This is a genomic window from Micromonospora sp. NPDC049275, assembly GCF_043197115.1.
Lineage (GTDB): Bacteria > Actinomycetota > Actinomycetes > Mycobacteriales > Micromonosporaceae > Micromonospora.
Genome location: NZ_JBICSN010000001.1, coordinates 488,155 through 544,674, shown reverse-complemented (window position 1 = coordinate 544,674; position 56,520 = coordinate 488,155). Strand labels below are relative to the sequence as shown.

Sequence of the window (56,520 nt, the reverse complement as noted above, 5' to 3'; positions counted from 1 at the left end):
GCATGAGGCGGACGAACCGGTAGCCGTGCAGCCGCAGCACCGAACGGAAGGCCCAGCGGTAGCCCTCCAACGCGCAGAAGGCGGCCTGCGGGACGCGCATGGCCTCCCGGCAGCGTTCGGCGTACGCCTCGAAGCCCGGGCTGTCCGCCCAGCGTGGCCCGGCCCAGCGGCGCAGGATCTCTCCGACGGCCGCCCCGCCGTCCCTCGTGAGCACGTGCTCGTAGCGGGGGAGCTGGAACTTCAACGCCGGGGTGGAGGCGGCGAACTGCCCGCGCGGGTCGGCGAAGATGGCGGCGCGTAGGCGCAGCGGGTGGGGTGCTCCGAGCACCACCAGCCGGCGGACCAGGGCGGGGTGGAACGACGCGACAGTCCAGGCCACCATGCCGCCGACGCCGCTGCCGACGAGCGTCGCCGACCGTTCACCGAGGGCCCGGATCAGCCCGGCGATGTCGGCCGCGAGGGTGTAGCCGTCGTACCCTCGGGGTGGTTTGTCGCTGGCGCCGTAACCGCGCAGGTCCACGGCGACCGCGCGGAAGCCGGCGTCGGCGACCGCCGGGAGCATCTGGTGCCAGGCCCACCAGTGCTCGGGGAAGCCGTGCAGGAAGAGCACCATCGGCCCGGTGCCGGCCTCGACCACGTGGAACCGGGTGCCGTTGGCGCCGACGAAACGGTGCGTCCACGGCCCCTCGGTGAGGACGCAGGACTCGTCGACGACTCCGCCGCGCTGGTCGGTCATGGCAGACAGCCTAGGACCTCGCCGACGAGCAGCCATTTCGCCGGCCCGTCTTGGGGCGGGAGTGCCGGGCTGCGGTCAACCGACCGCCCTGATCGAGACGATCCTGACCGGAGTGCCCGACCCGCAGTCGATGTCAGGAACGGCGGTGTCGACGGTCAACCGGACCGTCGTGCCGACGGCGAAGGAGCCCATTCCCGGCCCGTACAGGGCGTACTGCCGGCCCTCGTCGCTGACCAGGCCGTAGCAGGGCCCGTCACCGCCCCGACTGATCCGGCCGGCCAGCACGATCGCCTTGCGCGCGTCGGTCGGGTTGCGTGGCGGCCCGGTCGACGGGCGCAGCGTGGGCAGTGGGATCTGGCTACGTGACGGCCTGTCGGAGGGGGACGACCCCGTCGGATCGGTGCGACTGCTCGGCGTCGCGGCCGGGGACGGTGTGCCGATCGAGGGTGTGCCGGACGGGGTCTGCTCGGTGGGCACTGCGTCTCCTCGGTTCTCGGCACCGGTGCAGCCGCTGAGCGCCAGCAGGGCGGCCAGACCGGCGCCGGTCAGGGTGGTGCGGGTTCGCGGGTGCACGGGTGATCGGACGTGCTGGGCTGCGTCGGGGTTCCCGGAACGGGCGATGCCCGGGCAGGTGACCTGCCCGGGCATCGCCGTGGTGCGGGTGTCGCCTGATCCGAGGATCAGAAGAAGCGGACGTTCGTGTAGATGCCGTCCTGCGACAGAACCTTGATCTTCCGGCCGGTGGCCGGGAGCTTGACGCCGTGGTTCGGCAGCTCCGCGTACCAGTACTGCTGGGTGTCGTCGAACAGCGGCTGCGCGGCCTGGCCCCGGACGTACTGGGCCTGGCTGTTGATGTGCAGCGTGAACGAGTCGGCCTTCTTGAGGCCGAACGGCGCGTCGTAGACCTGGACGCGGGCCCGCCAGGGGGCACCGGTCAGGTTGTAGAGCGGCCGCGGGTGCGCGTCGATGTACAGGTTCCGGCCCTCACCCGGGTGACCACCCGGGTTGAGCTCCGGGTCGTACGGCATGGTGTTGTTGTCGGCGAACCGGAGGTTCCAGTACGAGATCAGCAGACCCTCCTGGTACGCGTAGTGGTCCACGTAGTCCGGGCGGGTGTTCGCGTAGCCGAAGTAGTACGGGCCGGTCTTGAGGTACTTGTCGTACGAGGTGTACGACCGGGTGCCGGCGATGTAGTAGTTGGCGAACATGCGGGTGTAGGTGGCCGAGGCGATCTCGAACTTCCCGGCGAAGGTCCAGCCGTTGGCACCGTTCTCGGCGCCGTCGGTGAACACGGTCTGACCGTCGGCGGTCACGGTGATCGCGTCACCGTAGAAGCCGCCCCGGGACAGGCCGCCGTCGGTCTGGTAGCGCAGTCGGAACTGCACGACCTTGCCCGCCGCCACGTTCATCGGGATGTTGACGTCGACCCACTTGCCGGCGCTGGAGCCGTCCAGGGCGAAACGTCCGGGTGAGATCTCCTTCAGCGGCCTGCCGTTGACGGTGCCGGGCAGGGTCGCCCACGTCTTGCCGTCGTCCAACGACGCCTCGAAGAACAGGTAGTCGAACCCGGTCTCGATGTTGTAGCGGCCCTTCATGGTCAGGGCGGCCGACGACTTGCCGGTGAGGTCCAGGGTCCGGGTCATCGTGCTGTTGAGGTTGTCCTCGTTGCCCGTGAAGAACTGCTTGCTGCCCTCGAACGGCGCGCCGTTGGAGAAGGTGTACTCACGCGGCGGGAGGTCGACCACTGCGGCCTGTGCCTCCGGCGAGTTGTACTCCTGCGGGCCGAGCTTCACGGTGCGCTTCTCGTTCGGCCCGATCGTGTCGTGGTCGAGCCAGCCGAGCTGGAGCTTGTTCCACGCGCCGAGGTCGCCACCGCGGTCACCGATGGCCGGGTCGTTCTTGGCACCCAGCCGGCTCTGGGCCATCAGGGTCCAGTGCTCGTTGTTGTTGTCGCCGCTTGCGCCCACGTTGTAGTCGTCCGGGAGACCGAGGTCGTGGCCGTACTCGTGGTAGAAGACGCTCCGGCCACCGTTCTCCGGCTGGATCGTGTAGTCACCGATCCAGACGCCGGTGTTGCCGATCTCAGTGCCACCACCGGGGAAGGTGTCCGGGCCGGTGTTGCCCTGGTCCGAGGCGTACGCGTACCAGCGGTGGCTCCAGATGGCGTCCTCACCCTGGATCGGGTCACCGTCGGCCTGGTCGCCGCCGGAGTGGACGATCTGGAAGTGGTCGATGTAGCCGTCCGACTCGTTGAAGTCGCCGTCGCCGTCGTAGTCGTACCTGTCGTACTCGTCCATCGACTTGACGTCGGCGGCGATCTGCGCGTCGGTGCGGCCGGCGGCCTTCTGGTCGACGACCCACTGGTTGGCGGCGTCGCGGACCAGGGCCCAGGTGTTGTCGCAGACGTTGCTGTCGCAGACGGCGGGGTCGTTGGCCGGGTTCGGGGAGTCGTCCGCGATCGGGTCGTCGGACCGGCCGTAACGGGCCTCGTTGTACTTGACCTTGACCCAGTCGGTGACCTCGCCCTGGACGCTGTAGCGACCCGAGGACTGGGCCTCGTAGTACTGCTTCAGCGACTCGTCACCGGGGTTGGTGCCGAAGTAGAGCTGCCGGTAGTGGTCGGCGTTGAAGTCCGGCTGCCAGACGGTGGAGTTGTCCACCGCCCGGTTGGGCGCCGGAATCGCGTTGTGCAGCGGCCCGTCGAACTTGGTCGGCCCCGCGGTGTTGGGGTCGATGCTCTTGTCCGGGTAGTCCGGGTGCCGCTCGTTGCCGAACTCGGCGAGGATCACGAAGATCTTGTCGGTCCGCTCGCGGGAGAGTTCGACGTACTGGTCCTCGGTCTGGGCCGTGCCCGCCCCGGTGGTGCGGGCGCTGGCCCCGTCGGACTGGGTCTTGCCGACCTTGACGACGGTGCTGCCGTTGATCTTCTGTGCCTTGGACTTGCCGGACAGGACCTTGCTCAGGCCCTCCTGGCGCAGCGATCGCCGCTTGTCCTCCAGCGGGTTCGGCAGGTCGTGGTCGGCAAGGGCGGGCTCGGCGACCGACGGAGCGGCCGTCGGCAACTTCGGCTGCGGCGCGGCACTGGCGGACGGTCCGAACGCCAGCCCCGTCGCCGTCAGTGAGAGCCCGAGCAGACCCACTGCGACTTTGCGCACGTGGTACCTCCGGTGTGAGGGAACCGGCCCAACGGGGGTGAGGCCGGCGATAGATCGATCCCACTAGTGGGACCAATGGTGAACATAGACACTGCTGGGACGGGTGGGAAGATGTGCGCGTCGATTTGTTGCAAGATTTTGTTGGGAATGCTTTCCACCGTCACACCCCCGCGCTTCATCAGCACACGAGCCGGTGCGGTCGGGGCCAGCTCCCCGAACAACCACGTATTTCGATCAATAAGATCGGTTGTACGACAGTGGGGCCGGTGGCGTTCCCGCCACCGGCCCCACCGTCAGGTCCTGATCAGTAAAAGCGTTACTTCTTCGCCGGCGTCACGAAGATCGTGGCGGACGAGTTGTCCCGCGCGGCCTTCTTGATGGTCAGCGAGACGCCGTAGTTCACGCCCGCGTCGCCGGGGTTACCGGTGCCGAGAACGATCGCGCCACCGCCAAGCGTCACGCCGTAGAACTCCGGCGCCGGGCTGCCATCCGGGTGGGTGACCCGGGTGGTGTACGGCGCGTTGCCCCGCGACGGCAGCACCACGGAGGCGTCGTTGTCCCGCGCGTACGGAGCACCGTCACGCATCTCGATGCCCGGGTACCAGCCCTTGGCGTCGGTGAAGGACTTCACCGGCGCCTGCGCCTTGAACTTCGTGCAGTACGCGCTGTACGGCTCGCCCTCGGCCTCCAGGCACTCCGTGAAGGGGTACGTCTTCTGGAGGGTGAACGCCGCGTTTGCCGACTGCGGACGGCTGGGCAGGTTGTCCGTCACCGACGGGTCCTTCTCCGCCGCCTTGCCGGTACGCCGGAGCGGGTCGAAGTGCGAGTCCACGATGAGCAGCCCGCCCTTCGCGCCGTAGCTGGGCAGCGAGGTCATCTGCGCGGTGACGTGGTTGACGTCGCCGAGCGCGGAGTCCCGGTACCACACCAGCATGCCCGGAGCGTTGTACGACAGCCGGTCGACCTTCCAAGCCTCGTGGGAGTAGATGGTGTCGTAGGCGTACTTCAGGCCCTTGTCGAAGCCGTCGAAGTTGCGCCACTCGGCCAGGTAGAACTGCGCGTGCACCTCGGTGCCGCTGGAGACCTTCCAGCCCCCGCCGGTGGTGTCGACGAAGGTGCCGCCGGTGGCCGTCCAGCCGTTGGCGCCGCCCTCCACGTCGTCACTCCAGGTGGTCGCGCCGCCGCCGGCGACCGAGAAGTCGTCGGCGAACCAGTTGCGCTCCTCGAACGCCTCGTCGGTGGCCTGGCGCAGTCGCAGCTGCACCGTCTTGCCCGCGTACGCCGACAGGTCGACGTAGTCGTGCCGCCAGCCGTCGGTGCTGCCGGTCAGGCCGTACTTCTTGCCGCCGAAGTCGTTCATCCGGCCGTTCGGGTCCTGGTAGTCGTCAGGGGTGGTGACCACGGCGCCGCCCTCGGCGTACACCTTCTGCTCGGTCCAGGTCGTCCCGCCGTCCGTCGAGAGCTCGACGAAGCCGTAGTCCCAGTCCTCCTCGATGATGTAGTTGTTCCACATCCAGAACTTGGCGTCCGCGGCGTTGGGCACCTCGACCGAGCGGCTGAGCTTGACGTCTGCCCACTCCTGGTCGTTGTTGCTGTGCCACATCTTCGTGCCGCTGTGCGGCGTGGCCAGGACCGTCACCTTGTCCGGCAGGTCGACCTTGATGCCGTCCTCGGAGTCGATGGGCGTCCGCGACGTCTGCCCGAGCTTCACCTCACGCGGGTTGGAGCCGGGGCGGATGGTCAGCGGGTCGGCCCAGCCGAGCACCCACTTGTCCCAGATGCCCATGTGCGTCGGCAGCGCCTGGAAGACCTCACCCGAGTGCGAGCCCGAGGCCATCAGGTCCCAGAAGTCGATGTCGGAGTCGGCGTTGCCGGACGTGTCGTAGAGGTCCGGCAGACCGAGGTCGTGGCCGAACTCGTGGGCGAAGACGCCGACGCCGGCGTCCTCGGGCTGCACGATGTAGTTCGACACCTTGAGGTTGGTGCCCGGGATGCTGTAGCCGCCGGCCACCGTCGAGGAGTGCGCCCAGACGGCGTACACGCCCTGGTCGCCGCCGCCACGCGACTTGCCCTGGCCGGCGTGCACCAGCACGAGGTGGTCGATCACACCGTCCGGCTCGAAGAGGTTGCCGTCACCGTCGCGGTCGGCCTGGTCCTCCTTGTCGTAGTCGGCCCACGGGAAGCTCGGGTCCTTGGCGGCGAGCGCGTCGATCGCGTCGGTCGCCAGGCGGCCCGCGCCGGCCGGGTTGTCCGGGTGACCGTTCATCGACTGCTCACGGCCGGGAACCCAGTTGCCGTTCTCGTCCTTCGTGCAGCGGTTGGCGGCGTACCAGCCCTCCGAGTGCGGCACGCTGATCCACGGGCTGGCCTGCCCGTCCACCGTGTACGCGTTCTTGGACATCTCCAGGTACATGTTGTGCATGGTGCGCCCGGAGATGTCGATGCCCTTCTTACCGTCCGGGCCCTTCAGGTCCTTGCGAATCCGCTCGGTGATGCCCTTCTTGGTGTACAGCATCTTGTCGTAGTGCTGCGGCGAGAAGTCCGGCACCCACATCGAGTTGTTGTCCTCGTAACCCAGCGTCGCCGGGTTCGCGATGGTGTTGTGCTTCGGGCCGTTCTGCACGGTGCCCGGCACGCAGGTGCGGTCCTCGAACACCGTCTTCGGGACCATCACCCCGGTGAAGTCGTCGTTCGCCTGGTCGTTGAACTCCACAAGCAGCGTCAGCAGCTTCGCCGTCTGCGTGGTCGGCGCCTGCTTGATCTTGCGGGGGTTCTTGCCCGTCTGGATCGACTTGGCCTCGATCTTGGCCAGCTGCCGGGCGGCGACCGGGTTGCCCCGCGCGTGCTTCTGGTCGAACGCGCGCGCGTCATCCACGGCGGGGGCGTAGACGCCACCCTTGCCCTTGACCTCGCGGCCGGTGGTGTCCGTCTGCACCTCGGGCTCGGCGTAGTTGATGTAGTACTCGTCGGCCCCGATCACCGCCCGGGGGGTGGTGGACGGCTGCGCCGACGCACTGCCACTCACGGTCAGTGAGGTGGCCGCGAGGGCGATGACGGGCAGCGCGACGAGTAGTCGTCGACGCGACCCCGGATGGGAGTTTCTGTTCATGCCGCTCCGTTTCTCGGGCATGGGCGGAGGAAGCCGACCGACTCCGGGCGCGCGGAGACGCATCGAGGCCAGCCGACCTCGTGAAACTAAATGAGAAACACGCCGAACGGCGGGAACGTGATGGAGGCGTTATTCGTCCAACCACTCGCGGCGACCGCCCGCTGTGGGCGTACCTCCACAAAAGACGACGATGGGTGACGGTCCGGACGGACCGTCACCCATCGCTTGTGTACGCCTGTCGTCAGTCCTCGTCGGACTTCGCGCCGCTCATCCCGGAGGAGATCAGCTCCATCACCGAGGAGTCCTGCAGCGTGGTGACGTCGCCGAGCGAGCGGTTCTCGGCCACGTCCCGCAGCAACCGGCGCATGATCTTGCCAGAGCGGGTCTTCGGCAGCTCCGCCACCAGCATGATCTGCCGCGGCTTGGCGATCGGGCCGAGCGTCTTCGCCACGTGGTTGCGCAGGTCGGCGATGAGCTGCTCACCGGCCTCCCCGGCGATGTCCGTGCTGCCACGCGGGATGGCGAACGCCACGATCGCCTGGCCGGTGGTCGGGTCGGTCGCGCCGACCACCGCCGCCTCGGCCACCGACGGGTGCGACACCAGCGCCGACTCCACCTCGGTCGTGGAGATGTTGTGCCCGGACACCAGCATCACGTCGTCGACCCGACCGAGCAGCCAGATGTGCCCGTCGTCGTCCTTCTTTGCGCCGTCACCGGCGAAGTACATGCCCTCGAACCGCGACCAGTACGTCTCGATGAACCGGTTGTCGTCACCCCAGATGGTGCGCAGCATCGACGGCCACGGCTCGCGCAGCACCAGGTAACCGCCACCGCCGTTGGGCACCGACTGGCCCTGGTCGTCGACCACGTCGGCGACGATGCCCGGCAGCGGAGCCATCGCCGAACCCGGCTTGGCCGCCGTCACCCCCGGCAGCGGGGAGATCATGATGGCGCCCGTCTCGGTCTGCCACCAGGTGTCCACGATGGGCAGCTCACCGCCGCCGACGTGCTGCCTGTACCACATCCACGCCTCGGGGTTGATCGGCTCGCCGACGCTGCCCAGCAGCCGCAGCGACGACAGGTCGAAGCCGGCGGGAATGTCCTCGCCCCACTTCATCATCGTCCGGATCAGCGTGGGCGCGGTGTAGAGGATGGTCACGCCGTAGCGGTCGACGATCTCCCAGAAGCGGCCCTTGTGCGGAGTGTCCGGGGTGCCCTCGTACATGACCTGCGTGGCGCCGTTGGAGAGCGGGCCGTAGACGATGTAGGAGTGGCCGGTCACCCAGCCGATGTCGGCGGTGCACCAGTAGACGTCCGTCTCCGGCTTCAGGTCGAACACCGCGTGCGTCGTGTACGACGCCTGGGTGAGGTAACCGCCCGTGGTGTGCAGGATGCCCTTCGGTCGGGCCGTGGTGCCGCTGGTGTAGAGGATGAACAGCGGGTGCTCGGCGTCGAACGGCTGCGCCGTGTGCTCGGCCGACGCCGTCTCCACCGTCTCGTGCCACCAGTGGTCCTTCTCCGACCACGCCACGTCCTCACCGGTGCGGCGGACCACAAGCACGTGCTCCACCGACGGGCTGTTCGCGACCGCCTCGTCCACGGTCGGCTTCAGCGCCGACGGCTTGCCCCGCCGGTAACCACCGTCCGCGGTGATCACCACCTTGGCGCTGGCGTCCTGGATGCGGTTGCTCAACGAATCCGCGGAGAAGCCACCGAAGACCACGCTGTGCGCCGCGCCGATCCGGGCGCAGGCCAGCATCGCGACCGCCGCCTCCGGGATCATCGGCAGATAGATCGCCACCCGGTCGCCCGCCGTGACCCCCAGGTCGGTGAGGGCGTTCGCCGCCCGGCAGGTCAACTCGTGCAGGTCGGCGTACGTGAGGGTGCGCGTGTCACCCGGCTCGCCCTCCCAGTGGATCGCCACCTTGTCGCCCCGGCCCGCCTCGACGTGCCGGTCCAGACAGTTGTAGGCCACGTTGAGCTGCCCACCGACGAACCACTTGGCGAACGGCGGGTTCGACCAGTCGAGCACCTCGTCCCACTTCTTCGACCAGGCCAGCCGGTCGGCCTGCTTCGCCCAGAAGGCGAGCCGGTCGGCCTGCGCCTCGGCGTACGCGTCGACGGTGACGTTGGCGTGCGCGGCGAGTTCGGCCGGCGGGGGGAACTGGCGCGTCTCGTTCAGCAGATTGGCCAATGCCTCGCTCATGCCGTGACTCCTCGTCCTCGGGGTGACCTGCGTCTCGCTGGGCCTGAGGGTAGTCGCGGGGTCCCCGGCCGGCGACCGCTGCCCACCCCGTCGCGCCGAGCGGCCCCCGCCACGCGCCCGACGGCCCGGCCCCGCCCGGGCCGTCCGCCCGTGTGCACGGAGCGGCTCGGCCCTGGGGCCTTGATCGACACGGTTTCCGTGAAATCGCGGTGTCCGGGCCGGTGGGACACCCCGAGTTCCCTGAACCCGTGTTGACCTTGCCCTGCGGCGGGCCGGGCAGGGCCGGTGCCGGGTGGCTCGGGTCGCGTTGCGGGCGGGTGCGGCCCGGCGGGCCGGGGCGGGTCGCTAGCGTGGCGGGGTGACCACCGACCCGCTCGCCCCGCTGCTCGCGCTCGCCGACGTCGCCGCCGCCGTCGACCGGGCCCGTGGGCGCTTCGACCAGGCGCTCGGGCACCGCGCGCTGCGCCGCAACGGTGGCCAGGTCGCGGCCGAGGTCAGCCTCCGGTCGGCGGTGGCCAGCGCCGCACTCGAAGGCGCCGTCCACGAGCGTGAAGAGGTCCGGGCCGGCACCGTCACCGACCCGGTGCTCCAGGGGGCGCTGCGGGTCGCCGGGGCGCTGCCCGGCCTGAGCGAACTCTGGCCGAAGGCCCCCCGGCAGGCACTCGCCCGGCTGCACGTCCTCGCCGCCCGCGACATCGTGACTGAGGCCGAACTGGGCCGACCGGTGGCCGACCCGGTGGTCGCCGCCCGCCTCGACGGGCTCGCCGGTCTGGTGGCCGGCGGCACGAAGGTCTCCCCGCTGGTGCTGGCCGCTGTCGTACACGGAGAGCTGTTGAACCTGCGTCCGTTCGCCGGGCCATCCGGCGTGGTGGCGCGCGGCGCTGCCCGGCTCGTGCTTCTCGCCAGCGGCCTCGACCCGCGCGGCCTGCTCGGCGTCGACGTCGGTCACCGGGAACGGGAGCCCGAGTACGTGGGCTCGGCCGGCGCGTTCGCCACCGGCACCGCGGACGGGCTGCGCTCCTGGCTACGGCACTACATGGCGGCCGTCGAGGTCGGTGCCGACCAGCTCACCGCGATCGGCGACGAGATCCTCGCCGCAGCCTGACCGTGACAGCGGCACGCCCCGTCGCGTGAGCGCGGCTCGTCGGGTGAGCGCGGCTCGTCGGGTGAGCGCGGCTCGTCGGGTGAGCGCGGCTCGTCGGGTGAGCGCGGCCTGCTTATGAGCGCGGCCCGCTGCGTGAGCGCAGGCGCGGGCGCGGGTGGACCGCCGACGATGCGGCGACGGTCAGGCGGTGGCGGCGGCGCGGGTGCGGCGGTGCCGCCCGTACCAGGCGATGCCGATGGCCACGCCCACGCCGACCCCCAGGGCCGCCGCGGCCACCGGAACGGCCGGCCGCTCCCGCAGTCGGCGACCCAGCGGGATCGGATGCCGGAACTCCAGCACCGGCCAGGCGTTCTCCGAGGCCAGCTTGCGTAGCTGCCGGTCCGGGTTGACGACGCTCGGGTGACCCACGCACTCCAGCAGGGGACGATCGCTGTACGAGTCGGAGTAGGCGTACGAGTCGGCCAGGTCGTAGCCGCGCTCGGCGGCCAGCTCGCCAACCGCCTCGACCTTGCTCGGACCGGCCGCGTAGAACTCGACCTCGCCGCTGTACCGGCCGTCCCGCACCGCCATCCGGGTGGCGATCACGTCGGTGACCCCGAGCAGCTCGCCGATCGGCCGGACCATCTCCTCGCCGGACGCGGAGACCAGCACCACGTCCCGCCCGGCAGCCTGGTGCTCCGCGATCAGGATGGCAGCCTCGGCGTACACGTAGGGGTTGATCAGCTCGTGAAGCGTCTCCGCGACGATCTGACGGACCTGGTCCACCTGCCAGCCCTTGCAGAGCGCGGCCAGGTAGTCCCGTGTTCGGGCCATGGTCTGCTCGTCGGTGCCGCCCAGCCGGAACATCAGCTGCGCGTACGCCGACTTGACCACGTCACGCCGGGTGATCAGCCCGTCCCGGTAGAACGGCCGACCGAACGCCAGGGCGCTCGACTTGGCGATGACGGTCTTGTCCAGATCGAAGAAAGCGGCACTTCGGCCCACGGCGCGAAAGTCTAGCCGGATGGTCTATCGTCGGCGGGTGCCCGGGGTCCAGGCCACCCCTCGGACCTGCGGACGGGTGCCTCCAACTCCGCTCGGCGTGACCGCGCTCACACTCCGCGAGGAGATTTTCGCGCTGAGTGGAGTGAACAACACTCGACGTGACGGGCCCGCTCAGGCAGACTTGTTCGCACGACGCGCTTTCACATCCCGAAACAGACAGACCCTCGGCGGTTGCACCCCCCGTGACCGCTGAGTGGTTCGGCTCGACCCCCCCGGAGCCGAACCGTCGACGACCCCCGTCTCCCCCCGACGGGGGTCGTCCCTTTCCGGGGGAGCGCTCCCGCACAGCTCACAGGTCGTCTTCCGGCCTGCCTAGAGCGTCCAGGGGACGGCGTTTCTACGGCCGGAGGCAGCAGAGAGGCAGCAGAGCCGTCGAACCAGTCTGCGCAGAGCTTGTAAGCGAGAAGTCAGCTTCCGTCGGTGATCGTCGCTAGCTAGGCCGGTCCTGCTCGGTGAGCTGGAAGCGGGTGTAAGCGCTGGATTCACGTTCGCTGCGTTCGTCCCGGCTGAGCTGGCTGCAGTACGTCCAGAAGCCGTCGAAGGCATCGCGGAGGGCGGGGGCGTAGGCACCGCCTAGGGCCGCCGTCCGGAGCGTGATCTCTCCGTCGAGGACGGCGCGTGCCATCTCGCGGAGTTCGGGCTGCGGGGAGTCGGCGAGCCGGTCGAGGCTGTCGCGCAGGCTAGGGACGGCTCCTCGGCAGGTTCCAGCCCGCGGCCGGGAGTTCGGGTGTGGCCCAGGCGGGGTCAGGGCGGAAGTCCAGCCACGTGCCGTCGAAGGGAAAACGGCCTGCCTCGACATCCGCCACGACCCGCTCACCTTCGGCGCGGATCTCCTTCGCGCCATCCTCGCCCCAATACGCGGGATGGCCGATCCGCTCCTGGTACTCACCCTCATCCTTCCAGCGCCAGGCGCGGTCGGGCGGCACCACGATGTCCAGGGCGTGGTCGAAGGTGTCGACCCCGGCGAGGCCGCCAGCACGCCATACGGCCGGCGGCGCTTCGAGGTTGACGTACCAGCGGTTCAGGCTGAAGTCGGGGTTGAACATCCACCACACCGAGTGGGCATACCCGGGCCTGAACAGATGCAGGACGTGCCGCCCGGTCCACGTCATGGGCGTCAACTGCCACTGGACCGTATGCCGCTCCCGGAACGAGATCTCTCGGCGGTCTCGACCGTCGAGTGCGCGGCGGAAGAGGTATGGCGTGCCGATCGGCCGCCAGGTGAGGATCCCCCGCTCGTCTTCCGACACCAGTCGTTGCGGAACCACCAGCACGAGTGATCCGTCGCCACGGAAGTCCCTGTAGAGAAGCTGATCAATCACGAAGCTGACGCTACCGATCACGTCAAGGTTCCTACGGGGCGCGCTAGTGATCCTCGATCATCGGCTCGGCCCACGCCGCGTGCGTGAACTCCCACGTCCAGGTGATGCCGTCCGAGCTGCCCACGGATTGGCTGACGGCGGCAGCGATCGGATGCTGCCCGGCGGACAGGATGCCGACTCGCTGCCGGACTCGCTTCGCGTGGCGGATGCGATACCTCAGACCCTCGATGTCGACGACTCCGCACCCGTCGCCGGGCTGGTCTACCGAGGACGACTCCACCGTGACGGCCCAGCCTTCCTTGTTGGCCTTGTAGAGCCAGACCTCGAAGGCGCGATGCTTGCCGTCGACCTCTGACACCCCGGCGATGATCTCGATCGGGTCCGGCCGGTTGTCCATCGTTGTCCTCTGCCCATGAGAGTGCGCCACCAGAGTTGACCGCTGTCCCTACTGCACTGCCAGTCGGCGGGTGCGGAACAGCTCGAAGAGCCGGGGCAGCCGCCTGCGCCACTCGCCCTCGTCGGTCAGGTCCCAGCGTTCGTCGGCAGGCTCCGGGCTGGGCTGTGGCGGAGTGGTAGCGGACTGTGCCGACTCGGCGGCCTCCCAGAATGCCTCATCGTCGCCCGTCAGCCGCTCGTACGCCGTCTGTGCGGCGAACTGGAGAGCTTCGTCGGGAGTCGCATCAGCTCCACCACCAGGGCCTCGGCGACCGCACTGGGTTGACCGTCGCGTTGGGGCTGGTCCGCCGCCGCGCCTGCCGCAGTTCGTGCCCGATCCACGACACTCCAGAACTCCTCCACGTCCACGGCCAGGAGTGTCCCCGATGACTGTGACAGGTTGGGGCGCGCGGTAATCGTCGGGCCTCCCGTGACACAAGCCAGGGTGAGAGTCGCCGAGGCAATGGGGGTTCGGGTGGGTCCACCGGGGAAGCGCGACGAGGGCTGGTTCACCAGCCTCTACTCCGCCGAGTACGCGCACATCGTGAGGTACGGCCTGCGCCGATTAGCGGACTCCGAAGCGTCCGCGGAACTCGCACAGGAGGTCTTCGTCGTCGCGTGGCGTCGTCGCGGCGAGGTGCCGGACCGCAGCCTGCCCTGGCTGTACGGGGTGGCCCGGCGCCTGCTGGCCAACGAGTGGCGGTCCCGACGCGCCGCCCCGGACCTCCTGCCGATCGCCCACGTCGACCTGACGCGGGTGGCCGACCCGTCCGGCGCCGACCGGACGCTCGGGGTTGCCGACGTGCGGACCGCGCTGGCCACCCTCAACGACCTGGATCAGGAGATCCTCCAGCTCGTCGGCTGGGAGGAGTTGACGGTGGCCGAGGCGGCCCAGGTCCTCGGCTGCACCCGTGCGACCGCTGCGGTGCGCCTGCACCGCGCCCGCCGTCGCCTGGCCGAAGCGATGTCGGACCGGCCGGCCCGCTCCCCACGCCCGATGCTGGCCGCTACCCGAGAGGATCTGTGATGGACGGAGCGGAACGCACCCGTACCCTTCTCGGCCCTGCCGACCCGGCCCGGAACATCGTCGTCGCGCCGCCGCCGGTTCCGGCGCGGGATCTGATCGAGCGCGCCGGCGCAACCGAATCCGCGATGGGACACCGTCGCGTACACCCGACGCGCCGGCTGGTCCTGACGGCCGGGACGCTCGCGGTCGCGGCCGGTGCCGTGGCCGTCCTCCGACCGTTCAACGAGCGAACGCCGGACGATCCGGGCGGACCCGGCGGCGCCGTGGGGACGCTGCTGGTGCCGGTCGCGTACCAGTTCGACGCCGATCCGCCGGCAGCCGGCCCGCAGCTGCGCACGCTGGCCAACAAGATCAAAGATACCGAGTACGACCACCGCGGCGGGCGCTACATGTACCACCACACGAAGGTGTGGGGTGATCCGGTGATGAGCTCCCCCGACGACCGTTACCACGTGGCCTTCGCCGGTGAGTCGAAGGTCTGGATGGCCGCCGACGGGACCGGCAGCCAGAGCAACACGCAGCTGGAACCGCAGTACCCCGATCAGCAGTCGCGGGACTACTGGCAGCGCAAGCTAGCGGCTCCCGAGGTGGCTGGCACTGCTGCCATGATCCCGCTGCCCCCCATGGAGCTCACGCCGCCGCCGGCCGACCCGTCGCAGCTGCGCGAACGGCTCAAGATTGAGTATGGCGCAGGGGCGGCGAGCAAGGAGGTCAGCACGCTCTACGCGAGGTACGTCTTGCCGCGGGCGACCCGGGCGGAGATCCTGCGGGTGCTCGCCGACGTGCCCGGTTTCCGCTGGCGGGGACGTGTCACCGACCGGGCCGGCCGGGCCGGTGTCGCGGTCACCGTCGACGAGCGTGAGCACGGCGTGCAGTCTCTGCTGATCTTCGAACCGAAGACGGGTGAGCTGCTCGCCCACGAACTGCTGACGCTGGCACCGGTGCGGATCAGCGCGTACCAGCTGATCCTGGAAACGGCCTGGACCGACCGGATCGGCTGACCGCCGACCTGTGGGGCCGCTCTCTCGAGAGCGGCCCCACCGCTTTTTCTCGGCAGCCGCGGTAGCTGTGCGGCAACCGACCCGCATAGCAGATCGACCGTCTCGGCGGGCGTTGTCCACAGGCCCCGGAGTTGTCCACAGGCGAGGAATCGGGGGCGGTGTGCGGGGCCGCTCGCGAGCAGGGTCGGCGGTGCATCCGATCCCGACCGCTGGAGGCCGCGATGGCACCCCGTACCTCCGTCCCGCCGATCCGACGGCTCCCGTTGGTCGTCACGGCGGACGGCGACCTGCTCGACGACCTGCTCCGGCTCGCCGCCGCCGGCGGCACCGAGGTGGAGCTCGCCGCCGACCCGGCCGCAGCCCGTACCCGCTGGGGTCCCGCGCCGCTGGTGCTGCTCGGCGCCGACCAGGCGCAGGCGTGCCTGCGTGCCCGACTGCCGAAGCGGCCCCGACTGGTGCTGGTCGGCCGGACCGGTCACCTCGATCCCGGTTGGCAGATCGCCGAGCTGATCGGCGCCGAGCACGTCGCCGCGCTGCCGGCGGCCGAGCCCTGGCTGCTGGATCGCCTCGCCGAACAGGGTCCCGAGCAGCCGGCCGGCCCGGGTGCCCGGGTCGTCGCGTTGTTCGGCGGCCGGGGCGGTGCCGGCGCGAGCGTGCTCGCCGGCGGACTCGCCGTGACCGCGGCGCGGGCCCGACTGCGCACCCTGCTCATCGACGCCGACCCGCTCGGTGGTGGCCTCGACCTCGTGCTGGGTTGGGAGCAGCTGGAGGGGCTGCGCTGGCCGTCGCTCACCGACGCGGACGGGCGGGTGGACGCGCCCGCGCTGGTCCACGCGCTGCCCAGCCGGGGAGACCTGGTGGTGCTCTCCTGGGATCGCGGCGAGATGCTGGCATTGCCCGCCGCCGCGATGGCGGCGACCGTCGACGCCGCGCACCGTGGCCGGGACTTCGTGGTGATCGACCTGCCCCGACAGTTGGACGACGCCGCCGTGGTCGCGTTGCAGGCGGCCGACCAGGCGTTCGTCGTCGTACCGGCGGAGCTGCGCGCCACCGCTGCCGCCGCCCGGGTGGTGGCTGCGGCGGCCCCACACTGCGCCGCGCTCTCGGTGGTGGTGCGCGGGCCCGCCCCGGGCCGTCTGCGCGCCACCGAGGTGGCACGGGCACTCGGGCTTCCTCTCGCGGGCACGCTGCGCCCCGAGCCAGGGCTCTGCCGGGGCCTCGAACGCGGCGAGGCGCCAGCGGCGGCCGGAAAGGGCCCGCTCGCGACCCTCTGCCGGCGGATCGTCGCGGACCTCACCGGCGTCCCCGCCACGGGCGCGGCATGAACGGCCACCCGGAGGAGGGCACCTTCGCGGCCCGGGTGCGGCAGCGGATCGCCGCCGCCACCGACCCGGTCACCCCGGCGGCGATCGTGTCCGCCGTACGCGCCGAGCCGACCGCTGCGGTGTTGGGCGACACCGCAGTACTCCGGATCGCCGACCGCGTGCACGACGACCTCGTCGGAGCCGGGCCACTGGCCCCACTGCTCGCCGATCCGGAAGTGACCGACGTCCTGGTCAACGGTGTCCGCGTCTGGGTCGACAGGGGCGCGGGCCTGCACCAGGTCGCGGTCCCGGTGGGCTCGGTCGAGGACGTCCGCAGGCTGGCGCAGCGACTGATCGCCAGCGCCGGTCGGCGGCTCGACGACGGCTCCCCGTACGCCGACGCCCGGCTCCCCGACGGCACCCGACTGCACGCAGTGCTGCCGCCGGTGGCGACCGAGGGCCCCTACCTGTCCCTGCGGACGTTCCGGCATCGCCCGTTCACCCTCGACGAACTGGTGCGCCAGGGAACCGTGCCCCGACCGGTGGCGCCCCTGCTCGCCGCCGTCGTCGCGGCCCGGCTGGCGTACCTGGTCACCGGCGGCACGGGCTCGGGCAAGACCACCCTGCTCAACACACTGCTCGGGTTGGTGCCCGCCACCGAGCGGATCGTCCTGGTGGAGGACGCGGCCGAGTTGCAACCGGGGCACCCGCACGTGGTGGGGCTCCAGGCGCGTACCGCCAACGTCGAGGGGACGGGCGTCGTCAGCCTCGGCGACCTGGTCCGGCAGGCGTTACGGATGCGCCCGGACCGGCTGGTGGTCGGGGAGTGCCGGGGCGCCGAGGTGGTCGACCTGCTGGCCGCGCTGAACACCGGCCACGACGGTGGCGCCGGCACGCTGCACGCCAACACCCCGTCCGACGTGCCGGCCCGGCTGGAGGCGCTCGGCATGCTGGGCGGGCTGCCCCGCGCCGCGCTGCACGCCCAGGTGGTCGCCGCGCTCCAGGTGCTGCTCCAGGTACGCCGAGGGGACCGGGGACGGGTCCTGGAGTCGATCTGCCTGCTACTTCCCGAAGGGCCGGAGCGGTTGGCCACGGTGGTGCCCGCCTGGATCCGTGGACGCGGGTTGGGGCTCGCGGCGCGTACCTTCGGCGCGCTGCTGCGAGACCGTGGCGTGGCGGTGCCGCCGATCCTGAGCGAGCCGTGGCCCGGATCGGCGGGTCCGTCATGACCGGCGGGACGGTGCTGGTGGTGGGGCTGCTGCTGGCCGCCGCAGTCCTGGTGGCCTGGCCTGCGCGGACCGTTCGGGCCCGCCGCCGACGGGTGCTGGCACCGGGCCGCGGTGCCACCGGCGCTGACCCGGACGACGCCCTGGTGGAATGGATCAGGGGCCTCGCTCGCGGACCAGGTGGGCCGACCGACGAGTTCGGCGACCTGCCGGCCCCGGCCCGCCCGGGTGGCCCCTCGTACACGCCGGGAGCGTCGCCGTCCAGCGGCGGGCGGACGGCTGTCGCCTGGTCCACTCGGGACCTCGACGGCAGTCCGAGCCGCCCGAGGGCGACCGGCGGCCCGGGGGGATCCACGCGCCCGGCCGGCCCGGCACGTCCGCCGATCCGTCGGGATCCTCGCCGCCCGGCGGCCACTGCCCGGCCGGAAACCGAGGCCCTGGAGACCGTCGAGCATCCCGGCCACGCCAGCGTCGACCAGGCGCACCACCGCCTCGTTCACCCGGCGGACGACGGCCGCCTCGGCCTGGCCGAGCGCCGCCTCGTCGACCCGGCCGACGATGGTCGCGTCGGCCCGGCGGACCACCGCCTCGTTGGCCCGGCGGACCGGACGGCCGGCGGGTCGTACGCGGCCCATCCGGCACGCGTGCGTCGGTCGCCGGGGCGAGTGCTGCTGCTGGTTGGTCTGGTGGGGGCAGGTGTCGGTGCCGTGTCCGCTGGGCCGGTGGCCGCGGTCGCGGTGGCCGGCTACGGCACGCTGGCCATGCGTGCCCTACTTCGCTGGCGGGCGAACCGGCATGCCGAGATGGCTCGGCGGCGCGGCCTGGACCTGCTCTGCGGTCTGGCGGCCGATCTCCGGGCGGGCCTGCCCGTCCCGCCAACCCTGGAGATCGCAGCCGCAGAGGGGCCGGCTGGAGCGGACCGGCTTCGGGAACTGACCTCGGCCGCCGTGCGGCTGGCGGACCGGACCGGCGCACCGCTGGCCGAGCTGATCGAGCGGATCGAGGCGGACGCCCGCGCGACCGACCGGGGCCTGGCCGCCGCAGCGGCGCAGGCGGCGGGCGCCCGTGCCACGGCCTGGTTGCTGGCGGCCCTGCCGGTCGGCGGGATCGGGCTCGGCTACGGGATCGGGGTCGATCCCTTGGCGGTGCTCCTGCACAGCATGGTCGGTGGGGTCTGCGCGGTCCTCGCCGTTGCCCTACAGGTCGTCGGCCTGCTCTGGGCCGAGCGGTTGGGCGCGGCGTCGGGGCGGGCCGCCTGATGTCCTCGGTGCTCCCGGGCGGCGCGGTCGGTCGGCGTGGCTCGCCGGACCGGGGCGGTTCGGGTCGCGGCGATGTGGAGAGGCGGTGGCGACCGGACGTTATCCGGCTCGCGGCAGGGATGGCCGGGCTCGCCGTGGCGGTGGTCGTCGAGGGCTGGTTCGGGCTGCTCGGTGCGGTTCCGACAGCTGTCCTGCTGGACGTGCTGCTGCGGCGGATCGAGTCTCCGGCGGTCCGCGGTCGGCGACTCCGGGAGTCCGCCGACCTGCCACTCGCCGCTGACCTGCTGGCGGCGGCGATGCGGGCGGGTGCGCCGGTGGACCGCTCGGTGCTGGCCGTGGCCGAGGCGCTGGACGGCCCGCTCGCCAGCCGACTGGCCCGGGTCGGCCGCACGCTGCTCCTCGGCGGTGGCCCGGCCGAGGCCTGGTCGGCGTTGGAAGGGGTGCCGGGAGCGGAGCGGATGGCAGCCGCGGCATTCCGCTCGGCCAACAGCGGCGCTGCGCTGGCCGGTGCGCTGACCCGTCTCGCCGACGACCTGCGGGCCGACCGGGCTACCGCCGCCGAGGCGTCCGCCCGCCGGGCCGGCGTCCTCATCGTGCTGCCGCTGGGGCTGTGCTTCCTGCCCGCGTTCATTCTCGCCGGCCTGGTGCCGGTGATCGTCGCCGTTCTCGGCGACGTGCTCTGACCCATCGAGAAAGGAAAGACGCATGCGCAAACTCATCGCCCGACTCCGCGGCGACGACGGGATGAACACCGCCGAGTACGCCGTCGGCACGCTCGCCGCGGTGGCCTTCGCCGGGATCCTGTTGAAGGTGCTGACCTCCGGCAATGTCCAGTCGGCGCTGACCGCGGTCATCGACCGGGCGCTCAAGTGACAGGGCGCCGGCAGGTCGGCCATGCTCGGAAGACGGATTCCCCCGGGCGAGCGTGCGACGGAGGGTGTCAGGTCCACCTCGGCGGCGGCGACCGGGGCTCCTTCACCGCCGAGTTGGCGGCCGGCCTGCCGGCGCTACTCCTGCTCCTGCTCGCCGGCCTGACCGCGGTCAACGCCGTCAGCACTCAGGCGAGTTGCCTGCACACGGCCCGGGAGGCGGCGTTGGCCGCGGCCCGGGGCGACAGCGGCGCGGACGGGGGGCGCGCGGCACCGCCGGGGGCGGAGGTGTCGGTCTCGGTCGACGGCGATCGGGTGCAGGCGACGGTCCGCGCGCCCGTCCGCGCGCTGGGCGGCCGGCTACCGCGGGTCACCGTGGTCGCCACCGCCGTCGCGGCCCTGGAACCAGGCGCCAGCGAAGGGAGTTGGTGATGCGACACTTTCGCGTTCGGTCGCGTGGGCGCGGCCCGAACGCTGAGCGAAACGATGGCGACCGACCGGACGCGCAGCGAGGTGGCGCGACCCTGCTGCTACTCGCATTGGGACTGGTCTTCGTGCTGGTCGGGACGTTCGGCGCGGCCGTCGCCGCAGCGGGAATGGCGGCTCAACGGGCGGCGGTGGCGGCAGATCTCGGCGCGCTGGCCGGGGCTGCCCGGGCGCCTGACGGCGATGCGGTGGCCTGCGCTGCCGCTGCGGACATCGCCCAACGCAACGCTGGCCGACTGGTGGACTGTCACCTCGACGGGCTGGACGTGCTGGTGACCGTCGAGGTGGCGTTCACGCCGCTTCCGGGCCTGACCCGGGTCGCCGCGTCGACGGCCCGCGCCGGTCCGGTGCGTGGCTGAGTCGACGGCCCGCGCCGTTCCGGTGCGTGGCTGAGTCGACGGCCCGCATTCGGCGCGGTCTGCGGCTGAACGAAGACCCCGGGGAGACATCGACCTGGCACCGGTGTCGCGAGGTTTGCGGGATGCGCTGGGCTGGCCCGACGGCTGGGCTGGTCCGACCGCAGCCGGCTGGCCGGGACAGGGCAGCGCGCCCTGTCCCGGCCAGCGGCCGAGAAGGTGTGAGCCGGGTGCGTCAGCGGGCCTGGAGCGCGTCGAGGGCGACGGCCATCGCGATGACGAGACGGCGGTCGACCTGCGGGTTCTGCACCTCGACGACGTACTTGTCGCGCAGGCCCCACTTCTTCACCACGGAGAAGACCGGCTGGCCGCCGGCGGTGAAGTCGAAGTGGTACGGCAGCCAGGACAGCGAGTCGACGAACCGGCGCAGCAGCGCCACCGGCAGGCTGCGCTCCTGCCCCGTCACCTGCGGCAGACCGGCCTGCTCGACGTGCCAGGTGGAGCGCAGCAGAGACTGGGCGAAGTCCTTGCGGAACAGGCCGATCGCGTTACCGGCCGCGTCGGTGACGTCGTACGTGGCGCCGAGGTCGATGCGCTGGCGGGCCTTGAAGCCGAGCAGGGGCTGCTGCTTGGAGTCGTCGGTGTAGATCGTCACCTGCTCCTTGAAGGCGAGCCGCTTCTGCTGGGCGAACGCCAGCAGCTCACCCTCCGTGCCGTCCGGCGCGACCGCCCGGACCTCGTACTGGTTGACCATCATCCGCAGCCGCTGGCGGATGTGGAACTGATTCAGGGTCTGCAAGTTGTCGAGCTGCATCTGTTCTCCTCAGGGGGATGGTGCGCCGGAGTCTCGCACAGCCGAACAACCGCTGCCCGCCCGTGCCCCGGCGCTCCCACCCCCGACCGGCCCGCCCCGCCGGACCGGCCCCGACAACTGTCAGCGGCCGTCCACGGTCACGCGTAACGCCCAGGTGTTGAGCACCTGGTGGATGCTGCGCAGCCGCTCGTTGATCTGCTCCAGGCGTTCCGCCTGAGCCAGGGCGGCCAGCGCGGCCCCGAGTGCGATCTGCTGGTCGAGGGTGAGTTGGTCCTGGTCGATGGTGTAGAGCAGGTCGACGGTCTCGGCGATCGTGTCGGCCACGGCTTCTCCTCGGGCGCGGGGGCGAACTACAGAACAAGCATCGATGGAAGCGCTCCCATGCCATTGTGCCCAGAGCCGCGCGGATTCATGCAAGGTGGCTCAGGCGGGCAGATTTCCCAGCACCACGTCGAGCACCCGGATCGCGTCCGGTTTGGAGAGCGGGTTGTTGCCGTTGCCGCACTTCGGCGACTGCACGCAGGACGGGCAGCCGGTCTCGCAGCCGCACTCCGCTATCGCGTCCCGGGTGGCGCGCAGCCACGCCGACGCCGTCCCGTACGCCCGCTCGGCGAAGCCGGCGCCGCCCGGGTGTCCGTCGTAGACGAAGACCGTGGGCGCCTCGGTGTCCGGGTGCAGGGCGGTCGAGAGCCCGCCGATGTCCCACCTGTCGCACGTCGCCATCAGTGGAAGCAGGCCGATCGCGGCGTGTTCGGCGGCGTGCAGCGCACCCGGCACGTCGGCCTGCTGGACCCCGGCGGAGGCCAGTGATCGCGGTGACAGCGTGAACCAGACCGCCACCGTGCGCAGCTCCCGGGTGGGCAGGTCGAGCGGTCGGGTGTCGATCACCTCGCCGGTGGCGATCCGGCGCCGCTGGTACGACACGACCTGGCTGGTCACGTCCACCTCGCCGAGGAACATGCCGACCGGCCCGGCGTCCACGTAGGAGCGCACCGACACCACGGACAGGTCCGTGACGTCCCGGGCGTGGGTGGACCAGTCCGGCTCCTCGACGTGCACCAGCGCGCACCCGTCGGCCAGGTCCAGGTCGTCCACCACGTACGAGACGCCCTGGTGCAGGTAGACCGCGCCGGGGTGCAGCAGGAAGTGTGACGAGCCGCCGTCGACAGTGCCGAGGAGGCGACCGGTGGAGGACTCCACCACGACGACCGGGGCGCCTCCCTCGCCGCGCAGGTCCACCTCGGGACGCTCGCGGTGCCGCCAGTACCAGCCGGTGGGCCGCTGCCGCAGCGCCCCCGCCTCGACCAACTGGTCGATGGCCTCCTTCGCTCCGTCGCCGAAGAGCGCCAGGTCGGCCGGGGTGAGTGGCGCCTCGACGGCCGCGCAGGCCAGCTGCGGCGCCAGCACGTACGGGTTGGCCGGGTCCAGCACCGTCGCCTCGACCGGCGCACCGAAGATCGCCTCCGGGTGGTGGACCAGGTAGGTGTCCAGCGGATCGTCCCGCGCCACCAGCACCGCGAGGGCCTCCTGCCCGGATCGTCCGGCGCGGCCCGCCTGCTGCCACAGCGACGCCCGGGTGCCCGGGTAGCCGCAGATCAGCACCGCGTCCAGACCGACCAGGTCGACGCCCAACTCCAGCGCGTTTGTGGAGGCCAGGCCGAGCAGGTCACCGTGCAGCAGCGCCCGTTCCAGCTCGCGCCGCTCCTCGCGCAGGTAGCCACCCCGGTAGGCGGCGACCCGGTCACCGAGCCCCGGCACGGCGTCGTCCAGCGCCCGGCGCGCATTGGCGGCCACCACCTCGGCGCCCTTGCGGGACCGGACGAACGCGAGCGTGCGTACGCCCTCGGCGACCGTGTCGGCGAGCAGGTCCGCGGTCTCCCGCAGCGCGGACCGGCGGACCTGGCGAAGCTCGTCGTGCTCGCCGGTGGCCTGCGGGGGCACCGGAGGAGAGGCAGAAGAGTCGGGTGGCAGCAGCGGCGGCTCCCAGAGCGCGAAGGTCACCCCGCCGCGCGGCGACGCGTCCTCGGTGACAGCCGTCACCGGCAGGCCGGTCAGTCGTCCGGCCGCGGTCGCCGGGTCGCCGGAGGTCGCCGAGGCGAGCACGAACACCGGGGTGGCGCCGAAGCGGGCGCACTGCCGGCGCAGTCGCCGCAGCACGTGCGCCACGTGCGACCCGAACACGCCCCGGTAGGTGTGGCACTCGTCGATCACCACGTACGCCAGCCGGCGCAGGAAACCGGACCACTGGGCGTGGCCGGGCAGGATGCCGTGGTGCAGCATGTCCGGGTTCGTCAGCACGAAGCGGGAGTGCCGGCGGATCCACTCCCGCTCGGCGCGCGGTGTGTCCCCGTCGTAGCAGGCGGGGCGTACCCCCTCCAGGGTCAGGTCGGCGACGGCCCGCAACTGGTCGGCGGCGAGGGCCTTGGTCGGCGCCAGGTAGAGCACCGTGGCTCGGGGGTCGGCGAGCAGGGTGGCCAGCGCCGGGAGCTGGTACGCCAGCGACTTGCCGGACGCGGTGCCGGTGGCGACGATCACGTGGCCGCCCTCGTACGCCAGGGTGGCCGCCTCGGCCTGGTGCTGCCACGGCGCGACCACGCCGCGACGGGCGAACGCCGCGCGCAGCTCCGGTGGCGCCCACGCCGGCCACGGTGCGGGCACCCCGACGCGGGCCGGCACCCGCTCGACGTGGGTGACCGGATCGCCGGCGCCCCGGGCGCGCAGCCGGCGCAGCAGGTCGACGGGCGCTGGGCCAGCGTCCTGACCTGCGGATACGGTGGGCGCGGCGGACGACTCCAGCTCGCGGCGCGGCGTAGGGCGCGCCGAGATGAAGTCGTTGGAGGTCACGTCCTGCACTCTCGCACTGGTGTTCGGAGATGAAAAGCCGGGGCCGGGGGTAAGGGGAAGCCTCCGCCGGTGACCGCAGGGTGTCCCGGCGGTAGTGGTTAGATGCCCAGGAGAGTTTACGGCTCTGGCGAGGAGGACCGATGGAGCTGTCGCTGGCGACGCGCACCGTGGGCGAGCACACGGTGCTCGAGGTCGGCGGTGAGGTGGACGTCTACACCGCGCCCCGGCTCCGTGAACGACTCCTCGAGCTGATCGACGGTGGCGCGCGACACGTGGTCGTGGACCTCGGGCGGGTGGACTTCCTCGACTCCACGGGGCTGGGCGTGCTGGTCGGCGCGCACAAGCGGCTGCGGACGGCCGGCGGCTCGTTCTCCCTGGTCTGTGACAAGGAGCCGCTGCTCAAGATCTTCCGGATCACGGCGCTGGACCAGGTGTTCCCGCTGCACCCCACGGTCGAGGCGGCGGTAGGCGCGGGCCCGACCGGCGCCAACGCGTGATGGCGACGGTCCGGCTCTCCTTCTCCCCGGCGCCGGTGCACGTGCGTACGGCCCGACTTGTCGGCGTGGCCGTCGCCCGGCGTGCCGGTGTCCGCGAGGACCTGCTGGACGAGGTGCGCCTGGCCATCGGTGAGGCGTGCACCCGGGCGGTCGCCCTGCACCGCCAGTACGGCCTGGCCGATCCGGTGCTGGTGGAGATGTCCGACGGCGGCTCGTACGCGGTGCGGGTGGTGGACCGCGCGCCGATCGAGGCAGGCATCGGGCTGGCGGCGTTGCCGCCGGACGCGTTGGCCAACGAGTCGCTCACCGACGAGGCGCTCACCACTGGTGTCGGGTTCGCCCTGCTCGCGGGCTTCGTCGAGGATCTGCAGGTGCGCCCGGTCGACGAGGGCATCGGCACCGAGGTACGGATGGTGTGGCCGGTCGGCCGCTGACCCGTCCCGGTATCCAAGGCCGCACAACGCGCAAGGCCGCACAACGCGCAAGGCCGCACAACGCGCAAGGCCGCACAACCGCCAGGCCGCATCCCGTCAGGGGGTGCGGCCTTGTCGTCATGGATCGGGCCCTATATCAGATTTCGTTTCATAACACAGCGACGAAGATCATCGCGACACGGTGCCACCTCGATGTGACCTCGAACACTGTGGAGGGCTACAGTACCCGGGTTGTCAGCAAGTGATCCAGCCCGCAGCCAGCGGGTATGGGTGGGTATCGCTGGTCCGCTGGGGTGGGTTGGCGCGCGCTTGCGAGTCCGCATCCAGGCGTCGACAGGTGCGTCTCCACCGTCGACGCGAGTGTTCGGTAACAGGAGGACACAGATGTCCGAGACCTTGGCCGCCGATGGCGGCGGGCTTTCCCTTACCGGAAGCAATGTCACGTACGTCGTCATCGCCGCGGTCATCGCGCTGGTGGCGCTCGTCTTCGCCGCCGCATTGACGAAGACGGTGCTGGCAGCCGGCAAGGGCACCACCAATATGCAGGAGATCTCGGGGGCGGTCCAGGAGGGCGCCTCGGCCTACCTGCTCCGCCAGTTCCGCACGTTGGCGATCTTCGTCGTCGTCGCCGTGGTGCTGCTCTTCCTGCTGCCGGTGCACGACACCGACGGCAGCGAGATGGCCGTGAAGGTCGGCCGCTCGCTCTTCTTCGTCGTGGGCGCCGTCTTCAGCGCGTCCATCGGCGGCGCCGGCATGTGGCTGGCGACCCGCGCCAACCTGCGCGTGGCCGCCGCGGCCCGGGAGCGACAGGGTGGCCGCGAGGCGGCCATGAAGATCGCCTTCCGGACCGGTGGCGTGGTCGGCTTCCTCACCGTCGGCCTCGGCCTCTTCGGCGCCGCGCTCGTCGTCCTGGTCTACCGGGGTGACGCGCCCACCGTGCTGGAGGGCTTCGGCTTCGGCGCCGCTCTGCTCGCGATGTTCATGCGGGTCGGCGGCGGCATCTTCACCAAGGCCGCCGACGTCGGCGCCGACCTGGTCGGCAAGGTCGAGCAGGGCATCCCCGAGGACGACCCGCGCAACGCCGCCACCATCGCCGACAACGTGGGCGACAACGTCGGTGACTGCGCCGGTATGGCCGCCGACCTGTTCGAGTCGTACGCGGTGACGCTCGTCGCCGCGCTGATCCTCGGCCGCGCCGCCTTCGGCGAGGACGGTCTGGTCTTCCCGCTGATCATCTCCACCATCGGTGTGCTGGTGGCCATCGTCGGCGTCTTCATCACGCGACTGCGCGCCTCCGACCGCAGCGGCCTGACCGCGATCAACCGGGCCTTCTACCTCTCCGCGGTGCTCTCCGCGGTGCTGGTGGCGATCGCCGCGTACGCGTACCTGCCGGCGACCTTCGCCGAGCTGGAGGGCGGGCTCGACGTCACCGACCGCAACCCGCGACTGGTGGCCATCGGCGCGGTGGTGATCGGCATCGTGCTGGCCGCGGCGATCCAGGCGCTGACCGGGTACTTCACCGAGACCAACCGCCGGCCCGTGCAGGACATCGGCAAGAGCTCGCAGACCGGCGCCGCCACGGTGATCCTGGCCGGCATCAGCATCGGGCTGGAGTCGGCTGTCTACTCGGCGCTGCTGATCGGCGCCGGCGTCTTCGGGGCGTTCCTGCTCGGCGGCAGCTCCATCACGCTGTCGCTGTTCGCGGTGGCGCTGGCCGGTACCGGCCTGCTCACCACTGTCGGCGTCATCGTCGCCATGGACACCTTCGGGCCGATCTCCGACAACGCCCAGGGCATCGCCGAGATGTCCGGCGACATCGACGAGCACGGCGCGCGGACGCTCACCGAACTGGACGCCGTCGGCAACACCACCAAGGCGATCACCAAGGGCATCGCGATCGCCACCGCGGTGCTGGCGGCGACTGCGCTGTTCGGCTCGTACACGGACACGCTGAAGGCCGCGTACGGGGACGCGAAGGTGGGGAACGTCGAGGCGGAGATCCTCAACGCGCTGAACGTGGCCAACCCGCGCAACCTGGTCGGCCTGATCATCGGTGCGGCTGTCGTCTTCCTCTTCTCCGGGCTGGCCATCAACGCGGTGTCCCGCTCGGCAGGCGCCGTGGTGATGGAGGTTCGCCGGCAGTTCCGTGAGCTGCCCGGCATCATGGACCGCACCCAGCGCCCGGAGTACGGCAAGGTCGTCGACATCTGCACCCGGGACGCGCAGCGCGAGCTGATGACCCCCGGTCTGCTCGCCATCCTGGCGCCGATCGCTGTCGGCTTCGGCCTCGGGCCCGGCGCTCTGGCGGCGTACCTCGCCGGTGCGATCGGTGCCGGCACGCTGATGGCGGTCTTCCTGGCCAACTCCGGTGGCGCGTGGGACAACGCCAAGAAGCTGGTCGAGGACGGCGCGTACGGCGGTAAGGGTTCCGAGGCGCACGCCGCAACGGTCATCGGCGACACCGTCGGTGACCCGTTCAAGGACACCGCCGGCCCGGCGATCAACCCGCTGATCAAGGTGATGAACCTGGTCTCGCTGCTGATCGCGCCCGCCGTGGTGGCGTACAGCGTCGGTGACGACCGCAACGTCGCACTGCGGGTGGGCATCGCGCTGGTCGCGACGCTGATCATCGTGGCGTCGGTGGTCTTCAGCAAGCGCAAGGGCATCGCGATGGACGACTCCGACGCCGGTGGCACCACCGGCGCGGGCAGCGCCGACCAGCGGCCGGAGACGGTCAACGCCTGAGCGCCACCGGCACCGGGGTCCCCGTTCGACGTACCCGTCGGGCGGGGACCCCGGCCATCCGGACCGGTGCCACGCCTGGCCGAAGGCCGTACGCTGCAACGCATGCGTACGTGCCGGGCGTCTGCCGCCGGAAAGCTCACGGTGGTCCTGGCCACGCTCGTCGTCGTCCTCGCCGGCTGCGGTGGCGGGCCCAGCCCGCGGGCCTGGGCGGCGTCGGTCTGCGGCGCGCTCACGCCGTGGCGCTCCGAGATCAGCAAGTTGACCAGCAGCACCGATCAGCAGATGACGGCGCAGACCACCCCGGCGCAGGCCAAGGAGAACCTGGTGCGGCTCTTCGGGGGCGCGGAGCAGGCCAGCGAGACCGCGCGCCGCAAGGTCGAGCAGGCCGGCATCCCGGAGACCGACAACGGCGAGGCCATCTCCGCCGGGTTCCGCGGCTCGCTGAGCAAGATGCGGGACGCCTACGGCCGGGCACGGGACACCATCGAGGGGTTGGGCACCGGCGAGCCGACAGCCTTCTACGACGGCGTGCGGGCCGCCGTGGAAACACTCAACAAGGAGTACGACGCCAGCGCTCTGGACACCAGCAAGCTCAACTCCGAGGAGTTGAAACAGGCATTCGACGAGGTGCCGGAGTGTCGCTGAACGGGCTCGGTGACTCTTCGGCGGCGCAGCCGCTGGAGGCGCTGTTCCCCGTACCCGAGCCGGATCCGCCGGACACCGGCGCGGCGACGTCGGGCGCCGGCCGGCGACGGGGCGACCAGGCCCGATCGGAGTCGAGTCGACCCGGGTCGCCGCACGCCGACGACGCGGGCCGGCAACTGGTCTTCTTCGGCGCGGATGCCGCCGAACCGACGGTCGCCGACCTGGCCGGGTTGCTCGCCGGGCCGGGCGAGGTGGTCCGGATGGGCGGCACGGCCCGTCTCGCGGTGCGGGTGGACGCCGCCTGGCGGGTGCACGTGCTCGTCGCCGAACTGGCGCTGCGCGGCCTGGCCGCGAGCTGGGAGCCGACCGAGGACGAGCGACACACCGTCCGTACGTCGTACACCCGTCTGTTGAAGCCGCTCGCGGTCGCCTGGCTGCACGGCCCGACGAAGCGTCCGCCGGCGGTCTTCCACCTGACCGGCCGCCGGCTGCGGCTCTGGCTCGCCGCCGCCGGCACGCCGGAGCCGCCCGGTGGGTTCCTGCTGGGGCTCGGCGCGGGAGACCGGGAGTCCTGGGACGCGATCGGCGCAGCTCTCGCCGCCGCCGGCCTGGCCGGCACGTTTGTCGGCCCGGACGAGGGCGGCCCGGCGTACCGGATCACCGGCCGGCGCCGGCTGGCGCGACTCGCCGAACTGGTCGGCGGGCCACCGCCGACGGCGCCAACGGACGCCTGGCCCAGCCGGGCCTGAACCAGGCAATCCGCCCAAGTCGGGAGGGGTGGCCGGCTGTCCGGTGCCGGACAGCCGGCGGGCCGATCCAGAGGAAAACGGGCGGGTCGGACCTCGGTCGATGGTCCGCCATCGTCACAGTGACCCGCTTCGAGCCCTACTCACGGTGTACGGTGGCGCCGTCCGGCAGTGCCGAGCACGGCGGGGCGGAGTTGACCGCCGCGCCGCAGCGGATTGCCGCCCGCGAAACCCGAAACGCGGACGGCGCGTTACGTTGGACATCCGGACCGCCGGTGCCGCGGCGGGGTGGAGAGCGGTCGCTGTTCCCGGCGCCGGCAGGCCACGAGCAGGAGTGAGGACGACAGAGACGTGCCGAGCAAAGCTGGAACCACCCGTCTGGTCATCGTCGAGTCACCGGCGAAGGCCAAGACGATCTCGGGCTACCTCGGCCCGGGGTACGTCGTGGAGGCCAGCTTCGGTCACGTCCGCGACCTGCCGCGCAACGCCGCCGACGTGCCGGCGAAGTACAAGGGCGAATCCTGGGCCCGGCTCGGGGTGGACGTGGACAACGGGTTCCACGCCCTCTACGTCGTCTCCGCCGACCGCCGACAGCAGATAAGCAAGCTGGTGAAGCTGTCCAAGGAGGTCGACGAGATCTTCCTGGCGACGGATGAGGACCGCGAGGGCGAGGCGATCGCCTGGCACCTGGTGGAGACGCTCAAGCCCAAGGTGCCGGTCAAGCGGATGGTCTTCCACGAGATCACCAAGCCGGCGATCCAGGCGGCGGTGGCCAACCCACGGGAGATCGACCGCGATCTGGTCGACGCCCAGGAGGCTCGGCGGATCCTCGACCGTCTCTACGGCTACGAGGTCTCCCCGGTGCTGTGGAAGAAGGTCATGCCGAAGCTCTCGGCCGGCCGGGTGCAGTCCGTGGCGACCCGGATCGTGGTCGAGCGGGAGCGGCAGCGGATGGCCTTCCGCACCGCCGAGTACTGGGACATCCTGGCCACCCTCGCCGTGGCGAACGCCGGTGAGGGGCCGCGCACCTTCAACGCCACCCTGGTCGCGCTGAACGGCGACCGGATCGCCACCGGCAAGGACTTCGAGCCGACAACCGGTCGGGTCCGGGCCGGCGCGGGCGTCGTGCACCTGGACGAGGGCGGGGCCCGTGGGCTCGCGGCCCGTCTGGAGGGCCGGCCGTTCACAGTCACCCGCGTCGAGGAGAAGCCCTACCGCCGTCGCCCGTACGCGCCGTTCATCACCTCGACCCTCCAGCAGGAGGCGGCCCGCAAGCTGCGCCTGTCCTCGCAGCAGACGATGCGCACCGCGCAGCGGCTCTACGAGAACGGTTACATCACCTATATGCGTACCGACTCGGTGAACCTGTCGGAGACCGCCATCTCGGCGGCCCGCCGGCAGATCGTCGAGCTGTACGGCGAGCGCAGCGTGCCGCCGGAGCCGCGCCGCTACACAGGCAAGGTGAAGAACGCGCAGGAGGCGCACGAGGCGATCCGCCCGGCGGGGGACAACTTCCGCACCCCGGGCGAGGTGGCCAAGGAGCTGTCCGCCGAGGAGTTCAAGCTCTACGAGCTGATCTGGCGGCGGACGATCGCCTCGCAGATGACCGACGCGGTCGGCTCCAGCGTGTCGGTGCGTATCCGCGCGGTCTCCACCTCGCAGGAGGAGGCCGACTTCGGCGCGACCGGCAAGACGATCACCGACCCGGGCTTCCTGCGCGCGTACGTCGAGTCCAGCGACGACGAGAACGCCGAGGCCGAGGACGCCGAGCGCCGGCTGCCCACCCTCGTCAAGGACCAGCCGCTGACCGCCGACGAGCTGGCCGCGCAGGGCCACCACACCCAGCCGCCGTCGCGCTACACCGAGGCGTCGCTGGTCAAGGCCCTGGAAGAGCTGGGCATCGGCCGCCCGTCCACCTACGCGTCGATCATGCAGACGATCCAGGACCGGGGGTACGTCACCAAGCGCGGCCAGGCGATGATCCCGACGTTCCTGGCCTTCGCGGTGATCGGGCTGATGGAGCGGCACTACCCGCGTCTGATCGACTACGACTTCACCGCCACGATGGAGAACGAGCTGGACGAGATCGCCGGCGGTGACCACGCCGCTGTCGACTTCCTCACCGCGTTCTACTTCGGCAGCGCCAACGGCGCCGGTGACCAGGACATCGCCCGCTCCGGTGGGTTGAAGAAGCTGGTCACCGAGAACCTCAGCGACATCGACGCGCGCAGCGTCAACTCGATCCCGCTCTTCACCGACGACGACGGCCGCGAGGTAGTGGTCCGGGTCGGCCGGTACGGCCCGTACCTCCAGCGTGAGCTGCCCGGCGGCGAGCAGCAGGCGGCGGCTTCGGCCTCGACGGCGGCTTCCGCTTCGGGGGCGGCCTCGGCTTCGGGTGAGGAGAGCGGCCCTCAGGGCGACCGGGCACCGATCCCCGAGGGCCTCGCCCCGGACGAGCTGACCCCGGAGAAGGTGCACGAGCTGTTCCTCGGCGGCAGCGGCGAGCGCAAGCTCGGCGACGACCCGGCCACCGGCGAGCCGATCGTGCTGAAGTCCGGCCGATTCGGCCCGTACGTGTCCAGTGGTGAGCGGAAGTCCTCGCTGCTGCGCTCGCAGACACCTGACTCGCTCTCCCTGGAGGAGGCGCTGCGGCTGCTCAGCCTTCCCAGGCTGGTGGGCGTCGCGCCCGACGGCGTCGAGGTGTTCGCCAACAACGGTCGCTACGGCCCGTACGTGAAGCAGGGCGAGGAGTTCCGCTCGCTGGAGTCCGAAGAGCAGATGTTCACGGTCACCCTGGACGAGGCGTTGACCCTGCTGGCCGCCCCGAAGACCCGGGGCCGGCGGGCCGCCGCGCCGCCACTGCGGGAGATGGGCGTCGACCCGCTGACCGAGAAGCCGCTGGTGATCAAGGACGGGCGTTTCGGCCCGTACGTCACCGACGGCGAGTTCAACGCGTCCCTGCGGCGCGGGCAGACCCCGGAGGCGCTGACCATCGAGGAAGCCTCCGAGATGCTTGCCGACAAGCGCGCCAAGGGCCCGGGGCCACGCAAGAAGGCGGCGGCGAAGAAGGCGCCCGCCAAGAAGGCCACGGCCGCGAAGAAGGCCACGGCCACCAAGAAGACGGCCGCTGCCAGCAAGTCCACGGCCGCGAAGAAGACGACGACGGCCAAGGCCACCTCCACGACGGCGAAGAAGACCCCGGCCAAGAAGGCGACCCCCCGCAAGGCCGCGTCGAGCACGGAGTAGGACCTCGGGACCGGAGATCTTGGTACGCGAGCGCCCCTGGCGGGGCCGTTTTGTACCAAGATCTCGGCCAGGCGAGGTCGTCAGCCGGGCCAGCCGGCGGCTTCGAGGGCGGTTCGGAGTTGACGGACGACTTCGGCGGCGTCTGCGCGGATCGCCCAGGCGGGGAAGCGAAGAACGCGGTCGCCCTCCAACCACAGGTCGTTCTGCCGCCGCATGTCCGCCCAGGCGGTCCGCGGATCGAGGTGCTGCCCGCCGTCGATCTCCACGTGGACTCGCCACTTTTCGAACCACGCGTCGAGATAGCGGCGGCGCCCGGCGGCATCGCGTCGGACGGCCTGGCGGGACGGCTCGGGCAGCCCGGCGCGACGGACCAGGTCGAGAAATTCGAGCTCGGCCAGGGAATGCGCGCCCCCGGCGACGTCCACGGCGGTTCGGTGGATCAACTGTCGACGGTGGGCCCGGGGCAGCCGCCCCAGGACGTGGTGCAGGTCGTCGCCGGCGACGAGTCGTTGCTGGAAGCCGGCCGCGATGATGGCCCTCGCCTCGGCGTCGGTGCGCGCCCACTGGGCCGCGTCCACCAGCGACCGGGCAGCTCTGGTGCGGGGCGGTCGCGCCAAGCGGTGGACGTCGGCTGCGGGAAGGAGGGTCGTGCGGTGGACGCGTACACCTGGCGGTATCGCACGGATCTGATGCCTCGCCGGCAGGAGCACGTGGATGGTCCGGCTGTCGTAACCGCGCAGCCCGCAGGCGTGAGCGGCCGTCAGGCCACCGAGCAGCGCGGCGGGGCCAGCCGCGAGCAGGGCGATCCACCAGCTCTGCTCGACAGTGATCGGGCCGTTGTGCGTGATCAGGACCGACCGGTGTGCCCGTCGCCAGCGGCCGCTGGACACCCGGTGGCGGATCGCCTTCGGTGACAGGTGTCGTCGCGCCTGGTCGAGGCTGATGACGGCATCCTGCTGGAACAGCAGCCAGGTCAGCTCGTCGGCGTCATCGCCGGGCAGCGCCCGCCGCAGCCCGGCCCACCCCGCATTCGCCCGCACGGACCCACCCTGCCCCCGCGCCCGCACAGCTGTCCGTCCCTGTGGATACCGCCCGAGATCTTGGTACGCGACCGCCCCTGGAGGGGCCGTCTCGTACCAAGATCTCGAACGTCAGGCGCCGAGGACGTGGGTCAGGTGGGGGTTGGTGAAGACGCGGTTCGGGTCCAGGCGGTCGCGGACCGCCTGGAAGTCGGCGAAGCGGGGGTACGCCGTGGCCAGTGACGCGGCGTCGCGGTAGTGCAGCTTGCCCCAGTGCGGACGACCGCCCAGCTCGGCGGCCACCTTCTCGAACGCCTGGAAGTACGGCTCGTACGGCATGCCGACGTACTGGTGCACTGCTACGTACGCGTTGTCCCGGCCGTAGCCGTGCGACAGCCAGATGTCGTCGGCGGCGGTGAAGCGCACCTCGACCGGGAACAGGACCTTGAACGGCAGCCCGTCCACGATCCGTCGCAGTGCGGTGAGCGCCTCGGGCAGCGCCTCGCGGGGCAGGCCGTACTCCATCTCGACGAAGCGGACCCGGCGCGGCGTGCAGAACACCCGGTCGGAGCGCCCGGTGTACTGCCGTTCGGTGAGCGCGCGGGCGGAGACGGCGCTGATGCCGGGTGCCAGCGCCGGCACGGCCCGGCCGAGGCGGCAGGCACCGGCGAAGACGGTGTTGGACAGGAAGTCGTCGTCCAGCCAGCCGCGCCAGCGGGGCAGCGGCCGGTCGTTGGCGGGCACCCGGTCGTTGGCCTTGACCTGGACCCGGGACGTGTACGGGAACCAGTAGAACTCGACGTGGTCGTGCCGGCCGATCAGCGCGGGCAGTTCGCCGAGCACGTCGGCCAGCTCGGCGGGACGTTCGTGGGCGCGGAGGACGAAGGCGTCCACGCAGCGCAGGGTCACCTCGACCAGGACGCCGAGCGCGCCGAGCGAGACCCGGGCGGCGGAGAAGACGTCGGGGTGTTCGTCGGCGGAGCAGCGCAGAACCTCGCCGGTGCCGGTGACCACTGTGAGGGCCTCGACGAAGGTGGACAGGCAGCCGTAGCCGGCGCCGGTGCCGTGGGTGCCTGTGGAGATCGCGCCGGCGACGGTCTGCGCGTCGATGTCGCCGAGGTTGGGCAGTGCGAGGCCGTGTCGGGCGAGCAGTCCGTTGAGCGTGTGCAGGGTCATTCCCGCCGGTACGGTGACGAGTCGACGCGCGACGTCGACGCTGACGCCGGTGTCCAACTCGGACAGCTCCATCCGCCGGTCGTCGGCAAGGGCGACAGCGGTGAACGAGTGGCCGCTGCCGGTGACGCGGATGCGGCCTCCGGCGGCGGCGGCGACCCGGACGGCTTCGGCGACGTCGTCCGGCGAGCCGGGGCGCAGGATCGCGGTGGCGCTGCCACGCTGGTTGCCGGCCCAGTTGGACCAGCGTGCGGTGAGCGGTGCGGTGCCGACCATGCGCGCTCCTCATTCATGAATATGAAGTGACTTCATATCAGGAACGTTGTACCTGGTAAATACCGCAATTGCGATCCGCTCGTTGTACCGGTAGTCACGGACTCGTGACGTGGAGATATGTTCATCCGTCGAAGGGGGGTGGCGCCGAGTGTCCACACCAGCCGCCACGACCGGGCCGCTGCGCCGCGTACCGGTGCAGGGTCGAAGTGTTGCGCGGGTCCAGCGCATGTTGGATGCCTGCGCCGAACTCGTCGACGAGGTGGGGTACGAGGGACTGACCACGACCCTGCTCGCCGAGCGGGCCGAAGTGGCGATCGGGTCGGTCTACCAGTTCTTCCCGGACAAACGGGCGATCGTGCAGGCGTTGACCCTGCGCACGATGGAGTCCTACCTGCAGCGGCTCGACGAGCGCTTCGCCTCCGACGAGATGACCCACTGGTGGGACGGCGTCGATGCGGGCATCGACGAGTACATCACGATGCACCGCACCGTCCCCGGCTTCCGTACCCTGCACTTCGGCGATGTGGTCGACCTGCACCTGCTCGATGAGCAGCGGGACAACAACGGCGTGATCGCCGATCAGTTGGCGCGGGTGCTCATCGAGCGCTTCGGGCTGACCGACGTGCCGAAGCTGCGCTTCGTCCTGGAGATCGCGGTGGAGGCCGCCGACGCGCTGATCAAGCTCGCGTTCCGGCGGAAGTCCGACGGCGACGAGCGGGTGCTGCTCGAGGCGAAGGCGCTGATCCGGGAGTACCTGCACCGCCAGGTCGACGGGCGCGACAGCGACCACTCCGCCGCCGAGCAGCAGGCCGAGGTCGTCCAGCACGCCTGAGTGGGCCTGCCGCGCGCCCGTCAGAGGAACGCGTGGCCCTCGCCCCGGTAGGTGGGCACTGTCGCCACGACCGCGTCCTCCTCGATCAGGTGCAGTTCGTTGACCCGTTCGCACAGCTCACCGGCCTTGGCGTGCCGGAACCACACCCGGTCGCCGACGCGCAGGGTGGCCGCCGCCGCGCCGGAGAGCGGTGTCTGCACCTCACCGGCGCCCTCGGTGCCGACGAGCTTCAGGCCGGCCGGCAGCCACGGTCGGGGCAGCCGGCTGTCGGCGGCCTGACCGGAGGCGATCCAACCGCCGCCGAGCACCGTCGCCAGCTCCGGCGTCGGCCGGCGGACCACCGCGCAGGCGAAGAACGCCGCAGGGCTGGGCCGCCAGGCGCGGTACGCGTCGAACAGCGTCGGCCCGTACAGGCCCGATCCCGCGGTGACCTCGGTGACCGCGGGATCGGCGCTGGTCGCGGCCACGCTGCCGGTGCCACCGCCGTTGACGAACTCCAGGTCGGCGTGCTCGCGTACCGCGGCCACCGCCGCGCCCCGGCGGGCCAGCAACTCGCGGTACGACCCGCGCTGGGCCAGCCTGATCGCGCCCGCCAGCAGCGTCCGCCCCGGCGGCGCGTCGCCCAGGCCGGCGATCTGCGCCTCGTACGACATGAGCCCGACCAGCCGGAAGCCGGGCCGGTCGGCGATGGTGGCGGCGAGCGCGCCGGCCGCCCGGGCGCTGTGCACCGGAGAGCGGCGGACGCCGACGTGCACCCCGCGCAGTGGTCGCCAGGAGGCGTCCAGGTCCAGGCAGAGCCGGAGCTCCTCGCGCTGCCCCGGGGCTCGGACGGCGTCGATGAAGTCCAGTTGCCCGATGCTGTCGATCATCAGGGTGACGGCGGCGGCGAGCGTCGAATCGGCGGCCAGTTCGGCAAGCGCGGCCCGGTCGGCGCTCGGGTACGCGACCAGCACGTCGTCGCTCAGGCCGGCCCGGACCAGCCAGATCGCCTCGGGCAGCGTGAACGCCATCACGCCGTGCCAGCCGGGTCGGGCGAGCGCCCGGCCGATCAGTTCCCGGCTGCGCACCGACTTGCTGGCCAGCCGGATCGGTTTGCCGGCGGCGCGGTCGGCGAGGGCCGCCGAGTTGGCGTCGAAGGCGGTGAGATCCACCACGGCGTACGGGGGGTCGAGATGGGCTGTCGCCCGGTCCAGGCGGTCGCGCAGTTTGTCGCTTTCGATGGCCACGTGTGCACGCTAACTGTCCGACGGTGAATGCGAAATACCCTCGCGTACGTCCCGGGCTGCGGCCGGCGCCTCCGGCGGCCTAGGCTCAGCGAGCAGGAGAATGTCGCCGGTGGGGCGGCCCCCACCGGGTCTAGAGTGTTCCACCGGGGGTGCCCAGCGATGGGCCGGCACGTGGAGGTACGGCCATCGAAAGCCAGAACAGCGGCGAGTCGCCCGGCGTGTCGCGCGCGGGTGACCAGTCGGGCAACGCCGCCAACCAGTCCAGCTCCGGTCAGGTCGATCCGTCCGGCTACGCCGCGATCCGCTCGGTTCTGCGGATCAGGCCGTTCCGACGGCTCTGGATCGTGCTCGGCGCGGCCTCCTTCGGCGACTGGCTCGGTCTGCTGGCCACCGCTCTCTTCGCCGCCTCGCAGGTGCAGGGCAGCACCGCCCAGGGCGCCGCGTTCGGCGGGGTGACCGCGATCCGGCTGCTGCCCGCGCTCGTGCTCGGCCCGGTGGCCGGCGTCTTCGCCGACCGGTTCGACAGACGCTGGACGATGGTCATCTGTGACCTGCTGCGCTTCGTGCTCTTCGCGTCCATTCCGCTCTACGCCCTCTCCGGCGCGGCGGGTGGCCTGGTGGTCGGCTGGGCGCTGATCGCCACCTTCCTGATCGAGTCGATCACCCTGCTCTGGATCCCGGCCAAGGAGGCCGCGGTCCCGAACCTCATCCCGCGGGCCCGGCTGGAGGCGGCCAACCAGCTCACCCTGATCACCACGTACGGGCTCACCCCGATCGCCGCAGCCGTCGGCCTGGCCGTGCTCGACCGGGGCGTCCGCGGCGCCGTGGGCGGCGACCTGCCCTCCTGGGCCGAACCGGCCCAGCTCGCGCTCTGGATCAACTCGCTGTCCCGGCTCGCCACCGCACTGGTGGTGGCCTTCGGGATCAAGGAGATCAGCGAGGCGCAACGCGGTGAGGTCGAGCGTGCCGAACAGAGCATGTTCCGGCAGTTCTCCGAGGGTTGGAAATACATCGGCAAGACCCCGCTGGTGCGTGGCCTGGTGCTGGGCATCTTCGGCGCGTTCGCCGGTGGCGGCATCGTGGTCGGCACGGCCAAGTTCTTCGCCAACTCGCTCGGCGCTGGCGACGCCGCGTTCTCGCTGCTCTTCGGCGCCATGTTCGCCGGTCTGGCCCTCGGCATCGGTCTGGGCCCGATGATCGTCAAGGACATGTCCCGGCGCCGGTGGTTCGGCATGAGCATCGTGCTGGCCAGCGCCGCCGTGATGACCCTCGCCTTCGCCATTCACCTGTCCATGGCGATCGTCGGCGCGGTCCTGGTCGGCGCCGGCGCCGGGATGGCCTTCCTGGCCGGCACCACGCTGCTGGGCGGCGAGGTGGCCGACGAGGTGCGCGGCCGGGTCTTCGCGGTGGTGCAGATCGGCACCCGGCTGGTGCTGATCCTGGCCATCGGCCTGAGCAGCGTGCTGGTAGGCGTCGGCGGCTCCCGCAAGCTGACCATCGCCGACCTCGGCATCTCCGTCTCCTCCACCCGACTGCTGCTGCTCGCCGCCGGTGCCGCCGGCATCTTCGCCGGGATCAGCGCGTTCGGCCAGATGGACGACAAGAAGGGCGTCCCCGTCCTCGCCGACCTCTGGGGCTCGATCCGTGGTCGCCCGCTGATGCCCTCCGAGCCGTTCGTCTCCGCCGGGCTCTTCGTGGTGTTCGAGGGCGGCGAGGGCGCCGGCAAGTCCACCCAGCTCGCCGCGCTCGCCGAGCGGCTGCGCGGCCAGGGGCGTGACGTCCTGGTCACCCGCGAGCCGGGGGCCACGACCGTCGGCAAGCGGATCCGCTCCCTGGTGCTGGACACCTCCGGCGACGACGCGCCCTCCCCGCGCGCCGAGGCGCTGCTCTACGCCGCCGACCGGGCGCACCACGTCGCCGCCGTGGTCCGGCCCGCGCTGGTCCGCGGTGATGTGGTGATCAGCGACCGGTACGTCGACTCGTCGCTGGCTTACCAGGGCGCGGGGCGGACGCTCCCGGTCGACGAGGTTTCCTGGCTGTCCTCCTGGGCCACCGGCGGGCTCAAGCCGGACCTGGTGGTGCTGCTCGACGTCGAGCCGCGGACCGGCCTGTCCCGGGTCGCCTCGCGCAGCGCGGGCGCCGACCGGCTGGAGGCCGAGTCGATAGCCTTCCACGAGCGCGTCCGGTACGCCTTCCTGGACCTGGCCGCCGCCGACCCGAAGCGCTACCTGGTGCTCGACGCGTCCCGGCCGGCCGACGAGATCACCGGGCTGGTGGTCCGGCGCGTTTCGGAGATGCTGGGCAAGCCGGGTGGCATCGTGCACCCTCGCCCCGCGCAGGGCCCGGACACGTCGGTGCAGCCGGAGTTATCCGACGCGGAGCTGGTGATGATGGAGCACAAGACCTGATGCCGGACGTCTTCGCCGACCTGGTCGGTCAGGACGAGGCGGTAGCCGAACTGCGCCGGGCCGCCGCCGCGGCGGCAGCCGTGCTGCGCGCCGGTGCGGCCGACCGGGCACCCGCGCTGATCTCCGCCGGCCCGGCCAGCCCTGGCGAGGCCGGTGACACCGAGCCCGGCCTGCTGGATCCGTCGACCGGGATGACGCACGCCTGGATCTTCACCGGGCCGCCCGGCTCCGGCCGTTCGGTCGCCGCCCGCGCCTTCGCCGCCGCCCTGCAGTGCACGTACGGCACCGGCTGCGGCGAGTGCCCCGGCTGCCACACCACGATGGGCGGCACCAACGCCGACGTCCGGATGGTGGTGCCGGAGGGGCTCTCCATAGGCGTCGGCGAGATGCGTGCGCTGGTGCTGCGCGCGGCCAGCACCCCGTCCGGCGGGCGCTGGCAGGTGGTGGTCATCGAGGATGCCGACCGGCTCACCGAGGCGGCCAGCAACGCGCTGCTCAAGGCCGTCGAGGAGCCGCCGCCGCGTACGGTCTTCCTGCTCTGCGCCCCCTCCACCCACCCCGACGACGTGTCGGTGACCATCCGGTCGCGCTGTCGGGTCGTACCCCTGCGGCAGCCGCCGGCCGCGGCGGTGGCCGAGGTGCTGGTCCGTCGGGACGGCATCGCGCCCGACGTGGCGCAGTGGGCGGCGGCCGCGGCGCAGGGGCACGTGGGTCGGGCCCGCCGGCTGGCCCGCGACCCGGAGGCCCGCAAGCGGCGTGAGGCGGTGCTCGCCGTGCCACGACGGTTGACAGGCGTCGGCGCGGCGTTCGACGCGGCTTCCGCGCTGATCGAGGCGGCCGAGGCGGAGGCCGAGGCGTCGGTGTCCGAGGCCGACGCGACCGAACGGGCGGCGCTGGAGACCGCGCTCGGCGCGGGCGGCACCGGCCGGGGCGCGGCCGGCGCGCTGCGTGGTGCCGCCGGGCAGCTCAAGGAGTTGGAGAAGCGGCAGAAGTCGCGTGCCACCCGGGCCCAGCGGGACGCGCTGGACCGGGCGCTCGTCGACCTGGCCGGCTTCTACCGGGACGCGCTCACCATGGCGCTGCGAGCCCCGATCGACCCGGTGCACACCGACACCGCCGCGCTCGCCGGCGCGGGAGCCCAGAAGTGGGACGCCGAGGGGTCGCTGCGCCGACTGGAGGCCGTCCTCGCCTGCCGGACGGCGATCGAGGCGAACGTCAAGCCGCGGATCGCGGTCGAGGCGATGATGCTCGCCCTCTGGAAGGGCTGACCCGCAGCTCCAGCCGGTTGTCCACAGCCATCGACACGCGCGATTGCTGTGCGGTACGGTCCGGTGTGCCGTGGTGACGGTGGCGGCACGCTCAGTGAGGGCCCATCCGGGAGGAGCCGCCGATGCCGCGGGGGGAGATCGACGAGGCCTGGATCGAGGAGGCGGTGCGGCGCTACCGCCGCATCGAATCGCTGCAGGCCGAGTTCGACCAGGCCGTGTCGACGGTCGAGGTCACCGTCCGGTCGCCGGACGGGTTGGTCGAGGTGGTGGTCACCGCCGGAGGGCGGATCACCGACGTCCGGTTCCTCGGGCCGCTGCACACCCGCAGCCCACGGGACGTGGCCGGCTCGGTGCAGGCCGCCGTCACCGCGGCCGCCGACGCCGCCGAGTGGGCCCGGGAGAAGTTGCACAACGAGACGTTCGCCGCCTACCGACCGCTCGCGGGGGCCTGACATGGACGCACTGCGCGCGCTCTCCGCCCGGCTCGACGAGGCGAGCGCCACGCTCACCACCCTGTCCCACACGGTCACCGCCAGCGACCCGGCCCAGGCGGCGTTCGGTACGGACGCCCCGGGCCGCCCCGGCGAGATCGGTCGCGCGCTGCACCGACAGTGGACCGCCGCCACCGACGACCGGGCCCGCGAGGCACGAGCCGCCGCCGGTCGGCTCGCCGCCGCCGCCTCGGCGATCCGCGAGGCCGCCGACCGGTACGCCGAGGTCGACCGCGCCGCCCGCCGTCGGATCATCGGAGAGCCGTGATGGACCCACTGGACCGGCTCGCCGAACCCGGCCTCGACCTGCTCCACCGGGTGGACGCGTTGCTCGCGGCAGGCGTCCCCGAAGGGCACCGGGTCTGGCCTCTGCTGCGCCGGATGCAGGTGCTGCCGGGTGACGCCGTCCGTGGCTTCCTCGACCTCCACCCGGCGCCGCTCGCAAGCGCCGGGCACGCCGTCCGCCGGCTCGTCCGGGGGTACGACGACGTCGGCGCCGCGCTCACCGACCCGGTGCTCTGGTCCGGCCCGGCCGCCTCGGCGTACGGGCAGGAGCGCGCGGCGCTGCTGCGTCACCTTGACGAGGGCCCGGAGAGCCTGGTCGGTCGACTGGACTCCACCGCCGGGTACGCGGACGCGCTCGCCGACTGGGTGGAGGGCAGCCGCCTCGCCCTGGCCCGCACGATCGCCGACGTGCTGCGCTCGGCCGAGGCGGTGGCCGTTGTCGCCGCCACCGCCGCCGGCCCGCCGACCCGCCTGACGCCCGTCGGTCCGGGTGTCGCCGACGCGGCCGAGATCGCCGCCCGGGTGCTGGCGGTGCTGTGCGTCGCGTACGACGGGGCCGAGACACTGCTGCGCCAGTGGGCGCCGAGCCTGGCCGAGTCCATCTGGCGGTCGCCGCTGGACGGCCGTCCCCGCTACGACCAGCCCACCCGGGTCGGCTGGTAGCCGATCGCCGCGGCTCGTCCCCCTCGGGGAGCGCGTCGCCGTCGGGCAGCTCTGCGGACAGGCCACGGCGTCGCTCGCGGGCGCCCGAGCAGAGTCGACGCCCACGGCGACGCCGTGGTCTTCCCCCTGCACCCCCCGCAGGTCTGCCTCCACTCAACGCCGCCCGGCGGCGTTTGTCCCCCACCCGCGGCCGGATTCAACCGTCCGGGCGAGGGTCATCGGCACGACGGGTGGCCCGGCAATCGGTCGAGTCGACGGTCATGGATGGCAGCGGAGGGATTGGCCGCTGCGTCGTTGGCGGTGCTGCGTCGTAAGGTGGGGGGATGGGCATGCTCTGCGCGGTCAGCTTCAACCGGTACGGGCGCCTCTACTACCTCGACCCGGGCGAGTTGCGTCCGCAGGTGGGTGACCGGGTGCTCGTGCCGACGGACGACGGGCCCGAGGTGGCCGAGTGCGTCTGGGCCGCCCAGTGGGTGACCGAGGAGACCGACGGCTTTCCCCGGCTGGTCGGGCTGGCCGGCGACGACGACCTGCGCCGAGACGAGGCGCTGCGTCGTCGTAAGGCCGAGGCGAAGGTGGCGGCGAAGCGCCTGATCCGCGCACACGGTCTCCCGATGAAGGTGGTGGCCGTCGACCACGTGCTCGGCTCCGCCGACGGTGGCGGCGAGCGCAGCACCGTCTACTTCACCGCCCCGCACCGGGTGGACTTCCGTTCCCTGGTCCGCGACCTGGGCGCCACCCTGCACTGCCGGGTCGAGCTGCGGCAGCTCTCGGCACGGGACTCGGCCCGCGTCCAGGGCGGCATCGGCTCGTGTGGTCGGGACCTGTGCTGCGCGACGTTCCTCACCGACTTCGAGCCGGTGACCATCCGGATGGCCAAGGACCAGGATCTGCCGCTGAACCCGCTGCGCATCTCCGGGGCGTGTGGCCGGTTGATGTGCTGCCTGAAGTACGAGCACCCGCTGTACCAGCGCTTCCAGGCGACCGCGCCGGCCGTCGGCAGCCGTGTCTCCACCCCGGAGGGCGAGGGTCGGGTGGTCGGCCACAGCGTGCCGAAAGACGCGGTGACCGTTCGCCTGGACGCCGACGGTTCCCGCTGCTCCTGCTCCCGCGCCTCCGTCTGCGCCCCCCGCCAAGCCCACGACCAGCACTACACCCCCTAACCCCCTCCTCGCAGTGGCCTCTCCACCCCCCGTTGATCATGAAGTTATTGCCACCTGCCCCGGCGTGTCGGGACAATAACTTCATGATCAACGGGGGGTGGGCGGGGGTCGGGCGGGGTTAGGGCGGGGTTAGTGCAGGACTATCGGGGGTTCTGTCAGGTGGGGGGTTAGCGGGGTTTTCGGGGTTAGCCAGCTTGTCGTGGGGTCGTCGTCGGGGTTCACCTGCCAGTCGCGGGAGACCCGGTCCACCCCGATCGGATAGACGGTGAGCGTGCCGTCCGGGTCGATGCGCAACCGCAGGAACGACTTGGAATCCTCGATGCCCTGCCCGGCGAACAGCTCGTTGACGTTCACACCGAACGAACCGGCGACCAGCAGGTACGCCGCTACCAGCTGGCTCGCCACCAGGCCGATGACCGGGCCGTACAGCACCGCCGCGGCGGCCGCCGGCAGCGGCCACGGCCAGTCGTAGAACGGCAGCGCCAACCAGATCCACGTGCCACCGGCGGCCAGCGCCACCTGGGCCACGCCGTGGCTGACGCCGAGAATCCAGTGCCGGGCATGCCGCTTGCCGCTGGCGCTCGGCGGTTTGGCGAAGAGGGCCGCCGCCACCACCGTCACGAGCACCATCAGCACCAGCGGGACGCTGAACAGACGCTGGTTGGTGCTGTCGGCCCAGTTCGCGGTCGCTCCCGCCATGGCCAGCATCAGCAGGGTGTGCAGCGTGCCGAGCAACGTGGTGAAGCCGGGATTGCGGAACGGCAGTCGGGCGAAGATGCCCCACCCGTAGCGCCGGGAGCGGGCCGCGTCCGGATAGCGGGCCACCAGGTCGTACGGCTGGGTGCGGCTGGCCCGTCGGGCCAGGGTGTCCCGGGGTGGCACCTCGATGCGTTGCGGCAGCTTGTGCGTGGGGTACAGGTACGCCCCGCCACCCCCGCAGGTGATCAACTGCCGGTCCGGGCCGGCATAGCGGGCGTAGTGGTGCAGGTCGCCGGAGAGCAGCAGCCGCACCTGCGCCGCGGTCGGGTCGATGATGGTCCGGACGAAGTAGTCGATCGAGTCGTACGCCGTCGGGTCGTCGGCGGCCTTGACCCACGTCGGCGACGGCGCCGCGATGATCACCTTCGACTCCGGGGTGAGCCGCCGGGCCACCTCGTCGAAGTAGGCCAACTGCGGGTCGTCCAGGTACGAGCCGGACTGGTCGTCCACACCCAGCAGCCACCAACCGGCCGGCAACTCCACGGCGAAGTACGACCGCGACTGCCCGGTGCGCCAGCCGGCGAAGTTACGGTCCCGGGAGCGGACGAACAAGCGCAGGAAAGCGGTCAGGCCGTCGTACCAGTCATGGTTGCCCGGCACCGCGAACAGCGTGGGACGGTCGGGCGGGGTCGCCGGCAGCGCGGCCTGGTAGGGCCCCTTGCACCGGTTCTCGTACTCCGCGTAGGCCGCCGACGGGTACACCTGGTCCCCGCCCATCACCAGGGTCTGCGCGCGGGGCAGCCGGTGCCCGTCCACGGTCAGCTCGGGCTGCGCCAGCAGGTACGCGACGGAGTAGGTGGCGTGGAAGCCGTCACCGAGGTCGGCCACGTAGTCGAGCCACAGCCCGCCGTCCGGCCCCGCCTGGCGGAAGATGTCGTCGCCGAAGGCATTCTGCAACTCGCGCTTGTCCAGGTACGCGCCGAAGAGGATCGCCAGCAGCGTCCGGATGCCGGTGCTGATCAGCAGGAACGGGGCCAGCCAGGGCACCGGCTTGCGGGGGGTGAAGCCCAGCTCCAGCGGATCGGTGGAGCGCGGCCGGCGAGGGGCCCGCTCCCCGTCGGGCTCGCCCGCCGAGGTCTGGTGATCGTCGCGTTCGTCACTCACCCGCCGCAGCGTAGTGCCGGTCCCCGTGAAGCGCTGTCTGGTAATCAGCCAGATGACGGTTGTTGTCCGGTTGGTGCCAGCGGAGGCGCGGGGGTATCCCGTTCGGTCCGAGGTCGGGGGGTGCCGTACACTTGCTGATCGTTGCCGCCTTAGCTCAGTCGGCTAGAGCGACGCACTCGTAATGCGTAGGTCGACGGTTCGATTCCGTCAGGCGGCTCCATAGAAAGGCCCAGGTCACCGGCTTGATCGCCGATCATGACCTGGGCCTTTTGCTTGCCGTCGTTAGACCGAGCAGCCAAGTGAGCAGCCAACCTGCTCACCGGACCACAGCGCCCCCGCCAGTCGTGCCGCAGCTTCCCGCGCGACCTGGGGGGCCACGTGTGCGTAGATGTTGAGAGTGACGGTGTCGCCCTCTCGTCCGAGGCTGACGCGCGTTCGCGGGGCTGACTGTGAAGACTGTTCCGGCTCTCGTCAGACACCTCCTATGCCCCTTGCGGCGAGGCAGCGAGAAGGCAGCGCAAGCCTTGATACGGGTCGAGCCCGAACGTCAGGCGACGACGGCCGAGACCTGCTCGTCGACGCGATTCGCCACCGCCTGGCACTGGCCCACAGCTTGCGTCCGCATCCCCCGGGGGCCTGAGCCGCGTGCCGGATGGCTGTCGACAGCAACCGCGCCGGACGTAAGCACGCTGAAGAGTCCGCGTGGACGAAGCTCCGAGCGTGCAGCCGTTCCCGGACGAGCACGGACAACCGTGCACAGAGCTTGTAAGCGAGGCGTCAGGGGTAGGGCGCTGCGTCGGAAGTCCGGATCATGCATGGCGCGTAGGGCTGCGGCCAGGGCGCTTACTGGCGATCATGGTTGAGTGAGTCAGTGCTTCAGCGTCCACGGCATCGACGTTTGGGATGTCGCTACCACGGTGGCCCAACTCTTCTATCAGACCGCTGGGGCGATGGTCGTGGTTACCGGGCGGCCTCACGGCATCCGAGACCTCGAGCGGGACGAGTACGACGTGGACCTGCCCACGTATCAGGAGTTCGTCGGGGAACTCACTCGGCGGTACCTAGAAGGCAGGCACAGGGTCCTCGTCCCGCTGATCGAGGGCTTCCTTCCGACGGCGCTCGCACTGCTGCGCAAGGCTGGCGGAGACGTACCTCTGCTCGCAGAAACCGCTGCGAGGGATCCCAAGAAGGCCCGGGACCTACGTGACGGTCGCAGTGACATCACGCAGGCGAAGAGACTGCTCGCCCTGGCCGATGGCCTCGCAACCTCCATCTCGGCCTGACCGCCAGGTCGCAACGTTCGAACCTGGCACGGTCGAGCAGCCAATCGAGCAGGCAAACCGGCGAGCAACAGCGGACGATCGCGGACGGGGACACTACGTCAAGCAGGGGGACCACGGGGCGGACCAGCGCCATGGAGCCGACTCGTAATGCGTAGGTCGACGGTTCGATTCCGTCAGGCGGCTCCACAGAAAGGCCCAGGTCACCGGCATGATTGCGGATCATGACCTGGGCCTTTTGCTTGTCGCCGTCAGTCCGGGCAGGCAACGTATTCACCTGCACAGGAGAGGGTTCGACAACTTCCGCAGGCAGGTCGTGCCGGGGGAGCCGCGAATCGAGGACGGCCTCCCCGACCCCCTGAACTCGGATCAGTGGGCCGGCGACCCCAACCACGTCGAGGTCCGGCCACACCTGCCGAGGTGCACTACGCCGGGAAGCCGTCGTCACCGTCGGCGTTATCCCGGGTTTCCGTCGCCGGTCAGCGGGAAGCCCGGCCGGTCCGCGGCCTCGTTGGAACTGCGCAGCGCGCCGACGGCAGCCAACCCCGCCCCGGCGAGCGCGATCGCCGTCTCCACGGCCGACGAGACCTGAAGGGAGGCTTCCCCTGACGCGCCCACCGCCATCCCTGCTACCAGGAAGGGGTCCTGGTCAGGGTTTGTCATCTTCCACCAGCCGGACCACACCGCGGCGAGGTTCGAGTACATGTCTGCCGCTGTGAGGGACAGCAGGAACAACCCCGCCGGGAGCAGCCGACGGCGGTCGGCCCGCCCTCCGGACAGCGCGAGTGCCCCCATGCTCACGAGGGCGGCGAGCAGCGCCGGCCACACCGTCCCGAGCAGCTCCGGCAGGGGATGGTCGACGAACTCCTGGGTCGAGTCCAGCCCGAACCAGGCGAACAGCAGCAGCGCGAGGACTGCCGTCGCCGCACCCCGCCGTCTGCCACGAGACGGTAGCGCCAACACACCGGCCGCGAGACACACAACGCCAAGCGCCACACCCAGCGCGGCGAGCCGTTGCCTGTCGATCGCGTCCCGCCATCGCCCCACGATGGACGTCTCTGCCGCTGGCCCGTAGGCCACCCAGCCCACGTCGATGACCTGCTCCTGATGCCAGAGCAGTCTCATGGCCGCCACCACGGCCAGTAGCCCGACACCGGCGGCGACGGTCCATCGCACCCGGCGCGCACCGCGATGCAGCAGAACGTAGCCGAGCAGTGCGAGCAGCATGACCAGGCCGAACTGCATCGACGCAGCCGGCATGGCGAGCAGCGCCGCCGCGGCCGAGAGCAGACCGCCCGCCACGGATGCGACGAGCAGGCCGAACGGAAGACGCATGGCGGAGATCGTGACACGTGAGTCGTTGGTGCGTAGCCCCGGTTGAGCGAGTGGCGGGGTTGCCGCTGCCGGCCGCACGACGGCCCGGAGCCGCGGCCGGTCAGTTCGCGGTCGGAGAGAAGTCGGCGCCTCGCCGGTCCCGGCAGTACTCGCCCGGCGTCATCCCGAAGTAGGCCCGGAACGCCTGGATGAACGCGCTGGGACCGCTGTAACCGCTGGCCGCGGCGGTCGTGGTCACCGACTCGCCCTCGGCGATCAACGTGAGCGAGTGGTGCAGCCGCAGTTGCGTCCGCCAGTGCGGGAACGACATCCCGGTCTGCTCCCGGAAGAGCCGGCTGAGGGTACGCGCACCGGCCCCCACCGCCATGCCCAACTCGGCGAGGGTGCGGCGGTCGGTGGGGTCGTCGAGCAGGATCTCGGCAAGGTTCCGCAGCCGGGAATCGGCCGGGTACGGCAGGCGCAGGCGCAACGTGGCCGCCCGTCGTAGCTGGTCCAGAGCGACGCGTTCGAGGTTGTCCCGTTCGTCGTCGGTCAACTCCTCGTCGTCGGTCAGGCAGACGATCACCTCGCGCAGCAGCGGCGAGACGGCCAGGGCGGTCGGCTGATCCACGCCCAGCGGGTTCAGCGGGCGGTCGAACATGATCGCGCGCATGTCGGTGGGGCCGTACGCCCGATGGGCATGGGCGACGCCGGCCGGAATCCACACCGCCCGGTCCGGCGGCACGGTCCACATCGCCGTCGGCGTCGACACTCCCAGCACGCCGTTGCGGGGGCAGACCAACTGGTGGCGCGGGTGGTGGTGCCAGTCGATCCGGTCGCGGTCGGCCAGGGGCACCCGGGCAGGCCCGTCCACATCGTGGCTGCTTGCCGACATAAATCGGCAGGATATCAATAGCCCGCAATTGGAGGACCGGGCATTCTTCCTGCAGGACACCTAACGAGAGAGCTGATGGTGGCAGAGACAAGCAGCCGAGCGAATCCGCTCAGCGCGGAGCCAGCGCTGGCACCGGCCGAGGGCCTGGACGGGCAACCGTCGGCGTGGCGACGGATGCGCCTGTGGGGCGCGGCCCACGCCGTCGACGACCTCTACCAGGGTCTGGTGCCGGCCTGCGTTCCGTACTTCGTGCTGGATCGCCACTACAGCTACGTCGCCGCCGGCGGTCTCACGCTCGCCGCGACCCTGGGCAGCTCCATTCCGCAGCCTTTCGTCGGCGTCGCCGTCGACCGATACCGGCTCGACTGGCTCGCTGCGGCGGGGGTGACGCTCGCCGGAATCGGGCTCGGGCTCTCCGGTCTCGTGCACAGCTACGCGGCGGTCTGGCTTCTGCTCTGCGTGTCGGGGCTCGGGGTGGCGATGTTCCATCCGGCCGCCGGGAAGTCGGCTCGGGTGGCGGCGGGCGAGAGCGCGACAGCCATGAGCATCTTCGCCGCCGGGGGCAGTGTCGGGTTCTTTCTCGCGCCGGTACTGGCCACTCCCGCGCTGATCGCGATGGGCGTGGGCGCGACCGCGCTCTTCATTCCGCCGGCCGTACTCATGGGTTTCCTGCTGTACCGCAATCGACTACAGCGGCCGGCAGGACGCGGCGTTTCGCACAGCGGCCGCGACCAGTGGGTTCCCTTTCTGGTGCTGACCTGTATCGAGACCGTCAGGTCGGTCGCCTTCTTCGGTGCGATCACCTTCATCGAGTTGTTCTGGATCCGCCATCTGGGCGCGGGCAAGAGTCTCGCCGGCGCGGCGCTGGCGTGCTTCCTGGTCGGTGGAGTGGCCGGAACGCTGTTGGGCGGGCGGATCGCCGACCGTATGGGCATGGTCCGCACCGTGCAGCTCGGCGCGATCGTCGCCATCCCCGCGCTCGTCGGCCTGCGGTTCACGCCCGGGGAGTACCCGCCGCTCCTCTTCGCTGTGCTCGCCGGCATCGCCCTGAACATCCCGTTCGCCGTCCTGGTCAAGCTGGGCCAGGACTACCTGCCGACGCGGCCCGGCACCGCCGCGGGTGTGACGCTCGGGCTCGCCGTGAGCATCGGCGGCCTCCTCGCGCCCGTCCTCGGTGTGGCGGCGCAGTCCTGGGGGCCCCAGGGTGTGTTCACCATCATCTGTCTGATTCCCCTGGTGGCACTGGCCCTCGGCGTGTTCCTCACCGAGCCGCGGAAATGACGCGGCCAGCCGATCCGGGCGCCACCCCCGCTGCGCTGCGCGTTGGCCGTCCCCGAGCCGGCCACACCGCACCTGCACACGAGGTGATCCCCGCCGTGACCGCTGAACGCCGAACCAGCACGGGCGTTCTGGCCGGCACCGCGGCGTACTTCATCTGGGGTCTGTTGACCCTCTACTGGCCGCTGCTGGAGCCGGCGCCCGCGATGGAGATCCTCGCCCACCGCATCGTCTGGTCCCTGGTCTTCGTCGTCATCGTGCTGGCGATCCAGCGCGACCTCACCTGGTGGCGGGTGCTGCACCGCCAGCCGCGAGTCCTGGCGCTGCTGGCGGGCGCCGGCTGTTTCGTGGGCGCGAACTGGGGCCTCTACATCTGGGCGGTCAACAGTGGGCGGGTGATCGAGGCGGCCCTCGGCTACTACATAAACCCGCTCTTCAGTGCCCTTCTCGGCCTGGTGGTGCTGCGGGAACGGATGGCTGTCGCGCAGTGGGCCGGCGTGGCCCTGGCCACGGGGGGTGTGGTGTGGCTGGGGATCGACGCCGGACGGCCGCCGTGGGTGGCGATCGGTCTCGCTGCCACCTTCGGAATCTACGGGCTTCTCCGCAAGTGGGCGGCCATGCCGAGTTGGCGGGCACTGGCGGTGGAGACGGCCGCGCTGGCCATTCCCGCCGCCGCGTACATCGCCTTCCTGTCGACGACGGGTCAGAGCCATTTCGCGCACAGTCCGGTCCGCTCCGCCTTGTTCGTCAGCACCGGTCTGATCACCGCTCTGCCGCTTGTCCTGTTCGGCTTCGCTGCCGTCCGGACGCCGCTGACGGTCCTCGGGATGCTTCAGTTCCTGCTGCCGACGATGCAGTTCCTCATCGGCTACTTCGGACTGCACGAATCGATAAGCACCGTAGGCCTGGGGGCCTACTGCCTGGTCTGGGCGGGCGCGGCGTTCTTCCTGGCCTCCTACGCCTGGCGGCAGACCCGCCCCGAGGACCGCCGAGCGTAGGACGTCGTCACGATCAGCGACGACACGGAATTCGTGCCGATGACCAACTGTCGACAGTGTTCGCAGCTCGGGGCCAGCAGGAGTCACAGAGAGCTGACGACGTGAGGGATCAGGGCTCTCGTCGTCCGAAGATGATGCCGCCGAGCTTGCTCTCGGGCGAGGTGACGGTCATCTCGGCCTCCACCGCGAAACCACTGTCGCGCAGCCAGGCCGCGACCTGGGCCGGCCGACGGCGGTGCACACGGAGCTTCATCGGATGGCCGCCGTACCCCTCGGTCTTGAGGGTCGTCTCGTCGCCCACGTGGAAGCCGACCAGCAGCGGACCTCCGGAGCGCACCACCCGCCGGAAGTGCGCGAGGACCTGGCCGAGCCGCTCGTCGGGAATGTGGATGAGCGAGTACCAGGCGACCACGCCGGCCACCGAACCGTCGGCCAGGTCGAGATCGGTCATGGTGCCGACCTCGAACCTCAGCTCGGGGTGATCCCGGCGGGCCACCGCGATCATCCCGGGGGAGAGGTCAATCCCGAAAGCGGCGACGCCCAGGCCGTTCAGGTGAGCCGTGATGCGACCCGGACCGCACCCCACGTCCGCGACCGGACCACCACCCCGGGAGCGTACGAGGTCGGCGAACAGCGCCAGAGCCGCCCGTTCGTAGGGTGCCTGCGCCAGGAAGTCCCGGACCAGGTGCGCGTAACTGACCGCGACCGTGTCGTAGGACGTGCGGGTGTCTGCCAACCAACCGTCGACGCTCATGGCGGCCACGTTAGAGGGCGGGGGCGGAAGGGACGATCAGCAACGCACGCCGATCCGGCACCGCGTCCACCCGACCTCCGGGGCGCCCGTCCATGGCAATACGGTCAATGTCATGAACGACAATCACAGCGTCACATCCGGACCTCGCCGAACCCCCAGCCGTGCTCCGCGTCGCCGCTGCGCAGTACCCGTCCAAGGGGCTTCTCCCGGCACGCCGAGTACAGCCCGAACCGGAAACCAGCAAGCCGCCGCCGCACTGCCGAGGGCAGCGCGATGAAACTGCGTCCCGTGCTGTTGGGTGCCGTCGCCCTCGTTCTCGCACTCGTGTCGGCCGCTCTGTCCGTGCCCGCGGGCACACCGGTCACCGCCCACGCCGCAGCCGCCTGTCCCACGCCAGCCCGACCGACGATGAAGATCCTGACCGTGGGCGACTCGATCACCGAGGGCGCGACGATGACCGGCTCGGTGAGCGCCGCCTACCGCGCGGAGCTGGGGCGACTGCTCAACGAGAACTGCGTCCCGCACACCTTCGCCGTCGCGGCGCTGGGAGGCACGACCTGCAACTACTGGACGTCGCGGATGGCGGACCTGGTCAGCAGGCACCAACCCGACCTGATCCTGGTCAACTGCGGGACGAACAACAACCTGTCGACCGCCGGCGCGGAGCAGATCACCGCGTTCGAGCGTACGTACCGGACACTCTTCGACACGGCGCTGGACATGGACCCGGACGTCGTCATGTATCCGGCCCTCGTGCAGTACAGCGCCGGACATGGCACGACCGGCTGCACGACCCCACCCGGCCCGAGCCCGGCCTGGCTGCCCGCGAGCGAAGCCGTGGTCAACGACGCGATCTACCGCAGCATCAGGATCATCGACGAGTTCGGCAAGCGTGTACCGACCTGGATCGACTACCAGTCCATCCCCGAGAGCTACCTGGACCAGTGCGGAGTGCACCCCACGCCCGGTGGTTACGACGTGATGGGCCGGCTTGCCTACAACACCATCGCCCCGCGGTTGGGCGTACCGCTGGCGCCGCTGCCGTGTGGGTTGGTCGGCCGTCGCCCGGGCGCACCGGTCGGTGACTGGACTCCCTGCGCAGGGATGAACCTCAACTCATGAGGCACGTCCGGTCACCGCAGCGAGCACCAACGCCCGCTGTCCATACTGAAAGCGCGGCCCCGATTGGCCGTTTTCGCCCAACCTCTGGAGGTGCCGTCCATGCCGCCAACGCCACTGATCATCAGCCTGCCGATCGCCGACCGCCCGACCTCGTTCCGCTTCTACCGCGACGGTCTCGGCCTGGAGGCGGTGGGTGAGCCGGCCGATGACGGCATCCCGGAGCCGTTGCAGTTCGTGGTGAACGACGGGCTGCGCCTGATGCTCATTCCGACCGGCGGCTTCGGCTGGGTGATCGGCGGACGCGAGGTAGCGCCGAGGGGGCAGAGCGAGTGCCTGCTCGGCCTCGGCGCCGCCACCCCGGCCGAGGCGGACGCGATCGTCGAGCGGGCGCACGCCGCCGGCGGCGAGGTGGTCTCCGCGCCGACCCCACAACCCTGGGGGTACGCGGGCGTCTTCGCCGACCCGGACGGCCACCTGTGGATGGTGTCGGTCGAGCCGCACGCCCGCCGTTAAGGTGACGCCATGACGGTACGTGGACTACGGCGCATCATCGTCTCGGTAGCCGACCGGGAACGGGCGCTGGCGCTCTACCGGGATGCGTTGGGTCTGGTGGAGAAGTACAGCGCGGGTGACATGGTGGTCCTCGCCGTCGCGGACACCGGGGTCGAGCTTCTGCTGCACGAACGCCCACCCACGCCCGGGTTGGCCGGTGTCGCCGCGAGCTTCCTCGTGTCGGATGTCGACGAGGCGACCACCGCAGCGCAGAAGGCAGGTGCCCAGGTCGTCGACGCCCCCGCCGATCAGCCCTGGGGTGAACGACAGTCGGTGCTCACCGATCCGGACGGGCACGTTCTCTGCCTGGTGGCACCGATGGTCTGACCGTCTGCCGCCCATGTCGGCCGAGCAGCCGCTGATGCGCGATGGCAACGAGGGCTTGTTACTCCGCCCGATTTCATATGGTCAACAGACCGCCATTGCGTAGGGTGTCGTCCTTGATCGCGATGAGATTCGCGGAGACGTACGAGATGTTGTGCGTCTGGTGCCACTCGCTCGGGTAGTACGTGACCAGCCGTGACGTCTGGAAACGGCACTTGATCTCAGGCACGAATCGAGAATATTTGGCGTCAGTGAAGTACCAGAACGAGTTTTCGTTGTAGAACGCCACGTGGGTCGGGTCCTGGTAGGCCCCACGACCGTCGGTGCTGGGTGTCAGCGACAGCAGCATTCCGTTCGGCGCGAGCAGTCGATACAACTCGTTGAAGAGAGCGACTTTGTCCGGTACGTGTTCCAGGAAATCCACTGCCCTGATGACCCCGACGCTGTTGTCCGGCAGGTCGACCCCGTTTGTGATGTCACAGATGATGTCGACGCCCGGCCCGTCGTGGTAATCCAGACCCCGATAGCCTTCCGGCTTGTTGTGTGCCGCACCGAGGTCGATCGCCAGGAGCCCCTGTCGTCGTGACCAGGTGAGCGCATTCTGTTGGATGTTCCGGTCGTATATCGCCACGGTGCGCTGCTGGATGCGGGCGTTGACGTCGGGAATGCGCTGCGTGTTCTTGGCATGCATGCGCTGCAGGTACAGGCACTTCTGAATGTGGTGGAACTCGCTGACCTGGTAGATCCGAGCCATGAGATCGGCGTCGTCAGCGACGTCGAGCGAGTCGTCGTATCCGCCAACCTTCTCGTAGATGTCCCGGCGGAAGGCGCGCACGTGGTTCGGCGCGTACCAGATGTAGCTCACATTGTGCGGCGTCGGCGGCATCGCGCGGCAGACCAGCACCTCGCGGCCGTCCACCTTCTCGTCGTAGTGACGCCAGCCGAAGGAACTCGCGAAGCGGTCTTCGCAGCGGCTACCGTCCTCCTGGATCTGCGCGGTGTCGCTGTAGGCGAAACCCACCTCCGGGTTGAGGTCGAAGGCCGCGACGATCTCCTGCAGGCAGTCGCTGCTGAGCACATCGTCGTCGTCCAGCTCGACGAGGATGTCCCCGTTAGCCTCGGAGCAGGCGTACCCCTTGATGGCGCCGACGCCGTTCAGGTTGTCCTGGACGATGAGCCGGACCCGGTCGTCATGTCGCTCGGGCCGCCAACGGGACCCCTGGTTGAGCACCACCACCCATTCCCAGTCGGTGAAGGTCTGCGCCAGCAGCGACTGGAAACATTCGTCGATGAATCGAGTGCGGTTGCTTCCCGTGAAGACCGTTACGCGCGGTGTGTGCATCGAGCCGGTCACCTCCCCGCCCGAGCCGAGGACGAAGCGGTCGGAGCCGCTCGGTACTTCGCCGGAACCGACGACGCGAGCCGCTTGTCCAGCCGGATCGCCGTGCTGAAGGCGTTCCGCGCCCCAGCGGTGTCACCGGATTGGGACAGCAGCGTGCCCAGCCGAAGATAAGCGGTCGATGCTTTGCTGTCGATCGACACGACCTTGCGGTAAATGTCCACCGACTTCGTCGGCTCCGTACTCTCCAGCGCGATGGCCTTGTTGTAGAGGGCCGGCTTGTAGCTGGCGTCGGCGGCCAGTGCCTTGTCGTAGCTGCTGATCGCCTCGTCGTTCTGGTTACGTGACTGGGCGATGAAGCCCAGATTGAACCAGGCGAACTTGTTGTTTTCGTCGGCGTCCAACACCTTCTCGAACGTGGCCTTCGCTTCGTCGAGCTTGCCGGCTTGACCCTGTTCGACCCCGAGCTTCAGCAGATCCGCCGACGCAGCCCCGGTGTTGTCGCCGCCGTTCGGCTTATCGCTGTTGCCGGAGTTGCTCGGCTGCGGTTTGCCAGGAGACTCCTCGCTGCATCCTGTGGCACCGGTCAGCAGGACCGCACCACAGGCGAGCGACCCGAGTATCTGACGCGTTCTCATTTATTCTCCTTGAACGATGGCGGGCCTTCGGATTTGCTGGCCGGCCTGCTGATGTGATTGCTGCGACCGGCGCTGCCCGACGTGTTGGCCGCAGGCCCAGAACGCGACCGTTTAGTCGAGTGAGATGCAGGACACCCAGATGTCCGCGCCTCCGCCAGTGAAAGTGAACTGGTAGCCGCTGATCGACAAGGGCTGGATCAGCACCGGATTGACACCCGCGCCCGACAGTTGATAGCCGGTTCCGACGGCAATGTCTCCGGCCTGGCACCCGAAATCAACGGGGGTATCCGCGATCACCGTCAGCGGTCCCTGAATATAGGCGGCCTGGATGCCGGTGCCCGCCACTCCCTGTACGCCCTGCGGTCCCTGAGGGCCGGTGTCACCTTGGGCGCCTTGGAAGCCTTGCGCGCCTTGAACGCCGGTGTCGCCCTGGGCACCGGCGGTGCCTTGGGCGCCCTGTGCTCCCTGCGGTCCTTGAGGACCTGTGTTGCCTTGGGCGCCTTGAGCACCGGTTTCGCCCTGGCTGCCCTGGAAGCCTTGCGCCCCCTGGGCGCCTTGTGCGCCGGTGTTGCCTTGTGCGCCTTGGAAGCCCTGAGTTCCCTGCGCGCCGGTGTCGCCTTGGGCGCCTTGTGCGCCGGTGTTGCCTTGGGCGCCTTGGAAGCCCTGAGTTCCCTGCGCGCCGGTGTCGCCCTGGGCGCCTTGTGCGCCGGTGTTGCCTTGGGCGCCTTGGAAGCCCTGAGTTCCCTGC

Annotated in this window: 50 protein-coding genes, 1 tRNA gene and 1 pseudogene (1 of these 52 only partly in view); 30 read left to right on the top strand and 22 right to left on the bottom strand. The window is 71.0% G+C overall.

All coding sequences use genetic code 11. The annotated features are described in order from the left end of the window. The 5 genes from ACGFIE_RS02570 to acs all read right to left on the bottom strand — a co-directional run. On the bottom strand, positions 1 to 736 hold the 5' portion of the coding sequence (locus ACGFIE_RS02570) for an alpha/beta fold hydrolase (protein ID WP_393290276.1). It extends 197 nt beyond the left edge of the window; only the first 736 of its 933 coding nucleotides appear in the window; it begins with the start codon at positions 734 to 736; the stop codon falls past the left edge of the window. 75 nt (positions 737 to 811) lie between these two features. Beyond that, positions 812 to 1,309: a hypothetical protein gene (locus tag ACGFIE_RS02565; RefSeq protein ID WP_393290274.1), complete on the bottom strand. Its 498-nt coding sequence runs from the start codon at positions 1,307 to 1,309 to the stop codon at positions 812 to 814. A gap of 107 nt (positions 1,310 to 1,416) precedes the next feature. Further along, on the bottom strand, positions 1,417 to 3,876 hold the full coding sequence (locus ACGFIE_RS02560; RefSeq protein ID WP_393291251.1) for an immune inhibitor A domain-containing protein: 2,460 nt from the start codon (positions 3,874 to 3,876) through the stop codon (positions 1,417 to 1,419). A gap of 331 nt (positions 3,877 to 4,207) precedes the next feature. Then, positions 4,208 to 7,000 carry an immune inhibitor A domain-containing protein gene (locus ACGFIE_RS02555; protein ID WP_393290272.1) on the bottom strand — a complete coding sequence of 931 codons (2,793 nt, stop codon included), beginning with the start codon at positions 6,998 to 7,000 and terminating at the stop codon, positions 4,208 to 4,210. Positions 7,001 to 7,241: 241 nt separating this feature from the next. Beyond that, positions 7,242 to 9,206, bottom strand: a complete 1,965-nt coding sequence (gene acs, locus ACGFIE_RS02550; RefSeq protein ID WP_393290270.1) for an acetate--CoA ligase — start codon at positions 9,204 to 9,206, stop codon at positions 7,242 to 7,244. A gap of 358 nt (positions 9,207 to 9,564) precedes the next feature. On the opposite strand from acs, the gene ACGFIE_RS02545 reads away from it, so the two are divergent. After that, positions 9,565 to 10,311 carry an oxidoreductase gene (locus ACGFIE_RS02545; RefSeq protein WP_393290268.1) on the top strand — a complete coding sequence of 249 codons (747 nt, stop codon included), beginning with the start codon at positions 9,565 to 9,567 and terminating at the stop codon, positions 10,309 to 10,311. A 180-nt stretch (positions 10,312 to 10,491) separates the two neighbouring features. Here ACGFIE_RS02545 and ACGFIE_RS02540 read toward each other — a convergent pair whose 3' ends face one another. The 4 genes from ACGFIE_RS02540 to ACGFIE_RS02525 form a co-directional block, all read right to left on the bottom strand. Beyond that, entirely contained in the window at positions 10,492 to 11,295 is an 804-nt protein-coding gene (locus ACGFIE_RS02540; protein ID WP_363687866.1) for an HAD-IB family hydrolase, read from the bottom strand. A gap of 740 nt (positions 11,296 to 12,035) precedes the next feature. Then, positions 12,036 to 12,698, bottom strand: a complete 663-nt coding sequence (locus ACGFIE_RS02535; protein WP_393290265.1) for a DUF402 domain-containing protein — start codon at positions 12,696 to 12,698, stop codon at positions 12,036 to 12,038. A gap of 22 nt (positions 12,699 to 12,720) precedes the next feature. Beyond that, a complete protein-coding gene (locus ACGFIE_RS02530; RefSeq protein ID WP_393290263.1) occupies positions 12,721 to 13,074 on the bottom strand; it encodes a hypothetical protein in 354 nt (117 codons plus the stop codon). A 227-nt stretch (positions 13,075 to 13,301) separates the two neighbouring features. Then, the gene (locus ACGFIE_RS02525) at positions 13,302 to 13,481 is read right to left on the bottom strand and encodes a hypothetical protein (protein ID WP_393290261.1); all 180 of its coding nucleotides are present in this window, start codon (positions 13,479 to 13,481) and stop codon (positions 13,302 to 13,304) included. A gap of 106 nt (positions 13,482 to 13,587) precedes the next feature. On the opposite strand from ACGFIE_RS02525, the gene ACGFIE_RS02520 reads away from it, so the two are divergent. The 9 genes from ACGFIE_RS02520 to ACGFIE_RS02480 all read left to right on the top strand — a co-directional run bounded on the left by ACGFIE_RS02520 (position 13,588) and on the right by ACGFIE_RS02480 (position 20,643). Continuing rightward, positions 13,588 to 14,139, top strand: a complete 552-nt coding sequence (locus ACGFIE_RS02520; RefSeq protein WP_393290258.1) for an RNA polymerase sigma factor — start codon at positions 13,588 to 13,590, stop codon at positions 14,137 to 14,139. Next, entirely contained in the window at positions 14,139 to 15,140 is a 1,002-nt protein-coding gene (locus tag ACGFIE_RS02515; protein WP_393290256.1) for a CU044_5270 family protein, read from the top strand. Before ACGFIE_RS02520 ends, ACGFIE_RS02515 begins: the two co-directional genes overlap by 1 nt. 221 nt (positions 15,141 to 15,361) lie before the next feature. Further along, complete coding sequence (gene ssd, locus ACGFIE_RS02510; RefSeq protein ID WP_363687858.1) at positions 15,362 to 16,465, top strand: septum site-determining protein Ssd; 1,104 nt, start codon at positions 15,362 to 15,364, stop codon at positions 16,463 to 16,465. Further along, positions 16,462 to 17,673: a TadA family conjugal transfer-associated ATPase gene (locus ACGFIE_RS02505; RefSeq protein ID WP_393290254.1), complete on the top strand. Its 1,212-nt coding sequence runs from the start codon at positions 16,462 to 16,464 to the stop codon at positions 17,671 to 17,673. Before ssd ends, ACGFIE_RS02505 begins: the two co-directional genes overlap by 4 nt. Continuing rightward, on the top strand, positions 17,670 to 18,929 hold the full coding sequence (locus tag ACGFIE_RS02500) for a type II secretion system F family protein (RefSeq protein ID WP_393290251.1): 1,260 nt from the start codon (positions 17,670 to 17,672) through the stop codon (positions 18,927 to 18,929). Before ACGFIE_RS02505 ends, ACGFIE_RS02500 begins: the two co-directional genes overlap by 4 nt. Before the next feature lie 119 nt (positions 18,930 to 19,048). Continuing rightward, entirely contained in the window at positions 19,049 to 19,612 is a 564-nt protein-coding gene (locus ACGFIE_RS02495; protein ID WP_393291249.1) for a type II secretion system F family protein, read from the top strand. A 22-nt stretch (positions 19,613 to 19,634) separates the two neighbouring features. Next, complete coding sequence (locus tag ACGFIE_RS02490) at positions 19,635 to 19,802, top strand: DUF4244 domain-containing protein (RefSeq protein ID WP_234584142.1); 168 nt, start codon at positions 19,635 to 19,637, stop codon at positions 19,800 to 19,802. Between the two features lie 113 nt (positions 19,803 to 19,915). Then, positions 19,916 to 20,230 carry a TadE family type IV pilus minor pilin gene (locus tag ACGFIE_RS02485; protein WP_363687852.1) on the top strand — a complete coding sequence of 105 codons (315 nt, stop codon included), beginning with the start codon at positions 19,916 to 19,918 and terminating at the stop codon, positions 20,228 to 20,230. After that, positions 20,230 to 20,643 carry an Rv3654c family TadE-like protein gene (locus tag ACGFIE_RS02480; protein WP_393290249.1) on the top strand — a complete coding sequence of 138 codons (414 nt, stop codon included), beginning with the start codon at positions 20,230 to 20,232 and terminating at the stop codon, positions 20,641 to 20,643. The genes ACGFIE_RS02485 and ACGFIE_RS02480 overlap by 1 nt, the downstream gene beginning before the upstream one ends. A gap of 232 nt (positions 20,644 to 20,875) precedes the next feature. Here the strand turns inward: ACGFIE_RS02480 and ACGFIE_RS02475 are convergent, their stop codons facing one another. The 3 genes from ACGFIE_RS02475 to ACGFIE_RS02465 all read right to left on the bottom strand — a co-directional run bounded on the left by ACGFIE_RS02475 (position 20,876) and on the right by ACGFIE_RS02465 (position 24,250). Then, a complete protein-coding gene (locus tag ACGFIE_RS02475; protein WP_393290246.1) occupies positions 20,876 to 21,454 on the bottom strand; it encodes a hypothetical protein in 579 nt (192 codons plus the stop codon). 120 nt (positions 21,455 to 21,574) lie between these two features. Next, positions 21,575 to 21,778 (bottom strand): hypothetical protein, encoded by a 204-nt coding sequence (locus tag ACGFIE_RS02470; protein WP_363687848.1) that lies wholly within the window; start codon positions 21,776 to 21,778, stop codon positions 21,575 to 21,577. A gap of 99 nt (positions 21,779 to 21,877) precedes the next feature. Beyond that, the gene (locus ACGFIE_RS02465) at positions 21,878 to 24,250 is read right to left on the bottom strand and encodes a DEAD/DEAH box helicase (protein WP_393291247.1); all 2,373 of its coding nucleotides are present in this window, start codon (positions 24,248 to 24,250) and stop codon (positions 21,878 to 21,880) included. A 188-nt stretch (positions 24,251 to 24,438) separates the two neighbouring features. Between ACGFIE_RS02465 and ACGFIE_RS02460 the strand changes: the two genes are divergently transcribed. From ACGFIE_RS02460 to topA, 6 genes are all read left to right on the top strand, one after another. After that, positions 24,439 to 24,795, top strand: a complete 357-nt coding sequence (locus tag ACGFIE_RS02460; RefSeq protein WP_363687846.1) for an STAS domain-containing protein — start codon at positions 24,439 to 24,441, stop codon at positions 24,793 to 24,795. Next, a complete protein-coding gene (locus ACGFIE_RS02455) occupies positions 24,792 to 25,229 on the top strand; it encodes an ATP-binding protein (protein ID WP_393290243.1) in 438 nt (145 codons plus the stop codon). Before ACGFIE_RS02460 ends, ACGFIE_RS02455 begins: the two co-directional genes overlap by 4 nt. A gap of 384 nt (positions 25,230 to 25,613) precedes the next feature. Continuing rightward, complete coding sequence (locus tag ACGFIE_RS02450; RefSeq protein WP_393290240.1) at positions 25,614 to 27,974, top strand: sodium-translocating pyrophosphatase; 2,361 nt, start codon at positions 25,614 to 25,616, stop codon at positions 27,972 to 27,974. A 102-nt stretch (positions 27,975 to 28,076) separates the two neighbouring features. Further along, positions 28,077 to 28,619, top strand: coding sequence for a hypothetical protein (locus ACGFIE_RS02445; protein ID WP_393290238.1), 543 nt, complete (start codon positions 28,077 to 28,079; stop codon positions 28,617 to 28,619). Beyond that, positions 28,610 to 29,368, top strand: a complete 759-nt coding sequence (locus ACGFIE_RS02440) for a hypothetical protein (protein ID WP_393290236.1) — start codon at positions 28,610 to 28,612, stop codon at positions 29,366 to 29,368. The genes ACGFIE_RS02445 and ACGFIE_RS02440 overlap by 10 nt, the downstream gene beginning before the upstream one ends. Positions 29,369 to 29,716: 348 nt before the next feature. Beyond that, the gene (gene topA / locus ACGFIE_RS02435; protein WP_393290235.1) at positions 29,717 to 32,611 is read left to right on the top strand and encodes a type I DNA topoisomerase; all 2,895 of its coding nucleotides are present in this window, start codon (positions 29,717 to 29,719) and stop codon (positions 32,609 to 32,611) included. A gap of 80 nt (positions 32,612 to 32,691) precedes the next feature. Here topA and ACGFIE_RS02430 read toward each other — a convergent pair whose 3' ends face one another. Together ACGFIE_RS02430 and ACGFIE_RS02425 are read right to left on the bottom strand one after the other, a co-directional pair. Beyond that, positions 32,692 to 33,651: a DUF559 domain-containing protein gene (locus ACGFIE_RS02430; RefSeq protein WP_393290232.1), complete on the bottom strand. Its 960-nt coding sequence runs from the start codon at positions 33,649 to 33,651 to the stop codon at positions 32,692 to 32,694. A gap of 111 nt (positions 33,652 to 33,762) precedes the next feature. Further along, the gene (locus tag ACGFIE_RS02425; protein WP_393290229.1) at positions 33,763 to 35,079 is read right to left on the bottom strand and encodes a D-arabinono-1,4-lactone oxidase; all 1,317 of its coding nucleotides are present in this window, start codon (positions 35,077 to 35,079) and stop codon (positions 33,763 to 33,765) included. Between the two features lie 226 nt (positions 35,080 to 35,305). Between ACGFIE_RS02425 and ACGFIE_RS02420 the strand changes: the two genes are divergently transcribed. After that, positions 35,306 to 35,911, top strand: coding sequence for a TetR family transcriptional regulator (locus tag ACGFIE_RS02420; protein ID WP_393291246.1), 606 nt, complete (start codon positions 35,306 to 35,308; stop codon positions 35,909 to 35,911). A 20-nt stretch (positions 35,912 to 35,931) separates the two neighbouring features. On the opposite strand, the gene ACGFIE_RS02415 is transcribed toward ACGFIE_RS02420, so the two are convergent. Then, positions 35,932 to 37,137: an amino acid deaminase/aldolase gene (locus ACGFIE_RS02415; protein WP_393290227.1), complete on the bottom strand. Its 1,206-nt coding sequence runs from the start codon at positions 37,135 to 37,137 to the stop codon at positions 35,932 to 35,934. 317 nt (positions 37,138 to 37,454) lie between these two features. Between ACGFIE_RS02415 and tmk the strand changes: the two genes are divergently transcribed. The 6 genes from tmk (at position 37,455) to ACGFIE_RS02385 (ending at position 43,415) form a co-directional block, all read left to right on the top strand. Then, positions 37,455 to 39,545 (top strand): dTMP kinase, encoded by a 2,091-nt coding sequence (tmk, locus tag ACGFIE_RS02410; RefSeq protein WP_393291243.1) that lies wholly within the window; start codon positions 37,455 to 37,457, stop codon positions 39,543 to 39,545. Further along, positions 39,545 to 40,813 (top strand): DNA polymerase III subunit delta', encoded by a 1,269-nt coding sequence (locus ACGFIE_RS02405; protein WP_393290225.1) that lies wholly within the window; start codon positions 39,545 to 39,547, stop codon positions 40,811 to 40,813. Before tmk ends, ACGFIE_RS02405 begins: the two co-directional genes overlap by 1 nt. A gap of 122 nt (positions 40,814 to 40,935) precedes the next feature. Beyond that, positions 40,936 to 41,265: a YbaB/EbfC family nucleoid-associated protein gene (locus ACGFIE_RS02400; protein ID WP_007454690.1), complete on the top strand. Its 330-nt coding sequence runs from the start codon at positions 40,936 to 40,938 to the stop codon at positions 41,263 to 41,265. A gap of 1 nt (position 41,266) precedes the next feature. Beyond that, a complete protein-coding gene (locus tag ACGFIE_RS02395; RefSeq protein WP_363687826.1) occupies positions 41,267 to 41,572 on the top strand; it encodes a hypothetical protein in 306 nt (101 codons plus the stop codon). Continuing rightward, positions 41,572 to 42,252, top strand: coding sequence for a hypothetical protein (locus tag ACGFIE_RS02390; protein WP_393290223.1), 681 nt, complete (start codon positions 41,572 to 41,574; stop codon positions 42,250 to 42,252). The genes ACGFIE_RS02395 and ACGFIE_RS02390 overlap by 1 nt, the downstream gene beginning before the upstream one ends. A gap of 323 nt (positions 42,253 to 42,575) precedes the next feature. Further along, positions 42,576 to 43,415: a stage 0 sporulation family protein gene (locus ACGFIE_RS02385; RefSeq protein ID WP_393290220.1), complete on the top strand. Its 840-nt coding sequence runs from the start codon at positions 42,576 to 42,578 to the stop codon at positions 43,413 to 43,415. A 129-nt stretch (positions 43,416 to 43,544) separates the two neighbouring features. On the opposite strand, the gene ACGFIE_RS02380 is transcribed toward ACGFIE_RS02385, so the two are convergent. Next, positions 43,545 to 45,278 (bottom strand): metallophosphoesterase family protein, encoded by a 1,734-nt coding sequence (locus ACGFIE_RS02380; protein ID WP_393290218.1) that lies wholly within the window; start codon positions 45,276 to 45,278, stop codon positions 43,545 to 43,547. A 143-nt stretch (positions 45,279 to 45,421) separates the two neighbouring features. Here ACGFIE_RS02380 and ACGFIE_RS02375 point away from each other — a divergent pair. After that, a tRNA-Thr gene (locus ACGFIE_RS02375) sits at positions 45,422 to 45,498 on the top strand. 643 nt (positions 45,499 to 46,141) lie between these two features. Next, a complete protein-coding gene (locus ACGFIE_RS02370; protein ID WP_393290216.1) occupies positions 46,142 to 46,561 on the top strand; it encodes a DUF6086 family protein in 420 nt (139 codons plus the stop codon). A gap of 453 nt (positions 46,562 to 47,014) precedes the next feature. On the opposite strand, the gene ACGFIE_RS02365 is transcribed toward ACGFIE_RS02370, so the two are convergent. Together ACGFIE_RS02365 and ACGFIE_RS02360 are read right to left on the bottom strand one after the other, a co-directional pair. Next, complete coding sequence (locus ACGFIE_RS02365) at positions 47,015 to 47,893, bottom strand: aminopeptidase (protein WP_393290213.1); 879 nt, start codon at positions 47,891 to 47,893, stop codon at positions 47,015 to 47,017. Between the two features lie 100 nt (positions 47,894 to 47,993). After that, on the bottom strand, positions 47,994 to 48,767 hold the full coding sequence (locus tag ACGFIE_RS02360) for an AraC family transcriptional regulator (protein ID WP_393290211.1): 774 nt from the start codon (positions 48,765 to 48,767) through the stop codon (positions 47,994 to 47,996). Between the two features lie 75 nt (positions 48,768 to 48,842). Between ACGFIE_RS02360 and ACGFIE_RS02355 the strand changes: the two genes are divergently transcribed. Next, positions 48,843 to 50,048: an MFS transporter gene (locus ACGFIE_RS02355; protein ID WP_393290209.1), complete on the top strand. Its 1,206-nt coding sequence runs from the start codon at positions 48,843 to 48,845 to the stop codon at positions 50,046 to 50,048. 95 nt (positions 50,049 to 50,143) lie between these two features. Next, positions 50,144 to 51,043: an EamA family transporter RarD gene (rarD, locus tag ACGFIE_RS02350; protein WP_393290207.1), complete on the top strand. Its 900-nt coding sequence runs from the start codon at positions 50,144 to 50,146 to the stop codon at positions 51,041 to 51,043. Positions 51,044 to 51,152: 109 nt separating this feature from the next. On the opposite strand, the gene ACGFIE_RS02345 is transcribed toward rarD, so the two are convergent. Beyond that, entirely contained in the window at positions 51,153 to 51,797 is a 645-nt protein-coding gene (locus ACGFIE_RS02345; protein WP_393290206.1) for a class I SAM-dependent DNA methyltransferase, read from the bottom strand. A gap of 273 nt (positions 51,798 to 52,070) precedes the next feature. Between ACGFIE_RS02345 and ACGFIE_RS02340 the strand changes: the two genes are divergently transcribed. The 3 genes from ACGFIE_RS02340 (at position 52,071) to ACGFIE_RS02330 (ending at position 53,798) form a co-directional block, all read left to right on the top strand. Further along, positions 52,071 to 52,919 carry an SGNH/GDSL hydrolase family protein gene (locus tag ACGFIE_RS02340; RefSeq protein ID WP_393290204.1) on the top strand — a complete coding sequence of 283 codons (849 nt, stop codon included), beginning with the start codon at positions 52,071 to 52,073 and terminating at the stop codon, positions 52,917 to 52,919. Positions 52,920 to 53,018: 99 nt separating this feature from the next. Next, positions 53,019 to 53,432 (top strand): VOC family protein, encoded by a 414-nt coding sequence (locus ACGFIE_RS02335; protein ID WP_393290202.1) that lies wholly within the window; start codon positions 53,019 to 53,021, stop codon positions 53,430 to 53,432. Positions 53,433 to 53,441: 9 nt separating this feature from the next. Next, positions 53,442 to 53,798 carry a VOC family protein gene (locus tag ACGFIE_RS02330; RefSeq protein ID WP_393290200.1) on the top strand — a complete coding sequence of 119 codons (357 nt, stop codon included), beginning with the start codon at positions 53,442 to 53,444 and terminating at the stop codon, positions 53,796 to 53,798. Positions 53,799 to 53,871: 73 nt separating this feature from the next. Here ACGFIE_RS02330 and ACGFIE_RS02325 read toward each other — a convergent pair whose 3' ends face one another. The 3 genes and pseudogenes from ACGFIE_RS02325 to ACGFIE_RS02315 all read right to left on the bottom strand — a co-directional run. After that, positions 53,872 to 55,149 (bottom strand): glycosyltransferase, encoded by a 1,278-nt coding sequence (locus tag ACGFIE_RS02325; protein ID WP_393290198.1) that lies wholly within the window; start codon positions 55,147 to 55,149, stop codon positions 53,872 to 53,874. After that, complete coding sequence (locus tag ACGFIE_RS02320; RefSeq protein ID WP_393290196.1) at positions 55,146 to 55,772, bottom strand: tetratricopeptide repeat protein; 627 nt, start codon at positions 55,770 to 55,772, stop codon at positions 55,146 to 55,148. The genes ACGFIE_RS02325 and ACGFIE_RS02320 overlap by 4 nt, the downstream gene beginning before the upstream one ends. Before the next feature lie 111 nt (positions 55,773 to 55,883). Beyond that, positions 55,884 to 56,520 (bottom strand): annotated as a pseudogene (locus tag ACGFIE_RS02315) (hypothetical protein); the annotation flags it as partial.

Excerpts from the sequence above, each read along its gene's own strand:
- ACGFIE_RS02555 (WP_393290272.1), bottom strand. The coding sequence starts at position 7,000 with ATGAACAGAAACTCCCATCCGGGGTCGCGTCGACGACTACTCGTCGCG.
- acs (WP_393290270.1), bottom strand. The coding sequence starts at position 9,206 with ATGAGCGAGGCATTGGCCAATCTGCTGAACGAGACGCGCCAGTTCCCC.
- ACGFIE_RS02530 (WP_393290263.1), bottom strand. The coding sequence starts at position 13,074 with ATGGACAACCGGCCGGACCCGATCGAGATCATCGCCGGGGTGTCAGAG.
- ACGFIE_RS02515 (WP_393290256.1), top strand. The coding sequence starts at position 14,139 with ATGGACGGAGCGGAACGCACCCGTACCCTTCTCGGCCCTGCCGACCCG.
- ssd (WP_363687858.1), top strand. The coding sequence starts at position 15,362 with ATGGCACCCCGTACCTCCGTCCCGCCGATCCGACGGCTCCCGTTGGTC.
- ACGFIE_RS02505 (WP_393290254.1), top strand. The coding sequence starts at position 16,462 with ATGAACGGCCACCCGGAGGAGGGCACCTTCGCGGCCCGGGTGCGGCAG.
- ACGFIE_RS02500 (WP_393290251.1), top strand. The coding sequence starts at position 17,670 with ATGACCGGCGGGACGGTGCTGGTGGTGGGGCTGCTGCTGGCCGCCGCA.
- ACGFIE_RS02495 (WP_393291249.1), top strand. The coding sequence starts at position 19,049 with ATGGCCGGGCTCGCCGTGGCGGTGGTCGTCGAGGGCTGGTTCGGGCTG.
- ACGFIE_RS02490 (WP_234584142.1), top strand. The coding sequence starts at position 19,635 with ATGCGCAAACTCATCGCCCGACTCCGCGGCGACGACGGGATGAACACC.
- ACGFIE_RS02480 (WP_393290249.1), top strand. The coding sequence starts at position 20,230 with ATGCGACACTTTCGCGTTCGGTCGCGTGGGCGCGGCCCGAACGCTGAG.
- ACGFIE_RS02475 (WP_393290246.1), bottom strand. The coding sequence starts at position 21,454 with ATGCAGCTCGACAACTTGCAGACCCTGAATCAGTTCCACATCCGCCAG.
- ACGFIE_RS02460 (WP_363687846.1), top strand. The coding sequence starts at position 24,439 with ATGGAGCTGTCGCTGGCGACGCGCACCGTGGGCGAGCACACGGTGCTC.
- ACGFIE_RS02450 (WP_393290240.1), top strand. The coding sequence starts at position 25,614 with ATGTCCGAGACCTTGGCCGCCGATGGCGGCGGGCTTTCCCTTACCGGA.
- ACGFIE_RS02445 (WP_393290238.1), top strand. The coding sequence starts at position 28,077 with ATGCGTACGTGCCGGGCGTCTGCCGCCGGAAAGCTCACGGTGGTCCTG.
- ACGFIE_RS02425 (WP_393290229.1), bottom strand. The coding sequence starts at position 35,079 with ATGGTCGGCACCGCACCGCTCACCGCACGCTGGTCCAACTGGGCCGGC.
- ACGFIE_RS02420 (WP_393291246.1), top strand. The coding sequence starts at position 35,306 with ATGTTGGATGCCTGCGCCGAACTCGTCGACGAGGTGGGGTACGAGGGA.
- ACGFIE_RS02405 (WP_393290225.1), top strand. The coding sequence starts at position 39,545 with ATGCCGGACGTCTTCGCCGACCTGGTCGGTCAGGACGAGGCGGTAGCC.
- ACGFIE_RS02400 (WP_007454690.1), top strand. The coding sequence starts at position 40,936 with ATGCCGCGGGGGGAGATCGACGAGGCCTGGATCGAGGAGGCGGTGCGG.
- ACGFIE_RS02395 (WP_363687826.1), top strand. The coding sequence starts at position 41,267 with ATGGACGCACTGCGCGCGCTCTCCGCCCGGCTCGACGAGGCGAGCGCC.
- ACGFIE_RS02390 (WP_393290223.1), top strand. The coding sequence starts at position 41,572 with ATGGACCCACTGGACCGGCTCGCCGAACCCGGCCTCGACCTGCTCCAC.
- ACGFIE_RS02385 (WP_393290220.1), top strand. The coding sequence starts at position 42,576 with ATGGGCATGCTCTGCGCGGTCAGCTTCAACCGGTACGGGCGCCTCTAC.
- ACGFIE_RS02365 (WP_393290213.1), bottom strand. The coding sequence starts at position 47,893 with ATGCGTCTTCCGTTCGGCCTGCTCGTCGCATCCGTGGCGGGCGGTCTG.
- ACGFIE_RS02360 (WP_393290211.1), bottom strand. The coding sequence starts at position 48,767 with ATGTCGGCAAGCAGCCACGATGTGGACGGGCCTGCCCGGGTGCCCCTG.
- ACGFIE_RS02355 (WP_393290209.1), top strand. The coding sequence starts at position 48,843 with ATGGTGGCAGAGACAAGCAGCCGAGCGAATCCGCTCAGCGCGGAGCCA.
- ACGFIE_RS02345 (WP_393290206.1), bottom strand. The coding sequence starts at position 51,797 with ATGAGCGTCGACGGTTGGTTGGCAGACACCCGCACGTCCTACGACACG.
- ACGFIE_RS02340 (WP_393290204.1), top strand. The coding sequence starts at position 52,071 with ATGAAACTGCGTCCCGTGCTGTTGGGTGCCGTCGCCCTCGTTCTCGCA.
- ACGFIE_RS02335 (WP_393290202.1), top strand. The coding sequence starts at position 53,019 with ATGCCGCCAACGCCACTGATCATCAGCCTGCCGATCGCCGACCGCCCG.
- ACGFIE_RS02330 (WP_393290200.1), top strand. The coding sequence starts at position 53,442 with ATGACGGTACGTGGACTACGGCGCATCATCGTCTCGGTAGCCGACCGG.
- ACGFIE_RS02320 (WP_393290196.1), bottom strand. The coding sequence starts at position 55,772 with ATGAGAACGCGTCAGATACTCGGGTCGCTCGCCTGTGGTGCGGTCCTG.